The organism is Mobilicoccus massiliensis, from assembly GCF_000826525.2.
Classification (GTDB): domain Bacteria; phylum Actinomycetota; class Actinomycetes; order Actinomycetales; family Dermatophilaceae; genus Mobilicoccus; species Mobilicoccus massiliensis.
In genome coordinates, this window is record NZ_LN651325.1 from 115,343 (window position 1) to 172,415 (window position 57,073).

General features: G+C 70.4%; 53 protein-coding genes, 1 other RNA gene and 1 riboswitch (2 of these 55 cut by a window edge). Of the genes, 34 read left to right on the forward strand and 20 right to left on the reverse strand.

The window, feature by feature from the left end:
• A protein-coding gene (locus tag BN1197_RS02235; protein WP_052465879.1) for a DUF6912 family protein crosses the window boundary here: on the forward strand, nt 1–237 show its 3' portion. The gene continues 141 nt to the left of window position 1, outside the view; 237 of the gene's 378 nt are visible here — the last part of the coding sequence; its start codon lies off the left edge, out of view; its stop codon occupies nt 235–237.
• Here the strand turns inward: BN1197_RS02235 and BN1197_RS02240 are convergent.
• Both BN1197_RS02240 and BN1197_RS02245 read right to left on the reverse strand, forming a co-directional pair.
• Complete coding sequence (locus BN1197_RS02240; protein ID WP_040155811.1) at nt 222–539, reverse strand: hypothetical protein; 318 nt, start codon at nt 537–539, stop codon at nt 222–224. The genes BN1197_RS02235 and BN1197_RS02240 overlap by 16 nt on opposite strands.
• Nucleotides 536–736 (reverse strand): hypothetical protein, encoded by a 201-nt coding sequence (locus tag BN1197_RS02245; protein WP_040155812.1) that lies wholly within the window; start codon nt 734–736, stop codon nt 536–538. Before BN1197_RS02245 ends, BN1197_RS02240 begins: the two co-directional genes overlap by 4 nt.
• A gap of 149 nt (nt 737–885) precedes the next feature.
• Here BN1197_RS02245 and BN1197_RS02250 point away from each other — a divergent pair, with 149 nt between their 5' ends.
• Nucleotides 886–5,787, forward strand: coding sequence for an NAD-glutamate dehydrogenase (locus BN1197_RS02250; RefSeq protein ID WP_040155813.1), 4,902 nt, complete (start codon nt 886–888; stop codon nt 5,785–5,787).
• Nucleotides 5,788–5,857: 70 nt separating this feature from the next.
• Nucleotides 5,858–7,396 (forward strand): sensor histidine kinase, encoded by a 1,539-nt coding sequence (locus BN1197_RS02255; protein ID WP_040155815.1) that lies wholly within the window; start codon nt 5,858–5,860, stop codon nt 7,394–7,396.
• A gap of 165 nt (nt 7,397–7,561) precedes the next feature.
• Here BN1197_RS02255 and BN1197_RS02260 read toward each other — a convergent pair whose 3' ends face one another.
• The gene (locus BN1197_RS02260) at nt 7,562–7,810 is read right to left on the reverse strand and encodes a WhiB family transcriptional regulator (protein ID WP_009482385.1); all 249 of its coding nucleotides are present in this window, start codon (nt 7,808–7,810) and stop codon (nt 7,562–7,564) included.
• Between the two features lie 415 nt (nt 7,811–8,225).
• On the opposite strand from BN1197_RS02260, the gene BN1197_RS02265 reads away from it, so the two are divergent.
• On the forward strand, nt 8,226–9,686 hold the full coding sequence (locus BN1197_RS02265) for a nitronate monooxygenase (protein ID WP_040155949.1): 1,461 nt from the start codon (nt 8,226–8,228) through the stop codon (nt 9,684–9,686).
• On the opposite strand, the gene BN1197_RS17235 is transcribed toward BN1197_RS02265, so the two are convergent.
• Complete coding sequence (locus BN1197_RS17235; protein ID WP_176489694.1) at nt 9,647–9,823, reverse strand: hypothetical protein; 177 nt, start codon at nt 9,821–9,823, stop codon at nt 9,647–9,649. The two genes, BN1197_RS02265 and BN1197_RS17235, sit on opposite strands and share 40 nt — an antisense overlap.
• A gap of 158 nt (nt 9,824–9,981) precedes the next feature.
• Between BN1197_RS17235 and BN1197_RS02275 the strand changes: the two genes are divergently transcribed.
• The 3 genes from BN1197_RS02275 (at nt 9,982) to BN1197_RS02285 (ending at nt 13,257) form a co-directional block, all read left to right on the forward strand.
• Nucleotides 9,982–11,241: a phospholipase D-like domain-containing protein gene (locus BN1197_RS02275; protein WP_040155818.1), complete on the forward strand. Its 1,260-nt coding sequence runs from the start codon at nt 9,982–9,984 to the stop codon at nt 11,239–11,241.
• Between the two features lie 72 nt (nt 11,242–11,313).
• Nucleotides 11,314–12,429, forward strand: coding sequence for a peptide chain release factor 2 (prfB, locus tag BN1197_RS02280; RefSeq protein ID WP_040155819.1), 1,116 nt, complete (start codon nt 11,314–11,316; stop codon nt 12,427–12,429).
• A gap of 21 nt (nt 12,430–12,450) precedes the next feature.
• Complete coding sequence (locus BN1197_RS02285) at nt 12,451–13,257, forward strand: Cof-type HAD-IIB family hydrolase (protein ID WP_040155951.1); 807 nt, start codon at nt 12,451–12,453, stop codon at nt 13,255–13,257.
• 94 nt (nt 13,258–13,351) lie between these two features.
• Here the strand turns inward: BN1197_RS02285 and BN1197_RS02290 are convergent, their stop codons facing one another.
• Genes BN1197_RS02290 through BN1197_RS02305 form a run of 4 tightly spaced genes read right to left on the reverse strand, consistent with a single transcriptional unit; the run spans nt 13,352 to nt 17,195 of the window.
• Complete coding sequence (locus BN1197_RS02290; RefSeq protein WP_040155820.1) at nt 13,352–13,732, reverse strand: biotin/lipoyl-containing protein; 381 nt, start codon at nt 13,730–13,732, stop codon at nt 13,352–13,354.
• Between the two features lie 28 nt (nt 13,733–13,760).
• Nucleotides 13,761–14,081, reverse strand: coding sequence for a hypothetical protein (locus BN1197_RS02295; RefSeq protein WP_052465881.1), 321 nt, complete (start codon nt 14,079–14,081; stop codon nt 13,761–13,763).
• Nucleotides 14,082–14,109: 28 nt separating this feature from the next.
• The gene (locus BN1197_RS02300; protein ID WP_040155821.1) at nt 14,110–15,669 is read right to left on the reverse strand and encodes an acyl-CoA carboxylase subunit beta; all 1,560 of its coding nucleotides are present in this window, start codon (nt 15,667–15,669) and stop codon (nt 14,110–14,112) included.
• Between the two features lie 23 nt (nt 15,670–15,692).
• The gene (locus tag BN1197_RS02305) at nt 15,693–17,195 is read right to left on the reverse strand and encodes a methylmalonyl-CoA carboxytransferase subunit 5S (protein WP_040155822.1); all 1,503 of its coding nucleotides are present in this window, start codon (nt 17,193–17,195) and stop codon (nt 15,693–15,695) included.
• Nucleotides 17,196–17,538: 343 nt separating this feature from the next.
• Here BN1197_RS02305 and ftsE point away from each other — a divergent pair, with 343 nt between their 5' ends.
• From ftsE to ssrA, 5 genes are all read left to right on the forward strand, one after another.
• On the forward strand, nt 17,539–18,450 hold the full coding sequence (gene ftsE / locus BN1197_RS02310) for a cell division ATP-binding protein FtsE (protein ID WP_245851791.1): 912 nt from the start codon (nt 17,539–17,541) through the stop codon (nt 18,448–18,450).
• Nucleotides 18,447–19,355, forward strand: a complete 909-nt coding sequence (ftsX, locus tag BN1197_RS02315) for a permease-like cell division protein FtsX (protein WP_040155823.1) — start codon at nt 18,447–18,449, stop codon at nt 19,353–19,355. Before ftsE ends, ftsX begins: the two co-directional genes overlap by 4 nt.
• Nucleotides 19,356–19,492: 137 nt before the next feature.
• A complete protein-coding gene (gene smpB, locus BN1197_RS02320; RefSeq protein WP_040155825.1) occupies nt 19,493–19,963 on the forward strand; it encodes an SsrA-binding protein SmpB in 471 nt (156 codons plus the stop codon).
• 124 nt (nt 19,964–20,087) lie between these two features.
• Entirely contained in the window at nt 20,088–20,507 is a 420-nt protein-coding gene (locus tag BN1197_RS02325; RefSeq protein WP_040155827.1) for a pyridoxamine 5'-phosphate oxidase family protein, read from the forward strand.
• Between the two features lie 151 nt (nt 20,508–20,658).
• Nucleotides 20,659–21,024: a transfer-messenger RNA gene (gene ssrA / locus BN1197_RS02330) on the forward strand.
• 78 nt (nt 21,025–21,102) lie between these two features.
• On the opposite strand, the gene hutG is transcribed toward ssrA, so the two are convergent.
• The 4 genes from hutG to BN1197_RS02355 form a co-directional block, all read right to left on the reverse strand.
• The gene (gene hutG, locus BN1197_RS02335) at nt 21,103–22,476 is read right to left on the reverse strand and encodes a formimidoylglutamase (protein ID WP_315969798.1); all 1,374 of its coding nucleotides are present in this window, start codon (nt 22,474–22,476) and stop codon (nt 21,103–21,105) included.
• Nucleotides 22,477–23,811: 1,335 nt separating this feature from the next.
• A complete protein-coding gene (locus tag BN1197_RS02345; RefSeq protein ID WP_052465882.1) occupies nt 23,812–25,146 on the reverse strand; it encodes an HNH endonuclease signature motif containing protein in 1,335 nt (444 codons plus the stop codon).
• A 170-nt stretch (nt 25,147–25,316) separates the two neighbouring features.
• Nucleotides 25,317–26,195, reverse strand: a complete 879-nt coding sequence (locus tag BN1197_RS02350; RefSeq protein WP_052465883.1) for a sigma-70 family RNA polymerase sigma factor — start codon at nt 26,193–26,195, stop codon at nt 25,317–25,319.
• On the reverse strand, nt 26,192–26,581 hold the full coding sequence (locus tag BN1197_RS02355; RefSeq protein WP_052465884.1) for a carboxymuconolactone decarboxylase family protein: 390 nt from the start codon (nt 26,579–26,581) through the stop codon (nt 26,192–26,194). The genes BN1197_RS02350 and BN1197_RS02355 overlap by 4 nt, the downstream gene beginning before the upstream one ends.
• A gap of 195 nt (nt 26,582–26,776) precedes the next feature.
• On the opposite strand from BN1197_RS02355, the gene BN1197_RS02360 reads away from it, so the two are divergent.
• The 6 genes from BN1197_RS02360 to hutH all read left to right on the forward strand — a co-directional run bounded on the left by BN1197_RS02360 (nt 26,777) and on the right by hutH (nt 34,543).
• The gene (locus BN1197_RS02360; protein WP_040155832.1) at nt 26,777–27,244 is read left to right on the forward strand and encodes an SRPBCC family protein; all 468 of its coding nucleotides are present in this window, start codon (nt 26,777–26,779) and stop codon (nt 27,242–27,244) included.
• Between the two features lie 266 nt (nt 27,245–27,510).
• The gene (locus BN1197_RS02365) at nt 27,511–28,266 is read left to right on the forward strand and encodes an IclR family transcriptional regulator (RefSeq protein WP_040155834.1); all 756 of its coding nucleotides are present in this window, start codon (nt 27,511–27,513) and stop codon (nt 28,264–28,266) included.
• Nucleotides 28,267–28,475: 209 nt separating this feature from the next.
• Nucleotides 28,476–30,173: a urocanate hydratase gene (gene hutU, locus BN1197_RS02370; protein ID WP_040155836.1), complete on the forward strand. Its 1,698-nt coding sequence runs from the start codon at nt 28,476–28,478 to the stop codon at nt 30,171–30,173.
• A gap of 111 nt (nt 30,174–30,284) precedes the next feature.
• Complete coding sequence (gene hutI / locus BN1197_RS02375) at nt 30,285–31,478, forward strand: imidazolonepropionase (RefSeq protein WP_040155837.1); 1,194 nt, start codon at nt 30,285–30,287, stop codon at nt 31,476–31,478.
• A gap of 67 nt (nt 31,479–31,545) precedes the next feature.
• Nucleotides 31,546–32,895 (forward strand): YjiH family protein, encoded by a 1,350-nt coding sequence (locus BN1197_RS02380; protein ID WP_040155838.1) that lies wholly within the window; start codon nt 31,546–31,548, stop codon nt 32,893–32,895.
• Nucleotides 32,896–32,986: 91 nt separating this feature from the next.
• On the forward strand, nt 32,987–34,543 hold the full coding sequence (hutH, locus tag BN1197_RS02385; protein ID WP_040155839.1) for a histidine ammonia-lyase: 1,557 nt from the start codon (nt 32,987–32,989) through the stop codon (nt 34,541–34,543).
• Between the two features lie 108 nt (nt 34,544–34,651).
• Here the strand turns inward: hutH and trxA are convergent, their stop codons facing one another.
• Nucleotides 34,652–35,149, reverse strand: a complete 498-nt coding sequence (trxA, locus tag BN1197_RS02390) for a thioredoxin (protein WP_082043555.1) — start codon at nt 35,147–35,149, stop codon at nt 34,652–34,654.
• A gap of 316 nt (nt 35,150–35,465) precedes the next feature.
• Nucleotides 35,466–36,392 carry a hypothetical protein gene (locus BN1197_RS17630; protein WP_245851793.1) on the reverse strand — a complete coding sequence of 309 codons (927 nt, stop codon included), beginning with the start codon at nt 36,390–36,392 and terminating at the stop codon, nt 35,466–35,468.
• 198 nt (nt 36,393–36,590) lie between these two features.
• Between BN1197_RS17630 and BN1197_RS17635 the strand changes: the two genes are divergently transcribed.
• From BN1197_RS17635 to BN1197_RS02405, 3 genes are all read left to right on the forward strand, one after another.
• A complete protein-coding gene (locus BN1197_RS17635) occupies nt 36,591–37,937 on the forward strand; it encodes a DEAD/DEAH box helicase (protein ID WP_245851794.1) in 1,347 nt (448 codons plus the stop codon).
• 147 nt (nt 37,938–38,084) lie between these two features.
• Entirely contained in the window at nt 38,085–38,732 is a 648-nt protein-coding gene (locus tag BN1197_RS02400) for a superoxide dismutase family protein (protein WP_040155841.1), read from the forward strand.
• A 17-nt stretch (nt 38,733–38,749) separates the two neighbouring features.
• Nucleotides 38,750–39,316, forward strand: a complete 567-nt coding sequence (locus tag BN1197_RS02405; protein ID WP_040155842.1) for a YqgE/AlgH family protein — start codon at nt 38,750–38,752, stop codon at nt 39,314–39,316.
• Nucleotides 39,317–39,328: 12 nt separating this feature from the next.
• On the opposite strand, the gene BN1197_RS02410 is transcribed toward BN1197_RS02405, so the two are convergent.
• On the reverse strand, nt 39,329–40,096 hold the full coding sequence (locus BN1197_RS02410; RefSeq protein WP_040155843.1) for a polysaccharide deacetylase family protein: 768 nt from the start codon (nt 40,094–40,096) through the stop codon (nt 39,329–39,331).
• Between the two features lie 277 nt (nt 40,097–40,373).
• On the opposite strand from BN1197_RS02410, the gene BN1197_RS02415 reads away from it, so the two are divergent.
• The 4 genes from BN1197_RS02415 (at nt 40,374) to BN1197_RS02430 (ending at nt 45,082) form a co-directional block, all read left to right on the forward strand.
• Nucleotides 40,374–40,673 (forward strand): DUF3039 domain-containing protein, encoded by a 300-nt coding sequence (locus BN1197_RS02415; protein WP_390622697.1) that lies wholly within the window; start codon nt 40,374–40,376, stop codon nt 40,671–40,673.
• Nucleotides 40,674–40,949: 276 nt separating this feature from the next.
• Nucleotides 40,950–42,692: a DEAD/DEAH box helicase gene (locus BN1197_RS02420; RefSeq protein ID WP_040155845.1), complete on the forward strand. Its 1,743-nt coding sequence runs from the start codon at nt 40,950–40,952 to the stop codon at nt 42,690–42,692.
• A gap of 122 nt (nt 42,693–42,814) precedes the next feature.
• Nucleotides 42,815–43,756 carry an RDD family protein gene (locus BN1197_RS02425; protein ID WP_040155846.1) on the forward strand — a complete coding sequence of 314 codons (942 nt, stop codon included), beginning with the start codon at nt 42,815–42,817 and terminating at the stop codon, nt 43,754–43,756.
• A 75-nt stretch (nt 43,757–43,831) separates the two neighbouring features.
• Nucleotides 43,832–45,082, forward strand: coding sequence for an acetyl-CoA hydrolase/transferase family protein (locus BN1197_RS02430; protein WP_082043566.1), 1,251 nt, complete (start codon nt 43,832–43,834; stop codon nt 45,080–45,082).
• A 54-nt stretch (nt 45,083–45,136) separates the two neighbouring features.
• Here BN1197_RS02430 and BN1197_RS02435 read toward each other — a convergent pair whose 3' ends face one another.
• From BN1197_RS02435 to BN1197_RS02455, 5 genes are all read right to left on the reverse strand, one after another.
• Nucleotides 45,137–46,006: an ABC transporter ATP-binding protein gene (locus BN1197_RS02435; protein ID WP_082043556.1), complete on the reverse strand. Its 870-nt coding sequence runs from the start codon at nt 46,004–46,006 to the stop codon at nt 45,137–45,139.
• A complete protein-coding gene (locus BN1197_RS02440; RefSeq protein ID WP_245851795.1) occupies nt 46,003–47,004 on the reverse strand; it encodes a FecCD family ABC transporter permease in 1,002 nt (333 codons plus the stop codon). Before BN1197_RS02440 ends, BN1197_RS02435 begins: the two co-directional genes overlap by 4 nt.
• Before the next feature lie 32 nt (nt 47,005–47,036).
• A complete protein-coding gene (locus BN1197_RS02445; protein WP_040155848.1) occupies nt 47,037–48,047 on the reverse strand; it encodes an ABC transporter substrate-binding protein in 1,011 nt (336 codons plus the stop codon).
• Nucleotides 48,048–48,108: 61 nt separating this feature from the next.
• A riboswitch (cobalamin riboswitch) is annotated at nt 48,109–48,283 on the reverse strand.
• Nucleotides 48,284–48,582: 299 nt separating this feature from the next.
• A complete protein-coding gene (locus BN1197_RS02450) occupies nt 48,583–49,206 on the reverse strand; it encodes an isochorismatase family protein (protein ID WP_040155849.1) in 624 nt (207 codons plus the stop codon).
• A 30-nt stretch (nt 49,207–49,236) separates the two neighbouring features.
• Complete coding sequence (locus tag BN1197_RS02455) at nt 49,237–50,520, reverse strand: nicotinate phosphoribosyltransferase (protein ID WP_245851797.1); 1,284 nt, start codon at nt 50,518–50,520, stop codon at nt 49,237–49,239.
• Nucleotides 50,521–50,581: 61 nt separating this feature from the next.
• On the opposite strand from BN1197_RS02455, the gene clpS reads away from it, so the two are divergent.
• The 9 genes from clpS to rdgB form a co-directional block, all read left to right on the forward strand.
• Complete coding sequence (clpS, locus tag BN1197_RS02460) at nt 50,582–50,887, forward strand: ATP-dependent Clp protease adapter ClpS (protein ID WP_040155973.1); 306 nt, start codon at nt 50,582–50,584, stop codon at nt 50,885–50,887.
• On the forward strand, nt 50,888–51,511 hold the full coding sequence (locus BN1197_RS02465) for a DUF2017 domain-containing protein (protein WP_052465887.1): 624 nt from the start codon (nt 50,888–50,890) through the stop codon (nt 51,509–51,511). It abuts the gene before it with no gap.
• A 223-nt stretch (nt 51,512–51,734) separates the two neighbouring features.
• Entirely contained in the window at nt 51,735–52,586 is an 852-nt protein-coding gene (locus BN1197_RS02470; protein ID WP_245851796.1) for a basic amino acid ABC transporter substrate-binding protein, read from the forward strand.
• Between the two features lie 67 nt (nt 52,587–52,653).
• Nucleotides 52,654–53,505, forward strand: coding sequence for an amino acid ABC transporter permease (locus BN1197_RS02475; protein WP_082043559.1), 852 nt, complete (start codon nt 52,654–52,656; stop codon nt 53,503–53,505).
• Between the two features lies 1 nt (nt 53,506).
• Nucleotides 53,507–54,430 (forward strand): amino acid ABC transporter ATP-binding protein, encoded by a 924-nt coding sequence (locus tag BN1197_RS02480; protein ID WP_052465888.1) that lies wholly within the window; start codon nt 53,507–53,509, stop codon nt 54,428–54,430.
• A 154-nt stretch (nt 54,431–54,584) separates the two neighbouring features.
• Entirely contained in the window at nt 54,585–55,394 is an 810-nt protein-coding gene (gene murI / locus BN1197_RS02485) for a glutamate racemase (protein WP_040155853.1), read from the forward strand.
• Nucleotides 55,391–56,158, forward strand: a complete 768-nt coding sequence (locus BN1197_RS02490; protein WP_040155855.1) for an MBL fold metallo-hydrolase — start codon at nt 55,391–55,393, stop codon at nt 56,156–56,158. The genes murI and BN1197_RS02490 overlap by 4 nt, the downstream gene beginning before the upstream one ends.
• Before the next feature lie 116 nt (nt 56,159–56,274).
• Nucleotides 56,275–57,039 (forward strand): ribonuclease PH, encoded by a 765-nt coding sequence (gene rph, locus BN1197_RS02495; protein ID WP_040155857.1) that lies wholly within the window; start codon nt 56,275–56,277, stop codon nt 57,037–57,039.
• Nucleotides 57,036–57,073, forward strand: the 5' end (the start) of a protein-coding gene (rdgB, locus tag BN1197_RS02500) for an RdgB/HAM1 family non-canonical purine NTP pyrophosphatase (protein WP_040155860.1). Its footprint extends 577 nt past the window's final position; 38 of the gene's 615 nt are visible here — the first part of the coding sequence; its start codon is at nt 57,036–57,038; its stop codon lies off the right edge, out of view. The genes rph and rdgB overlap by 4 nt, the downstream gene beginning before the upstream one ends.

Consider the following 57,073-nt stretch of genomic DNA (forward strand, 5'->3'; position numbering starts at 1 on the left):
TACGAGGCCGCCCTGCTCGCCGAGGGCGACCTGCGTTCTCGCGACGGGGCGGTCGTCGTCGTCGCGGCCGACGTGTCGCGGCTGCCGGCCGAGCACGAGCCCGGCGCGGAGCTCGAGGTGCCGGCGTCGTCGGTGGTCGCCCTCCACGTGGCCGAACACGGCGCGAGCGAGGACGAGGAACTGCTCTGGTACGACGCCACCGAACTGGACGACGTCGCAGCCTACCTCGGGATCTGATCGTTCCCCAGTTCCTCGCACACCCGACGGCAGGCGGCGCGCAGCGCGGTGTGGGGGTGGGGACGGCCCGATCTCGTGGGCCGGGCGTCGCGCAATGCCGCGGCGAACTCGGCGAGCGCGTCACCGAGAACGTCGAGGGCGCGGGCGAGTTCGGCCACGTCCGCGCGCGTGCCGGCGGTGGGCGCCGTCTCGGGCAGCCCCGGCGTGGGGGCGTTCGCCGTGCTCTCGCGCAGCCGGTGGGCGCCCGAACGCAGGTCGGCGGCCAGCACGGCGCACGAGGCCGGGTCGCCCGCGCGGGTCACCGGGCCCCCTCGGACACGTCGCCGGAAGACGCTGCGAGGAGCCGTTCGAGTCGTGCCTCGATGAGGTCGAGCGCGTCGTCCAGGACGAGTTGCGTCCGATCGTCGCCGGTATCGGGGGCGGCGCAGCTCAGGCGGTCGAGCAGACCGGCCGCCACCTCGGGGAGCCCGCTCGTGCTCCCTGCCGTCTCGATGTCCACCCCCTCAGGGTACGGCTGCGCAGGTCGGAGGCGCCTACGACGGCTCCCGCGCAGCTCATCGGTTCCGCGGAACGGCGGGCAGGACCCGTGTGACCCTCCTAGCATCGTCAGAGCAGGGACCAGGTCGTTCGAACGAAGGGGAGAGGGCGATGGCGACATCGTTGGAGGAATCTCGGCAGCAGCTGCTGGACTCGGCCGCGGAGATGGTCGACCGGCAGGAAGGAGAGTCCGCCCGACTGTTGTTGACGCGCTACTACCGGCACATGCTCACCGAGGATCTGCTGGCGCGTCGCCCCGAGGACCTCGTGGGGGCCGCCCTCTCGCAGCGGGCGCTCGCCTACGACCGCCCCGTCGGCGTGCCCAAGGTGCGGGTCTTCACCCCGTCGGTCGAGCAGGAGGGATGGTCGACCGGTAACACCGTCGTCGAGGTCGTCACCGACGACATGCCCTTCCTCGTCGACTCCATCACCGCCGAGCTCGCCCGGCAGGGCCGCGCGCTGCACCTGCTCGTCCACCCGCAGATGGTCGTGCGGCGCGATGCCGCCGGCGTGCTGTCCGAGGTGCTCGACGTCGACGTCGACGAGCCTCACGAGGGATTCGGGGTGGTCACCGAGTCGTGGATGCACCTGCAGATCGCCCGGGAGAGCGACCCCGCCGAACGCGAGCGCCTCGCCGACTCCCTGCTGCGCATCCTCGAGGACGTGCGCGTGTCGGTCGAGGACTGGCCCAAGATGACGGGCAAGGCCGCCGAGGTCGCCGAGCAGCTTCGCGACCACCCGCCGGCCGGCATCGACGCCGCGGACGTCGACCAGGTGCGCGGACTGCTCGACTGGATGGCCGCCGGACAGTTCACGTTCCTCGGCTACCGCCAGTACGAGCTCGTCGAGGAGGGCGGACGCCCCGCGGAGAAGCCCGTGTCGGGCACCGGCCTCGGCCTACTGCGCCACGACGGGCGCAACGAGGCCGTCGACGGCATCGAACGCGTGAGCGTGCTGCCGGCGGGCCCCGTGGCCGAGAAGGCGGGGGAGCGGAGGCTGGAGGTCATCACCAAGGCGAACTCCCGCAGCACCGTGCACCGTTCGGCCTACCTCGACTACGTCGGCGTCAAGACCTTCGACGAGTCCGGGGCCGTCACCGGCGAGCACCGGTTCCTCGGCCTGTTCACGGCGAGCGCCTACACGTGGTCGGTGCGCACCGTGCCCTACCTCGCCGAGAAGGTCGAGACCATCATGGAGCGCAGCGGCTTCTCCCCGGAGTCGCACCTCGGCAAAGACCTGCTCGGCATCCTCGAGACCTACCCCCGCGACGAGCTCTTCCAGGCCGACGTCGAGAGCCTCACCGAGACCGCGGTCGCCGTCGTGCACCTGCGCGAGCAGCGCCGCACGAGGCTGTTCCTGCGCAAGGACGAGTACAACCGCTACATGTCATGCCTGGTGTACATCCCGCGCGACCGCTACACCACCCCGGTGCGCCTGCGCATGGAGTCCCTGCTCAAGGAGGCGTTCAACGGCGCGAACGTCGAGTACACGACCCGCGTGTCGGAGTCGAACCTCGCCCGGCTGCACTTCGTGGTGCGCGTCGAGCCCGGCCAGGAACTGCCCGACGTCGACGTCGAGGAGCTGCAGCGCCGTCTCGTCGACACGACGCGCTCGTGGGACGAGGATCTCGCCGACTCCGCGCGCGCCGAGAACGGCGAGGAGCAGGCCAGCCGCCTGCTGTCGAGGTACGGCCGGGGCTTCCCCGAGGGCTACAAGGCCGACTTCTCCCCGCGCATCGCCGTCGCCGACCTGCGCCATCTCGAGCAGCTCGAGGGGGAGGGCGACTTCCGGCTCAACCTCTACCGGCCTGCCTCGGCCCCTCAGGGCGAGCGGCGCCTCAAGTTGTACCGGCGCGGCAGCCTGACGCTGAGCAACGTGCTGCCGGTCTTCGCCGACATGGGTCTGCAGGTCATCGACGAGCGTCCGTACGAGGTGGTGGACTCCACCGGCACCGTCTTCCACATCTACGACTTCGGCCTGCGGGCGCCCTCGGAGTCCTCCTGGACGCAGGGGCCCGAGGGCGTGCGCGACGCGTTCCAGGACGCGTTCAAGGCGGTGTGGACGGGCCTGGCCGAGAGTGACGGCTTCAACGCGCTCGTCCTCACCGCCGGCCTCACGTGGCGGCAGGTCGTCATCCTGCGCACGATCGTGAAGTACCTGCGGCAGACGGGTACGACGTTCAGCAACCGGTACATCGAGGACACGCTGCGCACCAACTCCCACATCGCGCGGCTCGTCGTGGAGTTGTTCGAGGCCCGCTTCGACCCCGACCACCCCAGCGGCGACGACATGGAGGCCCGCCGGGAGGCACAGCAGGCCGTCGAGGCCGCGATCCTCGAGGCGTTGGAGGACGTGACGAGCCTCGACGAGGACCGCATCGTCCGCTCCTTCCTCGACGTCATCGACGGCACCCTGCGCACGAACTTCTACCAGCGGCGCACCCTCGAGGACGGCACCGAGACCTTCAAGGAGACGGTGTGCCTCAAGCTCGACCCGCGGTCCATCCAGTGGCTGCCCGAGCCCCGGCCGATGTTCGAGGTCTGGTGCTACGGCCCCCGCGTCGAGGGCGTCCACCTGCGCTTCGGCAAGGTCGCCCGCGGCGGCCTGCGCTGGAGCGACCGGCGCGAGGACTTCCGCACCGAGGTCCTCGGCCTCGTCAAGGCGCAGATGGTGAAGAACGCCGTCATCGTGCCCACCGGCAGCAAGGGCGGGTTCGTCGCCAAGCAGCTGCCCGACCCGAGCGATCGTGACGCGTGGATGGCCGAGGGCATCGAGGCGTACAAGCTGTTCATCTCGAGCCTGCTCGACGTCACCGACAACCTCGTCAAGGGCGAGGTCGTCGCGCCCCCGCGCGTCGTGCGGCACGACCCCGACGACACCTACCTCGTCGTCGCCGCCGACAAGGGCACGGCCAAGTTCTCCGACATCGCCAACGGCGTGGCTCAGTCGTACGGGTTCTGGCTGGACGACGCGTTCGCCTCCGGCGGCTCGGCGGGCTACGACCACAAGGGCATGGGCATCACCGCCCGCGGCGCGTGGGAGTCGGTCAAGCGTCACTTCCGCGAGCTCGGCCACGACACCCAGACCGAGGACTTCACCGTCGTCGGCGTCGGTGACATGAGCGGCGACGTGTTCGGCAACGGCATGCTGCTCTCGGAGCACATCCGGCTCGTGTGCGCGTTCGACCACCGGCACGTCTTCGTCGACCCCGACCCCGACGCGGCGAGCACGTACGCCGAGCGCCGGCGGCTGTTCGATCTTCCGCGCTCCTCGTGGGCCGACTTCGACACCTCGCTCATGAGCGAGGGCGGCGGCGTCTTCCCCCGCACGGCCAAGTCGATCGCGATCACCCCGCAGATGCGCGAGGCCCTCGGCCTCGCCGACGACGTCGAGCGGCTCACGCCCAACGAGCTCATCCACGCCGCGCTGCTCGCGCCGGTCGACCTGCTGTGGAACGGCGGCATCGGCACCTACATCAAGGCGTCGGTCGAGAGCAACGCCCAGATCGGCGACCGCGCGAACGACGCCATCCGCGTCGACGGAGAGGAGTTGCGGGCCAAGGTCGTCGGCGAGGGCGGAAACCTCGGCGCGAGTCAGCTCGGTCGCATCGAGGCCGCACTGCACGGGGTGCGGATCAACACCGACGCCATCGACAACTCGGCCGGTGTCGACACCTCCGACCACGAGGTCAACATCAAGATCCTCCTCACCGGCCTCATGCGCGACGACGACCTCACGCTCAAGCAGCGCAACGAGCTGCTCGCGTCGATGACCGACGACGTCGCCACGAAGGTGCTGCGCGACAACTACGAGCAGAACGTGCTGCTCGGCAACGCGCGCAGGCAGGAATACCAGATGGTCGGGGTGCACCAGCGGTTCATGAACTGGCTCTCCGAGCGTGGCGAGCTCGACCGCGAGCTCGAGTTCCTCCCCTCCGACGCCCGCATCGAGCAGCGCGTGGCCGAGGGACGGGGGCTCACCTCGCCGGAGTTCGCGGTGCTCGTGGCCTACTCCAAGCTCGCGCTCAAGGCCGACCTCATGGAGAGCGACCTGCCCGACGAGCCGTGGTTCGAGAGCAGCCTCGCCGAGTACTTCCCGGAGCCGATCCAGCAGCGCTTCGGTGCCAACCTCGCCGAGCACCCGCTGCGGCGCGAGATCATCGTCAACTCGGTGGCCAACTCGATCGTCAACCGTGGCGGCATCACGTTCGTCTACCGCACGATCGAGGAGACGAGCGCGACGACCGACCAGATCGCGCGCGCGTTCGTCATCGCCCGCGAGGTCTTCGGACTCCGTGAGTTCGTGGAGCAGGTCGAGAACCTCGACAACGTCGTCTCCACCGACACACAGACCGCGCTCTACCTCGAGTTCCGGCGGCTCATGGACCGGGCGGTGCGGTGGTTCCTGCAGAGCCGGCCCTCACCACTCGACGTGGGCGCCGAGATCAACCGGTTCCGCGACGCCGTACGCAATCTCGGCCCGCAGATTCCCGAGTTGCTCATCGGTACCGAGGGCGACCGGCTGCGTGCCGAGGCGCAGAAGTACACGGAGCAGGGCGTGCCCGAGGAGCTCGCGGTGCTCGCCGCGTCGCTGCTCGACCGGTTCAGCATCCTCGACATCGTCGAACTCGCCCACGAGCGCGACGACTCGATCGAGAGCGTGGCGGCGCTGTACTTCGCCACGTCCGAGCGGTTCGACGTCGACGTCATGCTCAACCGTGTCGCGCGGCTGCCGCGGGAGGACCGGTGGGACGCCCTCGCTCGGGGTGCCATGCGGGACGACCTGTACGCCGTGCTCGAGGGGCTGACCCGGGTCATCGACGACGCGACCGACAGCTCGGCGCAGCCCTCCGAGCGTCTCGACGAGTGGTGTACGGCCAACGCCACCTCCCTCGAACGGGGGGCCACGGCGCTCGCCGACATCGCCGCGTTGGAGGACCCGGGAGTGGCGCCGCTCTCGGTGGCGCTGCGGACGCTGCGCGGTCTCGTGCGTTCCGGGAGCGCCACCAACTGAGCCGCCGCGCGTGCCTCGCCGGGGCCCCGCCGACCGATCCGGTCGCCGGGGCCCCGGCTACGCTGCGCACATGCCGTCGTTGAGCAGCAGTCTCGAACGCGTGGGGATGGCCCCGGCCGACGCCGAGTGGCTGCACCTGCTCGTGGGGGACTGGCAGATGATCTCCGATCTCTCGTTCGCCGACCTCGTCATGTGGGTGCGCGAGAACCCGTCGACCTGGACGTGCGTCACTCACGTGCGCCCCAACACCGGTCCGCTCGTGTTCTACGACGACATGGTGGGCATGCACGCCGACGACGACCGCCGCGGCCTGCTCGCCAGGTGCCTGAGCGAACAGCGCATCGTCTGCTCCGACCGTCCGGCGTGGCTCGAGGATCAGCCGCTGCGGGAGGAGGCCGTGCCCGTCGTGCGCGAGGGGCGGTGCATCGCGGTGATGACCCGTCATTCCAACTTCGGCGCCATGCGCGCGCCGAGCCGTCTGGAGCTCACCTACCGCTCGACCGCCGACACGCTCGTCGGCATGATCGCCACCGGCGACTTCCCCCAGCCCGGCCTGCCGCCCGGCTACCGCCGCGGAGCCCCCCGGGTCGGCGACGGGGTCATGCGCCTCGACCTCGACGGGGTCGTCACCTACGCCAGCCCCAACGTCATCTCGGCGCTGCACCGGTTCGGCGAGCGCGGCCGGGTCGTCGGTGACTTCCTCAGCCGCATCGTCACCGACTGCGTCGACGACCATTCGGTCGTCGACGAGTCCCTGCCCCTGGTCCTCACCGGCAAGGCGCCGATGCTCAGCGAGGTCGAGGGCGCGGGCACGACCCTCGTCATCCGCTCGATCCCGTTGTCGGACAACGGCACCCGCTTCGGCGCCCTCCTGCTCGTGCGCGACGTGAGCGAGCTGAGGCGGCGGGAACGCGACCTGCTCACCAAGGACGCGACGATCCGCGAGATCCACCACCGGGTCAAGAACAACCTGCAGACCGTGGCCGCCCTGCTGCGCCTCCAAGGGCGCCGGGTCACCGACGACCTCGCCAGGCAGGCGCTCGTGGAGGCCGAGCAGCGCATCGCGACCATCGCGCTCGTGCACGACACGCTGAGCCGCACCATCGACGAGGCTGTCGACTTCGACGAGATCGTCGGCCGGGCCTTCACCTCCATCGTCGAGGTCGCGGCCCAGGGCGGCGGCGTCCGCTGGCAGTTCGAGGGCAGCTTCGGCATGGTCGCGGCCGAGGACGCCAACGCTCTCGCGATGGTCGTCACCGAACTCGTCAACAACGCGGTCGAGCACGGCTTCCCCGCCGGCGGGCCCGCGGCCTCCGGCGAGGCCCCGGGGGGTGCGGCGGGACCCGGCGGGACCGTGCGCCTGCGCGCGACCCGACGCCGGGAGGCCGAGGCGCAGTGGCTCACCGTCGACGTCGAGGACGACGGTGCGGGGCTGCCCGACGGCTTCCGGCCCGGGCGTTCAGGCCTGGGCACTCAGATCGTCAGTGCGCTGGTGCAGGACCTGCGAGGCTCCATCGTGTGGAGCGCCCGCGAGGGCGGAGGCACCCGGGTCCGGTTCGAGGCGCGGCTGCGACCCCTGGGCAGTGGAGACCGGGCCTCGTCGCTGTGAATACCGTCGCTGTGAGTACCAGCGCCAGGAGCAGGTGCATCATGACGAGCGTCGTGTCCACCCGCCCGGACATGCGTGATGACCGGCCCGCGAGGGAACCGGTCATCACGAATGCGGTCGTCGGTGTGACGGTGTGGTCAGATGGGCTGCCCCCGCCCGGGAGGGTCAGCCGGCGCGGCGGGCGCGGGCGTTGCGACGCTTGAGAGCGCGTCGCTCGTCCTCCGAAAGCCCGCCCCAGACGCCGGCGTCCTGCCCCGACTCGAGCGCCCACTTGAGGCACGTGTCCTGCACCTCGCAGCGGCGACAGACGGCCTTGGCCTCTTCGATCTGCATGAGGGCCGGACCGGTGTTGCCGATGGGGAAGAAGAGCTCGGGGTCCTCGTCCAAGCACGCAGCGCGGTTACGCCAGTCCATGCGGAATGCTCCTTGCCTTGCTGGGGCTTCGGCGCTCACCGAAGCGGTGCCCCTCAGGGGTGGGGGCGGGGAATCGTGACACGAAGGCGGGGAGTCGTAGATCGAAAGCGATCGGCCGACCCCCCGTCGGGACACCGGGACCAACGTCCTTTGTCCGGTGTTTGTTCCCTCAAGCGTCACAGAGATCGGGGGGCGGCACAAGGGGAATGGGGAGTTTTGCGCACGACGCGAAAAGTGACCTTCGCCACAACGGTGCACGAGCAGTATAAGACACGTCTCCGACTGCCAGGTGACCACGCCGGTCGCATGGGAAGGCGACCCGTCCGTATCGCGATACGCCGGTCGTGCGGGGGAGGGTGAGCCCCTAGTTTACCTACGTTGTCGTAAGTTACGGTCGCGGAGGTTTGGCGTGGACGTGAACGAAGCACCGCTGGTCATCCAGGGTGGAATGGGCGTCGCCGTGTCGTCCTGGGGCCTCGCGCGCGAGGTCTCGCGCACGGGCAACCTCGGGGTCGTCTCGGGCACCGCCCTCGACGCGGTCCTCGCCCGCGCTCTGCAGGACGGCGACCCCGGTGGTCACCGTCGCCGCGCCCTCGCCCACTTCCCCGATCAGGACATGGTCGGGCGTGCCCTCGAGCGCTACTACCGGCCCGAGGGCCGAGAGGGACGCCCCTACCGCCCGAACCCGACGCTGACGATCACCCCGAGCACCCCTGCGGTCGAACTCAGCGTGCTCGGCAACTTCGTCGAGGTGTGGCTCGCCAAGGAGGGGCACGACGGCCCGATCGGCATCAACTTCCTCGAGAAGATCCAGATGGGCACACCCACGGCGGTCCTCGGCGCGATGATCGCCGGGGTCGATCACGTGCTCATGGGCGCGGGCATCCCGCGCGAGATCCCCCGGCTGCTGCGCGACTTCGAGGCCGGCCGGCCGGGCGGGGTGACGATCGACGTCGTCGGCGCGACCCGGCGACACGTGAGCACCGTCGACCCGGTCGCGGTCATGGGGGCCCACCTGCCGCGTCTGCGGCGACCGCAGTTCTACGCGATCGTCTCGCTGCACTCCCTGGCCACCTACCTCTACCGGGATCCGGAGATCCGCCCCGACGGGTTCGTCGTCGAGGGGCCGCCCGCCGGTGGCCACTCGGCCCCGCCCCGGGGACGGATGACCCTCGACGAGCGCGGTGAGCCCGTCTACGGCGCCCGAGACGAGGCCGATCTGGGCGCCATCGCCAAGATCGGACTGCCGTTCTGGCTCGCCGGTGCGCACGGCACCCCCGAGGGTGTGGCCGCGGCGCTGGAGGCCGGGGCCGCGGGCATCCAGGCGGGAACGATCTTCGCGCTGTCGGAGGATTCCGGGCTGGACCCGGGCATCCGCCGCGGGATGCTCGAGGCGCTCGCGCGCGACGAGTTGGTCGTCCGCAACGACCCGCGCGCCTCGCCGACCGGATTCCCGTTCAAGATCGCGAACGTGCCGGACACGATGTCGGAGGAGGAGACCTACGAGGCGCGTCCTCGCCTCTGCGACCTGTCCTACCTGCGCAGCCCCTACGAGCGGCCCGACGGCAGCGTCGGATACCGCTGCGCCTCCGAGCCGGTGGACGCCTACCTCAAGAAGGGCGGCGCGATCGAGGACACCGTGGGGCGCATGTGCCTGTGCAACGGCCTCATGGCGAACATCGGCATCGGGCAGGAACGCAAGGACGGCTACGCGGAGCAGCCGGCCGTCACCCTGGGCCAGGATCTGGGCGGGGCCGCGCGGCTGCTGGCCGCCCACCCGCAGGGATGGACCGCGGCCGAGGCCGTCGACTGGCTGTGCAGCGGAGTGGACCCCGCTCAGCGAATCTCGACCCGCGACCACTCCTCGGTGCGGTAGAAGCGCCGCACCTCCTCCCAGCGGTGCGCACGAAGGTAGGAGACCTTGAGCGTGCCGCTGTAGGGGTCTCGCTCGGCCGTCCAGAAGCCGTCCCCGTCCACCCCGTAGCTGTCGACGGTGCCGTCCCGGCGGGTCACCCGCACTCCCACACCGATCTCCTCTCCCCGGTCTCAGCCCTGCGCCCGCGTACCCACGCGTGCCCACGCGCATGGCCTGACACTGCGGCCACCTGCAGACATCGTCGCGTATCGGCGTCCGGCGCGTCGGGTTACGTTGGTTCCATGAGGATCACGTCATGAGCCTGCTGAGCCGCGGCCTGCGGGTGCGCACCCTGGCCCGGGCGGCGGGATGGTACGTGGCGGCCACGACGGCCGCGCAGGTCGCCGCCGTCGTGGGCGTGGTGACGGTCGACGAGATCCGCAAGCGGCGCAACCCTCCTCCCGGGGGCTTTCCCTCGTGTCCGCCGGCGACCGTCGACGTCGCGGAATCGGCGGTGACGACGTACACGCTGGGGGAGGACCTCTACGCCGACATGCTCGAGGCCATTCGAGGCGCCGAGCACACGATCTACTTCGAGACCTACATCTGGAAGGCCGACGAGGTCGGCCAGGAGTTCAAGGACGCCCTCATCGCCGCGGCCGAGCGCGGCGTCGACGTCTACGTCGTCTACGACGCGTTCGCCAACCTCGTCGTTCCGCCGTCGTTCTTCCACATGCCCGAGGCCGTCCACGTCCTGCGCTTCCCCGTGTTCCGGCTGTCGATGATCACGCGACCCGGGCTGCGTAGCTTCGGCCGTGACCACCGCAAGATCCTCGTGGTCGACTCCCAGGTGGGCTTCGTCGGCGGCTACAACGTCGGCAGCCTCTACGCGGACCAGTGGCGCGACACCCACATGCGCATCGTGGGTCCGTCGGTGTGGGAGCTCGACAACGCGTTCGTCGACTTCTGGAACCACTACCGCGGCCGGCATCTGCCGGCGCTGCCCGACCGCGGTGCCGCGTCGTGGGACGCCTCCACCGAGGCCGCGCGCAACGCGCCGAGTCGCCTGCTGTTCCCGGTGCGCGGGCTCTACCTCAAGGCCTTCGACCGGGCCTCCCGGCGCATCTACATCACGCAGGCCTACTTCATCCCCGACGAGGAGATCCTCGACGGCCTGTTGGCGGCCGCACGGCGGGGCGTCGACGTGCGGGTGATCATCCCCGAGTACAGCAACCACGTCGTCGCCGACTGGGTCGCGCGGTCGTACTACACCCGCCTCCTCGAGGGCGGGGTCACGCTCTGGCTCTACCGGGACGCGATGGTGCACGCCAAGACCGCGACGGTCGACGGGCGCTGGAGCACGATCGGCACGGCCAACATCGACCGCCTCTCGCTCACCGGCAACTACGAGGTCAACCTCGAGATGTACAGCGACGACCAGGCCGCCGAGATGGAGCGGATCTTCTCGATGGACCTCGGCAACTGCCGCCAGCTCACCCTCGAGGAGTGGTCGGGCCGAAGCCGCCTGAGCCGGGTCGTCGAGTGGGTGCTGCGCGACCTGCAGCCCCTGCTCTGAGCCGGCCGGCGACCCCGGAGCGGGCTCGGCGGCGCGCGGGGCGTCGATGCGCGGAGGGTAGGATTTCACCTCGTGGCTACCGACTTCGCTCAAGAACTCAAGGACCTGCGGACGACCATGGCGTCGGTGCGCGAGGTGAGCGACCTCGACGCCCTGCGCGCCCAGATCGCCGACCTCGAGCAGCAGTCGGTGGCCCCCGACCTGTGGGACGACCAGGAGAACGCCCAACGGGTCACGAGCAACCTCTCGCGCGCCAACTCCGAGCTCGAGCGCATCGAGGGCATGGACGCGCGCATCGAGGACCTCGAGGCCCTCGTGGAGATGGCGACCGAGGACGGCGGCGACGCCGACACCCTCGCCGAGGCCGAGGCCGAGCTCGTCGCGGTGAGAAAGGCCGTGGGCGAGCTCGAGGTGCGCACGCTGCTGTCGGGGGAGTACGACCAGCGCGAGGCGGTCGTCACCATCCGCGCCGGGGCCGGGGGCGTCGACGCGGCCGACTTCGCCGAGATGCTCCTGCGCATGTACCTGCGCTGGGCCGAGCGCCACGAGTACCCCACGAAGGTCATGGACACCTCCTACGCCGAGGAGGCCGGCATCAAGTCGGCGACGTTCGAGATCAACGTGCCGTACGCCTACGGCAACCTCTCGGTCGAGGCGGGCACGCACCGACTCGTGCGCATCAGCCCGTTCGACAACCAGGGACGCCGTCAGACCTCGTTCGCGGCGGTCGAGGTCGTGCCGCTCATCGAGCAGACCGACCACATCGACATCCCCGAGAACGACCTCAAGATCGACGTCTTCCGCTCCTCCGGCCCCGGTGGTCAGAGCGTCAACACGACCGACTCGGCCGTGCGCATGACGCACATCCCCACCGGCACTGTGGTCTCGATGCAGAACGAGAAGAGCCAGATCCAGAACCGGGCGGCCGCGCTGCGGGTCATGCAGTCCCGGCTTCTGCTGCTCAAGCAGGCCGAGGAGGCCGCGGCCAAGAAGGAGCTCGCGGGCGACGTCAAGGCGAGCTGGGGCGACCAGATGCGCTCGTACGTGCTGCACCCGTACCAGATGGTCAAGGACCTGCGCACCGAGCACGAGGTCGGCAACACGAACGCGGTGTTCGACGGCGACATCGACGGGTTCATGGAGGCCGGCATCCGCTGGAAGATCGCCCAGCAGCGCGGCGAGGACTGACCTGTGTCGCCCGCCCCGACGATGCCCGACCACCCTGTCGACGTGCGGCTCGTCGCCGTCGACATGGACGGCACGCTCATCGGTCCCGACGGCCGTGTGCCGGAGGGGTTCTGGCCGCTGCTCGAGGCGATGACGAAGCGGGGGATCGTCGTCGTCCCGGCGAGCGGACGCCAGTACGCGACCCTGCGCGCGCTCTTCGGCGAGGCGGCCTCGCAGATGGGGTTCATCGCCGAGAACGGCACCCTCGTCGCCTACCGCGACGAGGTGCTCGCCACCGACACGCTCGCGCCCGAGGCCGCCACCGACCTCATCGGCGCCGCCCGCGCCGCGGCGCGAGAACGCGACCTGGGGGCCGTGTTGTGCGGGGTGCGGTCGGCGTGGATCGAACGCACCGACGCCCGGTTCCACGACGAGGTCGCGATCTACTACCGGCGGCTCGAGACGGTCGACGACCTGCTCGCGGTCGACGACGAGGCGCTGAAGATCTCGGTGTACGACGTCGACTCCTCGGCGCAGGCGGAGCCCTTCTTCGCCCCGTTCCGCGAGACCCACCAGGTCGCGGTCTCCGGACCGCACTGGATCGACGTGATGAACTCGGGCGTCCACAAGGGGGCCGGGCTCGAGCGCCTGCGCACCCGGCTCGGCCTCGAGCGCGAGCAGTGCGTCGCGTTCGGCGACTACCACAACGACCTGCAGCTTCTCGACGCGGCCGGGTACTCGTTCGCGATGGCCGACGGGCACCCCGACGTCCTCGCGCGGGCGCGCTACATCGCCCCGCCGAGTGCCGAGGCAGGCGTGGTCACCGTGCTGGAACAGCTCCTGGCCTGACCCCCTCGGGGGCAAGGAAGGAGGGCGCCCACGCGGCGAGCGTGGACGCCCTCTTCGTCGTCCTCCGGGACGAACGAGTCGTTCCCGGCGGCTGCTACTCCTTCTCGTCCTCCTCGGCCCACTCGACGAGCACCTGGCCGCCCTGGACCGCGTCGCCGACCTCGACCTCGACGGACGCGATGGTGCCGTCCTTGGGTGCGGTGACCTCGGTCTCCATCTTCATGGCCTCGAGCACCAGCAGCGTGTCGCCCGAGGCGACCTTCTGGCCGGCCTCGACGAGGACCTTGACGACGGTGCCCGCGAGGTTGGCGGTGAGGGCGTTCGACGAGCTCGCCGGCGCCTTCGCCGTCGTGGGTGCCACGCCGTGGGCGCTCATGCTGCCCACGAGGACGGCTCCGAGCGTCTGGGCCTTCTCCTCTTCGACTTCCACGTCGACGTCGTAGACCGTTCCGTCGACCGTGACCTTCAGCTTCATGTCATTCCTTCTGGTCAGTGAGGCTGCGTCACCGCGAACCGAACGCGGCGTGTGAGCGGTGGATGTCGGACCGCGCCTGCGCGGCCCACGTGCTGCTGCGGCGGACCTGGACCCGCTTGACCTTCGCGCGTTTGCCCAGGTAGGCCGCGACGGCCGCCGAGATGGCGAGTGCGACGCTCTCGGGCAGCTCGTCGGCGGGGTGATGCCTGCGCAGCTCCGACTGCAGTGACGCGACCTGATCGGACAGGTCGGACACCTGCGCCGACAGCTGGGCGATCAGCGCCGTGAGCTGCTCGGACTGCCCGGTCTGATCGGTCGATGCCGGGGAGCCCGGTGTCTGCTCGCTCATGCGTCCCTCCTTCTCTTCGATCGGTCGATCACAGCGGGATGAGGCCGTGCTTCTTGGCGGGGCGCAGTTCGCGCTTGCCGGCGAGCTGTTCGAGGGCGCGGGCGATGTAGCGCCGCGTCTCGGCCGGCTCGATGATGGCGTCGACCTGGCCGCGGGCGGCGGCGACATAGGGCGTCGAGAACGCGTCGCGGTAGAGCTGCACGAGCTCCGCACGCTTGGCGGCTGGGTCGTCGGCGGCCGCGATCTCCTTGCGGAACACGACTCCGGCGGCACCCTCGGCGCCCATGACGGCGATCTCGGCGGTCGGCCACGCGAACACGCGGTCGGCGCCCAGGTCCTTGTTGCACATGGCGAGGTAGGAGCCGCCGTACGCCTTGCGCAGGACCACCGTGATCTTCGGGACCGTCGCCGCGCTGTAGGCGAACAGCATCTTCGCGCCGTGGCGGATGATGCCGTCGTACTCCTGGGCGGTGCCCGGCAGGAAGCCGGGAACGTCGACGAGGTTGACGACCGGGATGTTGAACGCGTTGCAGAACCGGATGAACCGCGCGCCCTTGTCGGAGGCGTTGATGTCGAGCACGCCCGACAGGTGGTTGCTCTGGTTGGCGATGAAGCCGACGGTGTGACCCGTGATGCGGCCGAAACCGACGACGAGGTTCATCGCGTACCCGGCCTGGACCTCGAGGAAGTCGGAGGAGTCGACGATGCGGGCGATGACGTCGCGGACGTCGTAGCCCTTCTTGGGGTCGTCGGGGATGACCTCGTTGAGCGCCTCGTCGTTCTCGACGTCGTACTCGCCCTCGATGAGCGGCGGCTCCTCGGTGTTGTTGCTCGGCAGGAAGCTGAGGAGCTTCTTGGCGATGAGGAGGGCCTGCTCGTCGTCCTCGGCCACGAAGTGCGTGACGCCCGAGCGGCCCATGTGGGTCGCCGGCCCGCCGAGCTCCTCGGCCGTCACCTGCTCGCCGGTCACCTGCTTGATGACGTCGGGGCCGGTGATGAACATGCGCGACTTGTCGGTCTGGATGATGAAGTCGGTGAGGGCGGGGGAGTAGACCGCGCCACCGGCGCACGGGCCGGCGATGATCGAGATCTGCGGCACGACGCCCGACAGGTTGACGTTCTGGTAGAACACCTTGCCGTAGCCGGAGAGGCTGTCGATGCCCTCCTGGACGCGGGCGCCGCCGGAGTCGTTGATGAACACGAACGGCGTGCCGGCCTGCAGGGCCGAGTGCAGCGCGTTCGCGACCTTGGTCGAGTGCATCTCGCCCGCCGAGCCGCCCGCGACGCTGAAGTCCTGGCTCGCCAGGTGCACGGGACGACCGAAGACGGTGCCGGTGCCGGTGACGACGCCGTCGGCCGGCATGACGGCCTTGTCCATGCCGAACAGCGTGGTGCGGTGCTGGGCGAAGAGCCCGATCTCCTCGAAGCTGCCCTCGTCGACGAGCGAGTCCACCCGCTCGCGGGCGGTGAGCTTGCCCTGCTCGTGCTGCTTGGCGTGGCGTGCCTCGCCTCCGCCGGCCTCGACCTCGGCGCGCTTCTCACGAAGCTCGGCGATGCGGTCCTTCATGGTCTTCTGCTTGCCAGTCATGGAAGGTGGTCCTCTTCTCCGGCTCAGGCGGGCTTGACCGCGACCGAGTGCGAGCGGCCGTTGACGGTGACGTTGTACGTGATCGGCGTGCGGACGGGGCCGGTACCGGTGTCGCCGGCCTTGGCCGCCTTCTCCGCCTCGATCTCGGCGGGGTCCTGGCCGACGTTCTTCGGTCCCTCGGGGCGGGTCTTGAAGAACCCGGGCGCCACCTTGGGGAACATCGAGTAGGTGAGGACGTCCTCGTCGGAGCCGTTGAAGCCCTCGATGCCCTCGGCCTCCTTGCGCAGCTCGTCCCACTCGTCCGGGATGTGGTTGGCCGGACGGTCGGTGATCGGCTCCTTGCCCGTTTGGGCCTTGGCCTGCTCCACGACCTCGGGGTTGAACTCGCCGAGGGTGGCGCCGTAGTAGCCGAGCATGAGGTCGGCGAACTCGGCGGTGAGCACCTTGTAACGGCCCATCATCACGTTGAACACGGCCTGCGTGCCCACGATCTGGCTGGAGGGCGTGACCAGCGGCGGGTACCCGGCGTCCTTGCGCACGCGGGGGACCTCCTCGAGGACCTCCTGCAGCTTGTCGCCCGCGCCCTGCTGGGTGAGCTGGGACTCCATGTTCGAGATCATGCCGCCGGGGATCTGGCTGTCGAAGATGTCGGTCTCGACGTTGAACGACGACATGAACTTGCTGTAGCGGGGGCGGACCTCGGCGAAGTGGCGCTTGATGCTGCGCAGCAGCTCCTTGTCGAGGTCGGCGACGTAGCCGGTGCCCTCGAGCATCTCCTGCAGCGACTCGGTGGGGTTGTGGCCCGGACCGAGCGACATCGAGCTGATCGCGGTATCGACCACGTCGGCGCCGCCCTCGATGGCCTTCATGAGCGAGACGAGCGTGACACCCGTGGTCGCGTGGCAGTGCACGTTGACCTGCATGTCGGGCATCTCGCTCTTGATCGCCTTGACGATGTCGTAGGCGGGCTGCGGCTTGAGCAGGGCCGCCATGTCCTTGAGCGCGATGGAGTCGGCGCCCATGTCGCGCAGCTGCTTGGCGAGCTCGACGTAGCCGTCGACCGTGTGCAGCGGCGAGGTCGTGTAGCAGACGGTGCCCTGGGCGTGCTTGCCCGTCTTCTTGACCGCGGCCATGGCCCGCTCGAGGTTACGGGGGTCGTTCAGCGCGTCGAAGACGCGGAAGACGTCCATGCCGTTCTCGGCGGCCTTCTCGCAGAACCGGTCGACCACGTCGTCGCCGTAGTGGCGGTAGCCGAGGAGGTTCTGGCCGCGCAGCAGCATCTGCAGGCGACTGTTCGGCATGAGCTTGCGGAAGGTGCGCAATCTCTCCCAGGGATCCTCGTTGAGGAACCGGATGCAGGCGTCGAAGGTGGCACCTCCCCAGCACTCGACGCTCCAGAAGCCTGCCTTGTCGATGTCCTCGCAGGCGTCAACCATGTCCTCCATGGCCATTCGGGTGGCCATGAGGCTCTGGTGCGCGTCGCGAAGGGCGAGTTCTGTGACACCAATCTCACGCTCTGAGGTCATGGCCTCAATGCTGACAGAGGCGGGGCGCCCGGCACAGGCCCTTGGACAACTGGGGGACCTTGGTCACGGGGCGATCCGGCGGTCCCGGCACCTCGCCGCGCGAGTCATGAATCGGTCATGAATCCGTCACGTCCGTTGCCGTGAACGGTGCGGGATCGGGCAAGGACGGCGCTGGGGCCGGCCGGGCCCGGTCTGTGTCCGGCCGGCCGTCGTAGGCTGGTTGCTGCGCCGACGACAACGCCTGGGGGACACCGCGAAAGGGGCCGCCACGGCGACGCCGCCCCTGTCCACCACGCGCCCGCCCTCAGCCGGCCGTCCGCCCTTCGCGAGGAAACACCTGCCGATGATCCGTTTCGATCATGTCGTCAAGACCTACCCGCGCACGTCGCGGCCCGCTCTGGACGACATCGACCTGTCCGTCGAGGCCGGGGAGTTCGTGTTCCTCGTCGGCCCCTCGGGCTCGGGCAAGTCGACGATCGTGCGCCTCATGGTGCGGGAGGAGAAGGTGAGCTCCGGCCGCCTGGAGGTGGCCGGCCACGATCTCACGACGATCCCGCGGCGGCGGATCCCCGGGCTGCGCCGGCAGGTGGGAACGGTGTTCCAGGACTTCCGTCTGCTGCCCGACAAGACCGTGCACCAGAACGTCGCCTACGTGCTGCACGTCCTGGGCCGGCCCGCCTCGGCGATCGCCACGGCCGTGCCCGAGGCGCTGGAGACCGTCGGCCTCGCCGACCTCGGACGTCGGCTGCCGCACGAGCTCTCCGGTGGTGAGCAGCAGCGCGTCGCGATCGCGCGGGCCCTCGTGCGCAACCCTCCGCTGCTGCTCGCCGACGAGCCCACCGGCAACCTCGACCCCGCCACCAGCCTCGAGATCGTGCGCCTGCTCGAACGCATCAACGCCGGCGGCACGACGGTCGTCATGGCCACCCACGACGACCGCATCGTCGATGCGCTGCGTCGGCGGGTCGTGCAACTCGAGGCCGGCCGCATCGTGCGCGACGAGGTCGCCGGACTCTACATGCGCGCCCCCGAAATGGATCCCGAGAAGACCTCCGGGCCGCCCGTGGCGGCCTCCGAGCCCCCTCGTGACGAGACGGCCCGCGTGGCCGACCTGCCGGGTGACTCCGCCGAGCCGCCGGCGAAGGAGGCCGTGAACACGACCATGGAGACGACGGATGTCGGGGACGCCACGGCCGGCGACACCGAGACTCCCGGGCGCGACACGCACGGGACGACGAATGGGGCGCGGCGATGATCCGGCCCGGGTTCCTGCTCGGTGAGGTGTGGACGGGGCTACGGCGTAGCGTCTCGATGGCGGTCGCCGTGGTCATCGTCACGACGACGTCTCTGTTCTTCCTCGGCACGGGGCTGCTGGCGGATCGGCAGGTCGAGGCCGCCAAGGGGTTCTGGTACGACAAGGTCGAGGTCTCGATCTTCCTCTGCCCCGCCCGCTCGAACGAGTCGGCGTGTGCGAAGGGGTCGGTGACCAAGGCGCAACGGGATGCGATCGAGCTCATGCTCGACTCGATGAGGCCGACGGTCGCGTCGGTCTACTACGAGTCGCAGGACGAGGCCTACGCCCGGTTCCAGGAGCAGTTCCGGCACAACCCGACGTTCGCGGACACACCCAAGGAGGCCATCCCGGCGGCGTTCCGCGTCAAGCTGTCCGACCCCGCTCAGTACCCGATCATCGAGAAGACGATCTCGCCGATGCCAGGCGTCGCCACGGTGAACGACATCCGCGAGGTGGTCGACCCGCTGATCCGGGTGCTGTCGGTCCTGCGAGCGGTCGCGCTCGGCATCGCGGCGGTGATGCTGGTCGCCTCGGTCCTTCTCACGTCGACGACAATCCGTCAGATCGCGTGGTCGCGGCGCCGCGAGGTGGCGATCAAGCGGATGGTCGGGGCCTCCAAGGCGTCGATCCGGCTGCCGTTCGTCATCGAGATCCTGCTCGCCGCACTCGTCGGTGCGGGTCTGGCCGTGCTCGCGCTGTGGGCCGTCGTCCACTTCGGGGTGGCCTCGTTCGCGGCCCGCTTCGCCGACTTCGCGTGGGTCGGCGACGGCGACGTGTGGGCGATCTCGGGTTGGCTCGTGCTCGTCGCCGCGGTCGTCTCGATCGTCGTGTCGTGGCTCTCGCTGTCGCGTCAGGTGCGGGTCTGATCCCAGGCGGGCCGACAGGCCGGGCCCACCTCGCCCGATACGCGCTGGCGACGTGCGCGGCAGGTCACCTATCCTGGGACATCGCCCCGCAGGCGGGGCGTCGACATCCGACCGAGGCACCGAGGAGGTGAGGGCGCATGGCCAAGGAGAAGGGCACGAACGTCGTCGCGCGCAACCGCAAGGCGCGTCACGACTACCACATCGAGGACACCTACGAGGCCGGTCTCGTCCTCACCGGCACCGAGGTCAAGTCGCTGCGGCAGGGTCGCGCGAGCCTCGTCGACGGCTGGGCCTCCATCGACGGCGGCGAGGCCTGGCTCGAGGGCGTCCACATCCCCGAGTACCACCAGGGCACCTGGACCAATCACGCCGCGCGTCGCAAGCGCAAGCTGCTGTTGCACCGCACCGAGATCGATCGGCTCGCGATCAAGAGCCGGGAGGCCGGTCACACCCTCGTCCCCCTGCAGCTCTACTTCAAGGACGGGCGCGCCAAGGTCGAGATCGCTCTCGCCAAGGGCAAGAAGGAGTACGACAAGCGCCACGCCCTGCGCGAGCGGCAGGACCGCCGTGAGGCCGAGCGCGCGATGTCGCTGCGCACCCACCGCTGATCGGTTTCTCCTCTCGTGATCGGCCGGCCGGGGCCGGGACCACGGTCCCGCCCAACGCTCGACGCCCGGGACTAGGGTTGAGGGCAGCCGGCCGCGCGCCGCGGCCCATCGGAGAGGAGCAGCGATGGAGAACACGACCGATCCGGCCCGCGTCCTGAGCGACGAGGAGAGCTGGTCGCTTCTCGAGGCCCGGTCCTTCGGCCGGCTCGCCTACGCCATCGGCAGCCACCCCGAGATCGTCCCCATCAACTACTGCGCGAACGACCGCAAGATCTACTTCCGCACCGCGGGCGGCGACAAGCTGTTCGGGGTGACCCTCAACCACAACGTCGCCTTCGAGATCGACGACATCCGCGGCGACCGGGCCAAGAGCGTCATCGTCTCGGGCACGGCCCGCCGGCTCGAGACCTCCGCGGAGATCGAGAAGGCCGAAGAGCTGCCTCTGCGGCCCTGGGTGCCGTCGGCCAAGTTCAACTACGTCGAGATCGAGGTCGACGAGATCAGTGGACGCGAGTTCCACCTCGGTCCGGAGTCCTGCGACTGACGCCGCCGGATGCTCGCGCGTGAGGGGGTCGGGAATGAGTTCGACGCCCGGCCTGTTGTCCTCATAGACTGACTCTCCGCCCGCTCGGGCGGAGTCGCGCCGCATCGCGGCCATGACAAGTGCACAGGGTGACATGCCCTCCGCATCTCGCGGGGGTGATCGGTTTCGACGTCGATCGTGCGATCAGGGGAAGCGGGCCGAGGATGCTGAGTCATCTCGTCAACGCCCTCAGCAAACCAATAGGTGCCGATTCCAAGCGCACCGACTTCGCCCTCGCCGCCTGAGCGAGCCCGAAGTCTGTCAGCCTAGGTGTGATCTCGGCCTAGTGTCTGGCATCAGCTAGAGATCTTGCTGCGTAGTGGTGTCGGGACGCTACGTGGGACTCTTTCTCGACTGGGCCTGTCAGGGAACGTGTGCGCGCGAGCCCTGGGGCCGAGAAAAGCCATAGCGCACTGCGCCCGGAGAAGCCCTGGTTCTGCGTCGGCGGACGCGGGTTCGATTCCCGCCACCTCCACTCCCGGCGGAGGCATGTCACCTCGTGCAACCGGCGACGGCCCCGGCACTCCCTTGCGGAGCGCCGGGGCCGTCGCCGTGTTCAGCGCGCGTGGACGCAGGTGGTGACGAGCCGGGCGGCCGTCTTCGCGGTACGACCGTCGACGTCGAGGCGCGGGCAGAGTTCGACGATGTCGAGCACGGCGAGCTTGCCGCTGGCCGCGATGCGGCGGCACACCGCCTCGAGCACCTCGACGGGAACGCCGTAGCCAGCGGGGGCGCTGACGCCGGGGGCGACGGCGGCGGGCATCACGTCGAGGTCGATGGAGAGATGGATGGCGTCGACGCGGGCGAGCACACCGTCGACCACGGCGAGCACGTCGTCGAGGTGGGAGGGCTGGGCGTCGACGTCGAGCACGTACTTCGCGCCGAGGGAGTCGGCGGTGTCGAAGAGGACGCGGGTGTTCGACGGCTCGGCGATGCCGATGACCGTGTAGTCGAACGAGCGGCCCGCCTTCTCGTCGGCGTGGGCCATCTGCAGGAACGGCGTTCCGGAGGTGGGGTGGTCGGCCTGACGCAGGTCGAAGTGCGCGTCGAGGTTGACGACACCGACGCGCCGGCCCGCGAGGCGCTGGGAACGGGTGCGGCCGAGGTAGCTGCCCCAGGCGGTCTCGTGACCACCGCCGAGCACGACGACGAACGACGTGCCCTCGGTGTCGAGGGCGTCGGCGATCCGGGTGCCGAGGGCGTCGTGGCCGGCCTCGAGGTCCTCGCCCTCGACCACGACGGTGCCCGTGTCGGTCAGGGCGACGTCGGTGTGCATCGCCAGGGGAGCGAGCGCCTTTCGGAGGGCGTCGGGGCCCTCGGCGGCACCGAGGCGGCCGCCGTTGCGACGTACACCCTCCTCGCTGGAGAAGCCGACGAGCGCCACCCGGTCGCCGCCGGACGCCGTTCGTCCCGCCATCGTCTGCTTCACCTGCTGATGCCAGCGGCGGTACTCGACGCCCTCGCCGTCGTCGCGTCCCTGCCAGGCCGATGCGTCGTACTCCACGATGCTCATGGGCCCGACTCTAGGGTCGCGACGAGGTGCGGTCGATCGGGGGCGCAACGACGCGATCCAGTCCTCGCCGACCCCGGCCCACCAGGCCGCGTCGTCACGGGCCGCCTGCACGTAGCCGCGGTCGACGAGTGCGGCGAACGCGGGATCGGTGCGCGCGAGGTCGTCGATGTCGTCGGCATGGCTCGTCATCTGGGCACCGATCGCGGCGGCCAGGCGCACACGCTGATCCGAGGTCGGGGTGTATCCCTCGACGAGAGCCGCGAGGTTCGTGCGCTGCCGCTTCTCGATATCGTCCCCCTCCTCGATGCCGTACTCCGCGTGCCACCACGTCCCGGCCATCAGTGGCGCCCAGCGCCAGGCCGCCCATGCCAGGTCCTCGATGGGGTCACCGGGGCGCGCGAAGTCCCAATCGAGCACGACGACACGCCCGTCCGGCCGCTGGACCGATCTACTTGAGCGAACGATTGACGGGGGCCCACATCACAGAAGCCATGGGCGGCAGGGCTGCGGCAGGCTGGGGTGGAAGCGGAACATGGCCGCGGAGCGACTGCGGGTGTGCGTACGGCTCGTGGAGGCGTTGAGGCTGGCGAGGGGGAGTCGCGTGAGGCGAATCTGGGCGCTGAAGATGGATCGGACGCGGCCGTGGGCGATGCCAGCTGCGGCGCCGTCCAGGTGAGGGACGACGCCGCAGGGTGGGTCAAATGTTGACAGCCTGTTTGATGGTCCAGACGATCAACTCAGCGGCGGCGCGGAATACCACCGACGCCGCAAGGGCGGGGAGCTGTCGCTTGATACTGCGCTTCTGGCAGGGGCACGGCTGAAAACGGTGAGCTGGCACTGGATCACCCCCTCTCCTATCAACGACCGACGCGAGGCACCACCCGTGGAGCGCCAAGCAACACGAGGTGATGTTGTGCGGGTCGAGCTGACAGAGAGAAGCGGATGCCGGGTCGGCGACGGCCCTCACGGCCGCAGTGCGCTTCAAGCATGAGAATAGCCGGGCCGGCGGTGGACGGTGTAATCAGACACGCCCTGCACGACGCGAACAGCCCCCCCGCGGTCCTCGGGCCGAGGCGACTGGCGGGTGAGCGGACCAACGTAGGAGACTGAGGAACGGACACAGATGGGGCGTGCCAGTCCGCCGCCGTCTTCGTGCCCGATGATGACGGGTGCTGGTCGCCAGGTCCTACATGAGTGTCTGCCCCTTGTCATTTGCATGATCCGGGGGAGATTGTCACCGGCTTGGGGCCGGCTCGAGGGTGCGCGTCCGGCCGCACGGCGATGCTGTTGGCCGGATAGAGGCCGAGTGCTGTGTCGCAGGAGATTCCGAGATCCACCGGCCGACGGCCCGGCAAGCATCGGGGCCGCGGAACCACGGTGACAGAGGTCGATCTGGGGTGAGGGTGCCGACCTCGCCGTCGACGTAGGCGAGGATCTCGCGGTCGAGATCATCGATGCCGAGAACACGCGGCGCCCCGTCGAAGCCGACGGCGTGTAGATGCTCGAGCAGGGCGTGGACGGCAGGTGTCCACGGGCCGACGGGCCGGCGGACGGTGTCGGCGACCCGCACCACCGTGGTGGTGTTGCCGCCCTCTAGGCGCTCCTCGGCGTGGGCCTCAGGTGCCGTCGGTGGTTCGGACGAGGGTGGTTCGGCTGGCCGGGGTGTCGTGGGCACCACGGCACCGTAGGCCGTATCCGGTGCGTCGGTCACCCGATTTCGACCAGGGCAGGACTCGGGCAGGGGTCCGCACCTCATGCGACGGCAGGCGTGCGCGGCGTGATGCCGATGGGGGTGCCGTCGCGACGGGTCCATCGAACTCCATCGACAGGATCGACGGTGGCGGTGTGGTCGTGGCGGTGGACGACGGTGTGGTGGTGTCGACACAGCAGGGCGAGGTTGGGTGGATGGGTGAGCCCGCCTGCTGCCCAGTGGATGATGTGGTGGCCGTCGCACCAGGCGGGCGGCATCGAGCACCCGGGGTAGGTGCAGCCCTTGTCTCTGAGGTGAAGCGCCATCCGCTGGCCAGGGGTGACGGTGCGAGAGGTGCGGCCGAGTTCGAGGACCTCGCCGCGGGTTCCGAGGACGGCCGGGACGATCTCGGCGTCACACGCCAGGATGCGCGCCTCCGTCGGGGAGAGGACCTGAGAGAACCCGGTCGTCGCGTAGCCCCGCTCGGTTGCGTCGAGCCGGCCCCGCTCGTTCAGCCCCGAGAGCAGGTCGGACAGCTTCATCGTCACCACGACTCGGGCCTTGGCTCCGGTGCCCGACACCTTCTCGTCGGGGTCGCACGCCACGCCCGCGAGCGTGAGCAGAGCGTCTGCTCGGCGCTGCCCGGACGTACGGGGGTCGGGGAGCCCGTCATCGTCGAGACGCGGGGCGGACAGCGCGTGGATCGCGGCGGTGAAGACCGCTTCGGAGGCCTCGTCCAGTCGCAGCGTCGCGCACAGCATGCCGGCCCTGTCGCGGGTGAACGCGGTCAGCTCGCGCTTGCGGTGATCGCGGTCGTGCTCGGCGTCGAGTTCGGTGGCGCGCCCGTACTGGCCGATCATCACGTCTTCCAGCCGCTCGAGCTCGGCACGTGACGCGCCGGAGGCGGCCCAGTCGATGAGGATCTCCATGAGGTCGTCCCAGTGCGGGTACTCGATCGTGACCCGCAGGCGGCGGTACACCTTGGCGACGAGCGCGGCCGTCTCCATGGGCAGGCGCCCCGCGACGACGGCCTCGCGCAGGCAGTGCACGTCGACGCCCGCGCAGGTGCGGGTGATCTCGTCCAGTTGCCGGGCCCGGCCCTTGGCGACGGGCACGCCGGCGTCCCGACAGGACTGCTCCACCCACCGATGCGTGCGTGGATGGTCGGACGCGGCGATCACCCCACGCGACGACGCCTCGAGGACGACTGCAGCCCGCGCCGCCTCCGCCGCTGCGACGACGGCGGTCGCTGCGGCGGCCAACCCCGCGAGTTCGTGGGCGGGCACCGAGACCAGCCCCTCTGCGACCCGCTCGAGCACCTCACGCACCGCCGCGAGCTGCGCGGCGGCGTCCTCACCCGATGTGCTCGGGGAGGGAAGGAATGGTGTCGAGGTCATGCCCCATTCTATCGAACGCATGACCGATAGAATGGATTATCCACAGGTGAAAGGCCCTGCCGCGCAGTGGGATTCGCGCGGGCGGTCGACGGCGTCGCCGACTCTCGAGTTCGCTTGTCTCGCAACTCGTTTCGACGATCGTCGTCGACAGTCACGCCACGTGATGTGTGTCACTTTCTGGACTGATGCTCAAGCCCACGCTCGTGCACGAACGTCAGCTTGGCCGGGTTGCCGTGGATCTGGATCGCGGTGATGCGACGCCCGTCGTGTTCGAGAGCCACGAGGCGATCTCCCACCCCGGAGCGGAACCACAACGCCGGCCGGCCGTTGACGTCGAGCACGCGCGGCCCTTCGACAGCCGCACGGGCGGTGATGGCGAGCAGGAACCGGAGGATCTTGTCCGGGCCGTGGATCGGACGCAGCGCCGCCTTGGTCGCGCCGCCACCATCGGTCCAGAGCACGCAGTCGTCGGACACGAGTCGTGTCGCCTCGGCGACGTCTCCCGACACGACCGCCGCGGTCAGGGCGGTGAGCAGGCGCAGGTCGAACTGTGGATCGTCTGCACGCCGGTCGGGGGAGTGGCCGGCAAGGCGTGCGCGCGTCCGGGCGACCACCTGCCGACACGCGGCGGGGGAGCGCCCGACGCAGTCGGCGATCTGCGCGTACGGCACGTCGAACGCCTCGCGCAGCACGAAGATCGCGCGGTCCTCCGGCTCGAGGGCCTCCATGAGCCGCAGCATCGCGAGCCCGAGGAGTGCTCGTGTCTCCACCACCTCCTCGGGCAGCCGCGCCGTGGCGACGGGCTCAGGCAACCACGGGCCGACGTAGGTCTCGCGGCGTCGTCGCTCCCTGCGCGCCTCGTCGATGGCCAGGCGGGTGACCACGGTCGTCAGCCACGCCGCCGGATGATCGAGATCGTTCTGGCCCGCGAGTCTCGTCCAGGCCTGTGACACGACGTCCTCGGCGTCCTGCCAACTGCCGAGAATCCGGTATGCGAGCCCGATGAGCCGCGGCCGTTCTCGCGTCCAGACCTGAGCGTGAAGGGTCATGCGTCGAGTCTCGTCGCGATGGCCAGCCGGTTCCACACGTTGATCGTGGCGATGGAGAGCACGAGATCGCCGAGTTCGCTGTCGGTGAAGTGGGCGGCAGCACCGTTCCACACCTCGTCGTCGACCCCCTCCGGGCCCAGACGGGTCACCGAGTCGGTGAGGGCCAGAGCCGCTCGTTCCCGAGCATCGAAGAGGTCGCCGGGCACCTCGTCGGCGAGGGCGGCGATGCGTGCCTCGCTCTCACCGGCCTTGCGCAACGCCTTCGTGTGCAGGGCGATGCAGTGGTCACACCGGTTGAGCTGCGAGGCGCGCAACTCGATGAGTTCGTGCAGCCGCCGGGGGACGCGTGCGCGGCAGTAGCCCTCGAGGCCGAGCACGGCGGCCATCCCGAGTCGATGCGTGAGGCGAAGTCGGATGCGAGGCACGTGGGATCTCCCGTCGTCGAATGGTCGTGGCATGAGATGAGACGGATCGACGGGGATGGATGTGACAGACCTGCCCGATCGTCGAGGAAACCGGGGGGTCGGGATGGGGGAAGACCCTGATGTCGCCCCGGCGCGGGGTTGCCTAGTCTCCAACCCATGGAGACCGACACCGTTCAGACCATCGATCGCGGCCCGCATCGGGTCGCCCGACAGGCGCGTGTGGAGGCGCCGGCCGACGAGCTCTTCGCGCTCCTCGCCAACCCCCACCGTCATCACGAGGCCGACGGCAGCGGCACGGTGAGGCCGGAGGTCATCGGGCCGCGTGAACTCCTGCTCGGTGATCGGTTCACCGTGTCGATGAAGCTCGGGCCGGTTCCGTACCGCATCACGAGCGCCGTCACCGCCCTCGAGCCCGGCCGGGTCGTCGAATGGCAGCACCCCGGCGGGCACCGCTGGCGGTGGGAGTTCGAGCCGCAGCCGGACGGTTCGACCCTCGTCACCGAGGTCTTCGACTATTCGGCGGCACGCTTGCCCGCATTCATCGAGCGCATCAAGGCTCCGGAGCGCAATGCCCGCAACATGGCGGCCTCGCTGCGCAGGCTTCAGGAGCACGCCGACCGCTGAGGTAAAGGCTCCCAGCCTCGCGCCGCGACCGATATCCCCCGGCCCAGAACTCCGCTGTCGGTGCTCGGGGCACTCGGGTCCCAGTCGAGGGGGAAGAGTGATCCGCCCCGGAATACGCATGCCGAGAAATCCTCGGCCCCTGATATGTATCCGGGCCCGTGTCTTGAGTCTTCCGATTCCGCGCCGCATCCGACGGACTGGCCGGTGGATGGCAGCGACGATGCCCGGGCCTTACCCTCGACGGCAGACGACGAGAGAGGTGAGCCGTGTCCCGCGTCCCCGCCGCCACGAACACGCTGAGGATCCTGCGTCATCTCGCGAGCCGGAGAGGCCCGATCTCGGCCATGTCGATCGCGACCGCCCTCGAACTCCCGCGCTCCAGCGTCTACCACCTGCTGTCGGCGATGTCGGAGGCCGGGTTCGTCGTGCACCTGGAGGAGGAGCGGCTGTACGGCATCGGTCCGGCCGCCTCTGAGCTCTCGACCGCATACCTGCGGCAGGCGCCGCTGGCGCGGATCGCGAACACGGCCCTCGCGGCCCTCGTCGACCGGCTGGGGGAGACGGCGCACCTCTCGGTGCTGCTCGGCCGTGACGTCGTCTATGTGCTCGAGATGCGGGCCTCGGGTCGCCCCGTTCTCGTCACCGACGTGGGAGTCCGGCTGCCCGCCCACCTCACGGCGAGTGGCCGTGCGATCCTCGCCGGGCTCTCGGCCGTGCAGATCCGCGCGCTCTACCCCGACAAGACGGCGTTCGCCGACCCCCCTGGGGAGTCGTGGTCCCCGATCCGCCTGCGCAGCGAACTGCAGAACGTGCGCCGGCGCGGGTGGGCCGTGGAATCCGGGGACGTCACCGAGGGACTCTCCTCGGTCGCGGTCGCCGTGCACGATCACCTCGGGTGGCCGACGGCCGCGATCGCCCTGACGTTCGAGGACAACCGCGTCGGGCCGGATGAGCACGGCCGTCTGGCGGGGGAGTTGCAGGCCGTCGCCGACCGGCTCGCGGCCAAGCTGCGCACGGGCTGAGGGCTGCATCGACGCAGGTCAGCCCGCCTGTGATCCTCGACGGGCGGGGTGCGGGAGTGGACGCGGCACCGTGGTCACGCCGGCCGCCCCCGACGTCATGACGGTGACTCATTCGTCTCGTATGCCAGACATGAAGTCGAGGTCGCGTGGTGACAAGGGTCGTCGGCGGCAGGTGTCATGGTGGGCACCATCCCGACGAAGGAGTCCACATGGCATTGCCCGGAGCCCGTGAGGTCCGCGCGCCGCGCGGCACCGACATCTCTGCGAAGAGCTGGCAGACAGAGGCGCCGCTGCGCATGCTCTGCAACAACCTCGACCCCGAGGTGGCGGAGCGACCCGACGATCTGGTCGTGTACGGCGGCACGGGGCGGGCGGCGCGCTCGTGGGAGGCCTTCGACGCGATCATCGCGACGCTGAAGACCCTGGAACCCGACGAGACGCTGCTCGTTCAGTCGGGCAAGCCCGTCGGCGTCTTCCGCACCAACGAGTGGGCACCACGGGTGCTCATCGCCAACTCCAACCTCGTGGGCGACTGGGCCACGTGGCCGGAGTTCCGCAGGCTCGAGGCCGAGGGCCTCATGATGTACGGCCAGATGACCGCGGGGTCGTGGATCTACATCGCCACCCAGGGCATCCTCCAGGGAACGTTCGAGACCTTCGCCGCGGTGGCCAAGAAGCTGCACGGGGAGGGTCGTCTCGAGCAGCCCACGCTGGCCGGCACGTTCACGCTCACCGGCGGCTGCGGTGGCATGGGCGGGGCGCAGCCGCTCGCGGTCACCCTCAACGACGGCGCGTGCCTCGTCGTCGACGTCGACCGCTCGCGCCTGGAGCGCCGGGTGGCCAAGCGCTACCTCGACGAGGTCGTCGACGACATCGACGAGGCCATCGAGAAGGTGCAGCGGGCCAAGGCCGAGAAGCGCGGCTGGTCGGTGGGCCTCGTGGGCAACGCCGCCGAGGTCTTCCCCGAGCTGCTGCGTCGTCACCGGGCCGGTGAGATCCATGTCGACGTCGTCACCGACCAGACCAGTGCACACGACCCGCTCTCCTACCTGCCCGTCGAGATCTCCGTCGAGCAGTGGCCGGCCGAGGCCGCGTCCGACGCCGAGGGCTTCACCAAGAAGGCCCGCGAGTCCATGGCGGCCCAGGTGCAGGCCATGGTCGAGTTCCAGGACGAAGGCGCCGAGGTGTTCGACTACGGCAACTCCATTCGCGACGAGGCCCGTCTCGCCGGCTACACGCGTGCCTTCGAGTTCCCGGGCTTCGTGCCCGCCTACATCCGTCCGCTGTTCTGTGAGGGGCTCGGCCCGTTCCGCTGGGTGGCGCTCTCGGGCGACCCCGAGGACATCCGCGTCACCGACGAGGCCATCAAGGAGCTCTTCCCCGACAACGAGCACCTGCACCGGTGGATCGACGCCGCGCAGGAGCGCGTGGAGTTCGAAGGGCTGCCCGCCCGCATCTGCTGGCTGGGCTACGGCGAGCGCCACAAGGCCGGGATCCTCTTCAACCAGCTCGTGCGCGACGGCAAGGTCAAGGCTCCCATCGTCATCGGCCGCGACCACCTCGACTCCGGCTCGGTCGCCTCGCCGTACCGCGAGACCGAGTCGATGAAGGACGGCTCCGACGCCATCGCCGACTGGCCGCTGCTCAACGCGCTGACCGCCACGAGCTCGGGCGCGACGTGGGTGTCGATCCACCATGGCGGTGGGGTCGGCATCGGCCGTTCGATCCACGCCGGCCAGGTCGGCGTCGCCGACGGCACCGACCTCGCAGAGGAGAAGCTCACGCGCCTGCTCACCAACGACCCCGGTATGGGCGTCATCCGGCACGCCGACGCGGGCTACGAGCGCGCGATCGAGGTCGCCGAGGAGCGCGGAGTCCGCATCCCCATGCGCGAATCCAGCCAGTGACACGCTGAAGCACCGTCGGGCGTCGCCGAGCATCGACGACGCCCGACCTCGACCGATCCCACTTCGTCCGCCCCCCGCCCCGACATCCCTCCAATACCCGAGGAGACGCACGTGAGCGAGCTCATCACCGGCATCGGTGAACTGCTGACCAACGACCCCGACAGGCCCCGTATCGACGACGCGGCCCTCGTCGTCGACGGCGAGACGATCGCGTGGGTCGGTGAGGCGGCGCAGGCGCCGGCCGCCGACCGGCGCACGTTCCTGCAGGGCCGGGCCGTGCTGCCGGGGTGGGTCGACTCCCACAGCCATCTCGTCTTCGCGGGCGACCGTTCGGCGGAGTTCGAGGCCCGCATGGCCGGGGAGTCCTACGCCGCCGGCGGTATCGGCGTCACCACCACCGCCACCCGGCAGGCGAGCGACGACACGCTCGGAGCGCTCGTCGCCGACCGGGTGCGCGAGGCCGTCGCGGGCGGCACCACCTACCTCGAGACCAAGACCGGCTACGGGCTCGATGTCGAGCAGGAGTTGCGAGCCGCGCGCATCGCCGCCGACGCGGTCGACGAGGTGACCTTCCTCGGAGCGCACCTCGTGCCCCGCGGCGAGGACGGCGAGCCCGTCGACGCCGACGCCTACGTCGATCTCGTCTGCGGGCCCATGCTCGAGGCCGTGCGCCCCTACGTGCAGTGGGGCGACGTCTTCTGCGAGGAGGGCGCGTTCGACGTCGAGCAGTCGCGTCGCGTCCTGGAGGCGTGCCGTGCGGCGGGCCTCGGTCTTCGGGTGCACGGCAACCAGCTCGGCGAGTCCGGTGGTGTCGCGCTCGCCGTCGAGATGGGAGCCGCGAGCGTCGATCACGTCAACTTCCTCTCACCCGAGGACATCGAGGCGCTCGCGGGCTCCGACGTCGTCGCGACCGTGCTGCCCGCCTGCGACCTGTCGACGCGGGCGCCGCTGGCACCCGCACGCGAGCTGCTCGACGCCGGTGCCACGGTCGCCATCGCGAGCAACTGCAACCCGGGCACGAGTTACACCAGTTCGATGAACTTCTGCGTCGGCACCGCGGTGCTGCAGCAGCGGCTCACGATCATCGAGGCGGTGCGTGCGGCCACCTGGGGCGGGGCGCGCGCCCTGCGCCGGGAGGTCGCCACCGATGACCGCCCGGCGATCGGATCCATCGCGGTGGGGGCCCGTGCCGACCTGCACGTGCTCGACGCTCCCGCCGCGATCCATCTCGCCTACCGTCCCGGCATGCCCCTCACCTGGGGTGTCTGGCGCGCCGGCCGGCAGGTCGTCGCCCCCGTCCTCTGAATCCGGGCACCGTCGCCCACCCTTCCTCCGGCCGACGACGACGTCGGCCTTCACCTTTGGAGTTTCGATGAGTTCCACCGCCCCTCCGCCGCAGCATGCGGCGCGCCCGGATGGGACGCCCGCGACGACCGGGTCCGACCTGGCCCGCTTCGTCGTGTACAGCGCGATCGGCATCTTCATGTTCTTCGTGCCGATCACGATCGCGGGCAAGAGCACGATCCCCCTCGACCACATCGTCACGTGGCTGCGTGACGTCGCTCGGCCCGCGATGCCGTGGTACGCCCTGCTCGTCGTGCTCGTCGGCACCGTGATGCCGTTCGTCACCGGTCGCTGGCGCACCAGCCCCGTCCGCACCGCCTTCGCGTTCCTCAACATCCTCGGCCTCGTCGTCGGAGTCCTGCTCGTGCTCCACAAGGGTCCGGCGTGGCTGCTCGAGAAGGACATGGGGCCGTTCCTCTTCAACTCCCTCGTCATCCCCGTCGGCCTCATCGTGCCCATCGGCGCGATCTTCCTCGCCCTGCTGGTGGGCTACGGCCTCATGGAGTTCATCGGCGTCTTCATGCAGCCGGTCATGCGGCCGTTGTGGCGCACCCCGGGCCGCTCCGCCATCGACGCCGTCGCCTCGTTCGTCGGCAGCTACTCGCTGGCGCTGCTCATCACCAACCGCGTCTACCGTGACGGCCGGTACACCGCCCGGGAGGCGGCGATCATCGCGACGGGCTTCTCGACGGTGTCGGCGAGCTTCATGGTCATCGTCGCCAAGGCGCTCGACATCATGGACCACTGGCTCTTCTACTTCTGGGTGTCGTTGGTCGTCACGTTCATCGTCTCGGCGATCACGACCCGCATCCCGCCGTTGTCCCGCGTCCCCGACGAGTACTACCCCGGCTCCACGCCCCAGCCGGAGGAGAGGGTCACGGGGTCACGCTTCCGCCGCGCCTGGGACGAGGCGAGGGAGGCGCTGCACGCGGCACCGAGCCTGGGTCGCAACATCTACGACAACCTGGTCGACGGGTTCCGCATGGCGATGGCCATCCTGCCGTCGATTCTCTCGATCGGCCTCATCGGTCTCGCGCTGGCGCGGTTCACGCCGGTCTTCGAGTGGATCGGCTGGATCTTCCGCCCGTTCATGATGCTCGTGCGACTGCCCGAGCCGGCACTCGCGAGCACCGCCGCGGCCACCGGCATCGCCGAGATGTTCCTGCCCGCCACGATCGTCGCAGGTCAGACCGACCTCGTTCTGCGCATGGTGACGGCGATCATCTGCGTCTCGGCGATCATCTTCTTCTCCGCGATGGTGCCGACCATTCTCGCCACCGACATCCCCGTGTCGATCTGGCAACTCGTCGTCATCTGGTTCGAGCGCGTCGTGCTGACGATCCTCATCGCCACGCCCATCTGTCACCTGCTGCTCTGACCCGCGCCGGCGCCGTCCTCCCATCGGACGGCGCCGGCGATCGCCCCCGACCCCCACCTCGACCACCGCCATCTTCAGGAGCCGCTTTCCGATGAACACCACCGCTCGCACCGTCACCCTCGGCACCAGCGGTCTCACCGTGGACGACGTCATCGCCGTCGCCCGGCGCGGCGCGCGGGTCGAGCTGGCCCCCGAGGCGCTCGAGAAGGTCACGCGAGTGCGTGCCCACGTCGACGACCTCGCCCGTTCCGACACTCCCGTCTACGGCATCTCGACCGGCTTCGGCGCCCTCGCCACCGTGCACATTCCGGTCGAGAAGCGCACCGAGTTGCAGCGATCGCTCATTCGTTCGCACGCCGCCGGCATGGGCCCTCTCGTCGAGCCGGAGGTCGTCCGCGCCCTGATGCTGTTACGCGCGAAGACCCTGGCGTCGGGGCACACGGGCATCCGCCCCGAGACCCTGCAGACGATGCTCGCCGTGCTCAACGCGGGCATCACGCCCGTCGTCCACGAGTTCGGCTCACTCGGGTGCTCCGGCGACCTCGCGCCGCTGTCGCACTGTGCGCTCGTGCTCATGGGGGAGGGGCGCGCGTTCGGCCCCGACGGCGTCGAACGGCCCGTGCCCGAGCTGCTCGCCGAGGCCGGCATCGAGCCGGTCGTCCTCGCCGAGAAGGAGGGCCTGGCCCTCATCAACGGCACCGACGGCATGCTCGGCATGCTCATCCTCGCCCTGGCCGATCTGCGCGAGCTCGCCGACGTCGCCGACGTCACCGGAGCCATGTCGGTGGAGGGCCTGCTCGGTACCGACCAGGTGTTCCGTCCCGAACTCCACCTGCCGCTGCGCCCGCATCCGGGCCAAGGGATCTCGGCCGCGCGGATGCTTGCGACCCTCGCCGACTCGGCGATCGTCGCCTCGCACAAGCAGGGCGACACCCGGGTGCAGGACGCGTACTCGCTGCGGTGTTCACCGCAGGTCACCGGCTCGCTGCGCGACACGATCGACTACGCGACCACCGTGGCCACCCGAGAGCTCGCCGCGGCGATCGACAACCCCGTCGTCCTCGACGACGGTCGCATCTCCAGCAACGGCAACTTCCACGGCGCGCCCGTGGCCCACGTGCTCGACTTCGTCGCCATCCCGGTCGCCGACGTGGCCTCGCTGGCGGAGCGTCGCACCGACCGCATGCTCGACACCGCGCGCAACCACGGCCTGCCGCCGTTCCTCGCCGGCGACCCCGGCACCGACTCGGGCCTGATGATCGCGCAGTACACCCAAGCGGGCATCGTCTCCGACCTCAAGCGGCTCGCGGTTCCGGCGTCGGTCGACTCGATCCCGAGCTCGGCGATGCAGGAGGACCACGTCTCGATGGGATGGCACGCCGCGCGCAAGCTGCGCAAGGCCGTCGAGGGGCTGCGCCGGGTCCTCGCGATCGAGCTCGTCGCCGCCGCCCGCGCGATCCGACTGCGTGAACCGCTCCAGCCGAGCCCGGTGACGGGGGCCGTGGTCGCGGCCCTGCCCGAGCAGATCGCCGCTCCCGGGCCCGACGAGTTCATGGCACCTCAGCTCGCGGCGGCCGAGGAGTTCATCGCAGACGGCACGATGCTGAGCGTCGTCGACGAGGCCTTCGCCGCACGGCCCGAGCTGTGACGTCGTAAAGAGGCCGCCCCGAAGTATCTCTGCCGGAGACGATTCGGCCCCCGTCGCGCTGTCGCGCGGCGGGGGCCGAATCGTTCGTCGGTGGGGTTGCCGGACGGGTCAGACAATGGCGCCGTTGTCGTCGGGACGGTCGACGCCCCGAGCCGAGTCGGCCCGGGCGCGATCGTCGGCCGGGTTCGTGGCAGGCATGGCCGTGGGGTCCTGCTGCCCGGCGGGCTGCTCCGCCCCGGCCTGCTGGGCGACTGCGGCCTCGTACTGGGCGCGCACCTCACCCATGTCGAGCGCGCGCACCTGGGCGATGACGTCCTCGAGCGCCTCGGCGGGCAGCGCTCCGGGCTGCGCGAACACCGGGATGCCCTGACGGATCGCCATCACCGTCGGGATCGAGGTGATGTTGGCCGCGGCGGCGAGCTCCTGCTCGGCGTCGGTGTCGACCTTGGCGTACGTGATGTCGGGGTTCTTCTCGGAGGACGCCTCGAAGATCGGCGCGAAGTTGCGGCACGGGCCGCACCACGACGCCCAGAAGTCGATGAGGACGATCTCGGCGGAGGCCATGGTCTCGTCGAAGTTACGGCCGGTCAGAGCGATGGTCGTCATGACCCGTTCAACGAGCGGACGACGAGAGGCATTCCCGGATGCTCGGTTAGTCTGACGGGGTGCCCCTGCGGCGGAGGTCGTAGGGACACCGCCACCGCTTTCGCCGCCGGAGACGCCACGAGGAGGAGGGGCCCCGTGGGCCGCCGGCGGCGCGGGCGGTGACGCGGATGCTGTTAGACTTGTGCCCACGGTCGATCTTGAGCATGGCCGTCGCCACGCACGATCACCATCCATCTCGCCGCTGGGCCTCCGAGGCCGTTTCGCGAGGCAACCGACCAGACCAGGGACGACGTCCGTCCCGCCCGCGGGAGACCGATCATCGGTCGCCCCCGCCCCGGACCCGATTCCGGGCACACATCAGCGCCCTCACGCGGCGCGCGAGGCTCGTTCGATCTCCGCAGTACGTCGGAACCAGGAGCGTGCCTTCGAACCGACACGAAGAGAGAACGACATGAGCCCGAAGAACTCCGGCGCGCCCAAGAAGCCGCGCTGGTCCGCAGCCAAGAAGGCCGCCAAGCGTCGAGTCGGCCCTGCGCCACGATCCGATCGCCGCTCGGCCCGCCGTGATGAGGCGAGGGGTTACGAGCCTCGTGACGACGCCCGCTACGAGGGCCGTCACAGCGCCGGCCGTGGTTTCGCTCGTCGCGACGACGACCGGGGCCGAGGAGGCCGAGACGGTGACCGGTCCTACCGGCGCAACGACGACGAGCGCGGTGGTGGTCGCACGGAGTACCGCAGCTATGACCGCCGCGACGATCGAGGCTACGACCGTCGCGACGATCGAGGCTACGGCCGCCGCGACGGTCGCGGTGACGACCGGAGCTACGACCGTCGTGAGGCCCGGGGCCGCTACGACCGGCGTGACGACCGCGAGGCCGGCACCCGCGAGTTTCAGAACCGCGGCGCCCGCCGCGACGACGCCCGCGGGTACCGCAACGACGGGCGGAACGACCGGCGCGACGAGCGACGTGACGACCGACGTGACGACCGGCGGGACGACCGACGGCGTGACGAGCGCGCCGACGGTGCTCGCCGGCCGTGGGGCGCGCACGGCGATCGTGAGCGATACGGCCGCGATGAGCGGAACCGGCGCGACGACCGCTACGCCCGCGACGATCGGCGCGAGGACCGCTACCCCCGTCGTGACGAGCGTGACGACCGCTATCCCCGTCGTGACCAGCGCGACCAGCGTGACGACCGCTACCCCCGTCGTGACCAGCGCGACCAGCGCGACGAGCGTCACCCCCGCCGCGACCTGCGGGATGACCGCCCGCGTGGCCGCCACTGGGAGGACCGTCGCCCGCGCTTCGATCGTTCCGAGTACGCCGACCGGCCCGAGCAGGGCCCGCGTTCGGAGGCGCCACGCCACCCGCAGCCCGCGGATGCACCGGCGGCGCAGGCCGAGCGGCTGCGTCGCAAGGAGGCGCCCATCGTCGAGCCCGTGACCGAGCCGATCGATCCGAGCACCAACGGGTTCGCCGCACTCGGCCTGCCGGAGGCGATCGCCGCCCGGCTCGCGCGGGACGGCATCACGACGCCGTTCCCCATCCAGGAGGCGACGATCCCCGACGCCCTGGCGGGCCGGGACGTGCTCGGCCGTGGCCGCACCGGCTCGGGCAAGACCTACGCCTTCGGGTTGCCGCTGCTCGCGCGACTCGCCCAGGGTGAGCGGGCGACGCCCAACCGGCCCCGTGCGCTCGTGTTGTCACCGACCCGTGAGCTCGCGATGCAGATCAGCGACGCCCTGCAGCCCCTGGTGCACGTGCTGGGCCTGCGGCACAAGCTCGTCGCGGGTGGCATGCCCTACCCGCCGCAGTTCGACGCGCTCGAACGGGGTGTGGACGTGCTCATCGCGACCCCCGGTCGCCTCAACGACCTCATCGAGCGCGGTGCGTGCACCCTCGACGCGGTCGAGATCGTCGTTCTCGACGAGGCCGACCACATGGCCGACATGGGGTTCCTTCCCGAGGTCACCGAGATCATGGACAAGGTGCCGGCCGGTGGTCAGCGCCTGCTGTTCTCGGCGACGCTCGACAAGGGCATCGACACCCTCGTCGAGTCCTACCTCGACGACCCGGTGACCCACTCCACGGACGAGGCCCAGGCCAGCGTCACGACGATGGACCACCACGTCCTGCTCGTGGAGCCGGCACACAAGAAGGTCGTCACGGCCCAGGTCGCCAACCGCGGCGGGCACACGATCGTCTTCTGTCGGACCAAGCTCGGTGCCGACCGCATCGCCATGCAGTTGCGTGAGCAGGGCGTGTTCGCGGCGGCGCTGCACGGCGGCCTCTCCCAGGCGGCCCGCAACCGTGTGCTCGGTGCGTTCCGCGACGGCGAGCTGCCGGTGCTGGTGGCCACCGACGTCGCCGCGCGCGGCATCCACGTCGACGACGTGGGTGTCGTCATGCAGGTCGACCCGCCCGCCGATCACAAGGACTACCTGCACCGTGCCGGGCGGACGGCCCGCGCGGGTGAGAAGGGCACGGTGGTGACGCTCGCGCTGCCGCACCAGAAGAGGCTCATGGAGCGCATCGCCGAGCAGGCCGGTGTCGACGTCACGCCGGAGAAGGTGACTCCCGCCGGCGATCGTCTGCACGAGCTCACCGGCGCCGAGCGGCCGACCGGGGACCCGATCCCCGAGGAGCGCCTGCGCCGTCTGCTCGAGCCCCCGCCGCGTCCGCGTCGTGGCGGCTACCGCTCGGGCGGTCCCCGGGAGGGCGGCCGCGGTGGACGCGGCGGCTACGGCGGTGGCCGTGGCGATTCCGGTGGCCGTCGCCGCTACTGAGCGGCGGTCGCTCCGACCGGCCCGCCCCGGTCTCTCGACGACCTCGCGCGCCCTCTCCTCTTCGGAGGAGGGGGCGCGCTGTCCGAATTGCGGTGGTGCACAGAATCGCCCAGGCTGGATGGACGATCCGCCGCCCGAGGAGACACCATGCGTCGTACCGTCACCGCCGTTCTCGCCCTCTCGACCGCGCTCGCCCTGGGGGCGTGCGGGGCAGATTCCGACGACCGTTCGGTATCGCCACGTCCTGGCCAGGCCGACACCGAAGACCTCACCGCCGGTCCGAGCGGGGCGGCCGACGAAGGCATCCAGGTGACGACCGCGACACTCAAGGACGCGTCGGGCGCCGACAAGGGCACCGTCGAGGTCAACGATCTCGACGGGAAGACCGAGTTCGTCTTCGAGGTCACCGGTCTGCCGGCGGGCTTCCACGGCCTGCACCTGCACAAGATCGGCAAATGCGAGCCGAACTCCGCCGACCCCACGGACGCGGCGAAGAAGGGCGATTTCCTCTCCTCCGGCGGTCACCTCGGTGAAGGTGATCACCCGGAACACAGCGGCGACCTGCCGCCGCTGCTCGTGCAGAAGGACGGCAGCGCCACGATGCGGGTGACCACCGATCGCGTGAACCCCGACGAGATCCTCGACCAGGACGGCACGGCGATCGTCGTCCACGGTGAGCCGGACAACTTCGCGAACATCCCGAAGCGGTACTCGAGCAGCGGCCCCGATGCCGAGACCAAGAAGGCCGGGGACGCCGGGCCGCGGGTGGCTTGCGGGGCCTTCACGCCGCAGTGAACGGGCGCGGCGGCACAATGGGGGACGTGACGTATCTGGCCGGACGCCTGCTCGTGGCCACCCCTGGCACCGGTGGCGACATCTTCCACCGCAGTGTCGTGCTGCTGCTCCACCATGACGACGACGGCGCGCACGGGCTCGTGCTCAACAAGCCGATCGAGGCCGATGTAGAGGCTGTCCTGCCCACGTGGCAGGAGCACGTCGTGGCGCCCGGGCACCTGTTCCAGGGCGGGCCGGTGGGACTCGACACGGCGCTCGGGCTCGTCCGGCTCGGCCATGGCGGCGCGGAGGACGACCTCGGCATCAAACGCCTCTTCGGCGAGATCGGGGTGGTCGACCTCGACGCCCCTCCCGAGATCGTCATGCCGCACGTGAGTTCGGTGCGGGTGTTCGCCGGGTACTCCGGCTGGGGCGCCGGGCAGCTCGAGGGCGAACTCGAGGCCGGTGCGTGGTACGTCGTCGACGCCCGTCCCGGCGACCCGTTCATGCCCGTGCCCGAGATCCTGTGGCGGCTCGTGTTGCGCCGGTCGGGCGGCAAGATCGCCTGGCTCGCGAACTACCCCGAGGACCCGCAGATGAACTAGGCCCGGCCCGCCTCAGCGTCGGAGGGCGCCGGGGAGGTGCCGGGGATGCAGGTTGAAGTGGGGCCGGGTGACCGGGGCTCCGTGTTCGAGGGCACGGCCCAGGCTCACCGCGCGCAGGCCGCGGGCCTCGGCGACGCGCAGCACCCGATCGAGCAGCTCGTAGCGGTCGAGGACGGGCTCGGGCACCTCGTCGCCGAGGTCGGCAGGGCCGGCGTGACCGTCGTGGAACAGCAGGATCGTGCCGCGAGCGAGGTTGGCGGTCGCCTTCTCGACCCGCGCGTCCTGGGTGGTGTCGGGGTTCCAGTCGTGGCTCGTGCCACTCCAGATGACCGATTCCATGCCGGCCTCGCGGATGAGTCTCCACGTCTCGATCGACTGGTCGCCGTGCGGCGGCCGGAACCACCTCACCGTCGTGCCGAGGATGTCCTCGAGCTCGGCCTTGCCTCGGGCGAGGACGTCGCGCGCTTCGGCCCGGGAGAGGGTGGGGAGGTGGCGGTGGTCCATGCCGTGCAGGCCGATCTCGTGCCCGGCCGCGACGACCTGCTCCAGCAGTCCGGGGTTGGCCCGCACGCTCGTCATGAGCACGAAGAACGTCGCGCTCGCGTCGTGATCGGCGAGGGCGCGAAGGACCGCATCGGTGCGCCCGGGCGTCGGTCCGTCGTCGAACGTCGGGACGATCACGGGCTCACCGGTGCGCACCGAGCTGATCGAGCCGATCGCGTCGGGGGCCTTCTCGAGCACGCGCATCGCGGCGAGCTTGAGGTCGTGGACGAGCGACATCGGGCCCTTCTTCCTGATCGGGGTGGGCGTGACCTGCGGTTCCCCGCGCGATCCAGTGTCCTACGCCTACTGCTTCGCGGCCAACCCGGGCGGATACCGGCGCGCAGTCGCTCGGCCGTGCCCCGTCGCACCCGCCGCCGTCTCACCCGCCGCCGCCTCCGCCGAGATGGCAGATGGGAAGGTGGCGATGCGGGGGTGATCACCCCACCGAAGCTTCCATCCCATCTGCCACGACGGGTGGCGACGGGTGGGCGCGACGGATGGGGAGCTGGGCATAATGACCGGCATGACGTCGACGCCCGATCTCGAGCCCCTGTCAAGTCCCGGCACGAGCACGTCGGTGCTCGAACGCACGGAGCCGGAGACCGACTATCGCACCGACTCCGGCGATCACGAACGCTTCGCGCACTACGTGCGCAAGGAGAAGATCGTCGAGTCGGCCGTCACGGGCGAGCCGGTCACGGCGCTGTGCGGCAAGATCTGGGTGCCCGGCCGCGACCCCAACCGGTTCCCCGTCTGCCCGATGTGCAAGGAGATCTACGAGGGTCTGCGCGCCCCGCAGGACGGCGGGGAGTAACCGCCGCCCGCCTTCAGGGAGAACCCGGAGGACCCCACCGCCGTGGCCAGCTGCGCTCGGCGCGTGGGGTCCTTTCGTGCGCGCGCTGTGTGGCCGGGTGTCCACGACGGCGTCCGCAGCGACCCCTGGCGGCGCCCACCACGAGCTCCACCCCGACCTCCACCACGACCTCCGATGGCCTTCGGCGCGACCGCGAACCGACGGCGCGCCCGGCGACCAGGTAGACCCCCGGCGTTCACGGGGTTGTCGGAGCGAGCCGTTACAGTCGTCCCCGCCATGAGTACTTCTGCCGCCTCGCACCTGTCGCCCGCCTTTCCCGAACGCGCTGCCTGGGGCACGGCCGGCAAGCTGCGTGCCTGGCAGGCGGAGGCGCTGACGAAGTATCTGCAGACCGATCCGCGCGACTTCCTCGCGGTCGCCACGCCGGGCGCAGGCAAGACGACGTTCGCGTTGCGCGTGGCCGCCGAGCTGCTTCAGCGACGCGTCGTCGACAAGATCACGGTCGTCGCGCCCACCGAGCACCTCAAGACCCAGTGGGCCGACGCGGCGGGTCGCGTGGGCATCCGCCTCGACCCGCGGTTCGTCAACAGCGTCGGCGGGCACAGCCGCGACTACGACGGGGTCGCGCTCACGTACGCGGGGGTGGCCAGCAAGCCGCTGCTGCACCGGGCGCGCACCGAGAACCACCGCACCCTCGTCATCCTCGACGAGATCCACCACGGCGGCGACAACCGCTCGTGGGGAGATGCGCTGCGGGAGGCGTTCGCTCCGGCCACGCGGCGACTCTCGCTCACCGGAACACCGTTCCGCTCCGACACCAACCCCATCCCGTTCGTCACCTACGTGGCCGACGACTCCGGCATCCGCCGTTCGGCGAGCGACTACACGTACGGGTACGGCGAGGCTCTCGCCGACGGGGTGGTCCGGCCGGTGCTGTTCATGGCGTACGGAGGCGGCATGCGGTGGCGCACCCGGGCCGGCGACGAGCTCGAGGCGCGGCTGGGCCAGCCTCTGACCAAGGACATGATCAACCAGGCCTGGCGCACCGCCCTCGACCCCAAGGGTCAGTGGATCGGCTCGGTGCTCGTGGCCGCCGACAAGCGCCTGACGGAGGTACGGCGTCACGTCGAGGACGCGGGCGGGCTCGTCATCGCGTCCAACCAGGCGCAGGCCCGCGCCTACGCGCGGATCCTGCACGAGGTCTCGGGTGAGAAGCCGACCGTCGTGCTCTCCGACGACTCGGGCGCCAGCGCGCGCATCGAGGAGTACGCCGCCGGCACGAGCCGGTGGATGGTCGCAGTGCGCATGGTCTCCGAGGGCGTCGACGTCCCTCGCCTGGCGGTGGGTGTCTACGCCACCAACACCGCCACCCCGCTGTTCTTCGCCCAGGCCGTCGGGCGTTTCGTGCGCGCCCGGCGCCGCGGCGAGACCGCCTCGGTGTTCGTCCCGAGCGTCCCGACCCTCCTCGACCACGCGGCCCGGCTGGAGGACGAACGCGACCACGCGCTCGACCGCCCGAAGTCGGCGCAGGATCCGGACTGGATCGAGGAGCAGTCGCTACTGGAGGAGACCAACCGCGAGGAGAAGGCGAGCGACACCCTCGACCAGCTCTCGTTCGAGGCCCTGGAATCCGACGCCGAGTTCGACCACGTCCTCTTCGATGCCGAACAGTTCGGCCTCGGCACGGTGCCCGGCTCGCCCGAGGAGGAGGAGTACCTCGGGCTGCCGGGGTTGCTCGAGCCCGATCAGGTGGCCCACCTGTTGCGTTCCCGGCAGCCCCAGGGCCGGCCGGTAGCCGAGGAGGCGCCGCAGCCCTCCGCGCACCGGGCGCTCGCGGCCACCCGCAAGGAGCTCAACTCGCTCGTCGGGGCCTACGCCCGCAAGACCGGCGCCCCGCACGCCGTCGTCCACGCCGACCTGCGGCGCACCTGCGGAGGTCCGGCCCTCGACACCGCGACCCACGAACAGGTCACCGCCCGCATCGAGACCATCCGCCGCTGGTTCGTGGGCCGTCGCTGACGGTCGTCTCCCGGCCTCTCCGTCCTCGCCGTTTCGCTGACTCACCGTCGTCCCGTCTCGCCGTCTCGGAGCCGGCACGACCGTGTCACCTGCGGTCGAAGCCGTCTGGAACACTGGCAGGCATGGAAGAGCGCCCCTCCGGCTGGTACGACGATCCCGACGAGCTGAGCCGCCTGCGGTACTGGGACGGCCGGTCGTGGACCGAGCGCACCCACCCGAAGGCGCCGATGCCCGCGCCCCAGGAGCCCCGGCCGCCCGTGACGCGGCTGCGGCCCACGCGGAGCAAGGGAGAGCACGGCGAGGGCGACTCACGCGACGGTGTACGTGACGATGCACGGGAGTCGCGCGACACCCGGGCCGGCCGTCCGGCCGGCGCGGCGGCATCCGAGCAGGCTCGTCGTCCCCTCGGGGCCGACGACAGCCCGCGCCCCTGGTCGCGTGGAACGTCGACCGCCGGCCGTCGAGCCGGGCGCGATCGTCCTCGTCACGGATCCGAGCCGCTGCGCGGTGGCCGCTCCGGCGATCCGCAGGACGGGGAGGCCGCCCCCGCCGGTTACTGGCATCGGGCGGCGGCCTACCTGCTCGACCTGCTCATCGTCGGAGTCGTGTTCCTGGTCTTCATGGTCGTCACCCTGCCCCTCCTCGGCGAGGTGTCGACGATGCAGCAGGCGTGGGGCCAGAGTGTGCTGCGCGCCTACCAGGCCGGCCAACCGATGCCCGACGTGCCGCCCGCTGTCCTCGCCGTGGGCTCGATCATGCTGCTCATCCACGCGGGCATGCTCGTGGTCTACGACACGGTGCTGCTGCGTCGCTTCGGGGCGACCGTCGGATGTCTGGCGCTCGGCATCCGCGTGCACGACTCGGCGAACGGCGGCCTCGCCTCGGGCGGACGGCTGGTGTGGCGCTCGCTGCTCAAGTACGCGGGATTCGTCCTCGGTGCCCGGCCCGAGACGGCGATCATCGGCTACGCGTTCTGGGTCGTGGACTTCGTCTGGCCGCTCTCCAACCCGCGGCGCCTCGCCCTGCACGACCGGTGGAGCGGCACCCGGGTCGTTCGCGCCTGAAACAGGCGTCACCACCACGAACCGAACCGTGCGAAACACGGCGTGTCGCGGGCCCGAATCGGTCACAGTGTCCACGTGACGACGAACAGCAACGACGCTCTTCCCGCCGTCCTGCGCCGCGCACTCGAGGCGACGGACGAACCGCGTGTGGTCATCTCGGGCAACCATGCGATCCCCTGGACGGGGCTGACCACGGTGGACCAGACGTTCGAGACCTACCGCCTGCATTGTCTCAACGCGCCCAAGGGCATCCCGGATCGCGAGGGGGTGACCTACGAGAGCGCGTTCGTGGGGGCGGGCATGCGCCGCCACCCGCGTCTGAAGTACTTCCCGACCCGACTCTCGCAGGTGCCGGTGCTCTTCAAACGGCACCTCGTGCCCGACGTCGTGCTGTTGCACACCTCGATGCCGGTCGACGGCAAGGTGTCGCTCGGCTGCGAGGTCAACGTGCTCCCGGCGGCCATCGAGGCGTGCCGCAAGCGCGGCGGCATCATCGTCGCCCAGATGAACGCGAAGATGCCCTACACGTACGGCGACGGGGAGTACGACCTCGACCTGCTCGACGGGTACATCGAGGTCGACGAGGACATCGCCGGCCACGCGTCGGCGGCGCCGTTCGACCAGGCGCGGGCCGACAGCGCGGCCACCATCGGCCGGCTCGTGGGGGAGCGGGTCCACGACGGGATGACGTTGCAGCTCGGCATCGGCGAGATTCCGGACGCCACGCTGCGTGAGGTGCTCGACAAGCGCAACCTCGGGGTGTGGAGCGAGATGGTCTCCGACGGCATCCTCGCCCTCACCGATGCGGGCGCTCTCGACCCCGACCGCATCATCACGTGCTCCTTCATGTTCGGCCGCCCCGAGCTGTTCGAGTGGGCCGACCGCAACGAACAGTTGCGCGTGCTGCGCACCGAGACGGTCAACGCCGTCGCCAACATCAGCAGGAACGCGGGCATGACGAGCATCAACACCGCCCTGCAGGTCGACCTGTTCGATCAGGCGAACGCCTCGCGCATCAACGCGCGCATCCACTCGGGTTTCGGTGGCCAGACCGACTTCACGGTCGGTGCGATCCACGCACCCGGCGGCCAGGCGATCATGGCGTTGCGCTCGTGGCACCCCAAGGCCGACGTCTCGACCATCGTGCCGCTGCTCGACGAGCCGGTCACGAGCTTCCAACACTCCTGCGTCGTCACCGAGAACGGCGTCGCCGAGCTCATGGGTCAGGACGACGACTCCCAGGCCGCCAACCTCATCGAGAAGGCCGCGCACCCCTCGGTGCGCGAGGAGTTGTGGGAGGAGGCCCACCACCTGGGCCTCGCCTGAGGCTTGGGCCTCGATACGTCGGTTGGATCGGGAAGCCGTGCCAGGGAGCGCTCCTCACGGCGAAGCGGGCGGGTCGCGGTGGAGGCGCGCACGAGGCGTAGGCTCGGCGACGTGATCGGCGTCGGCGTGTCTCGCGGTCACGAGGGGTACGCGGTCACGATCGCCGCCGACGAGACCCGTCCAGCTCACCCGGAGACGATCGTCGGCCGTGACGCGGGCCCGCACCCCGAACACCTGCGCGACGAGGTCGGGAGTGAGGACCTCCGCCGTCGGCCCCTGACCCGCGACGCGCCCGTCGTGCATGACGATGATCCGGTCGCAGAACGCGGCGGCGAGGTCGAGGTCGTGCAGCACCGCCACCGTCGTGAGGCGGAGTCCGGCGACCGTGCGCAGGAGGGCGATCTGGTGCCGTAGATCGAGGTGGTTCGTCGGCTCATCGAGCAGTAGGAATCGAGGCTCCTGGGCAAGGGCTCGTGCCAGTTGCGTGCGCTGGCGTTCACCACCGGAGAGCGTGGGCCAGCGACGGTCGGCCAACGAGCCCACCTCGGTGATGGCCATAGCCCGGTCGACCCGGTCGGATCCACGGTCGCGACGGCCGGGCCAATGCCCGGCATGGGGAATCCGGCCGAGCTCGACCACGTGCCGCACACTGACGTCGAGGCCGGTCTCGGGGTGCTGTTCGAGGAGCGCGCACCGCCGGGCGCGTTCGCGCGCCGAAAGCGTGGCCAGGTCGACACCGTCGTACGTCACGACCCCGTCACTCGGTCGACGAAGGCCGGCGAGCAGGTGTAACAGGGTGGTCTTGCCCGACCCGTTCGGGCCGACGACCGCCGTCATCGTGCGGGGTTCGACGTCGAGGTCGACGCCGCTGACGATGTCGATGCCGTCGACAGACCAGCGCAGGCTCCGCGCGCCGACCCTCATGATCGCCGAGCCTGACGCCGCAGCAGCGCGACGAGCACCGGCGCCCCGATCGCCGCGGTGATCACGCCGACGGGGATCTCCTGACCGGGAGCGACGGACCTCGCCGCGGTGTCCGACCACAGCAGCAGCACCGCGCCCGCGAGTCCCGAGACCGGCAGGAGCATGAGGTGCCCGGGGCCGGTGATGAGACGGACGATATGGGGCACGGTGAGGCCGACGAACCCGATCGGCCCGACGACCGAGACGGTGACCGCGGTGGCGAGGGCGCACCCCACGAGGAGCCCCCACCTTGCCCGTCCGACTCGCACCCCCAGGGAGCGGGCCGAGGTCTCTCCGAACGTGAACGCGTCCAGGGTGCGCACCGCCGAGACCAGGGCCACGAACGTGACCACCGCCAATGAACACACGAGCCACGCCCCGCTCGCGCGCACTCCGGCGAAGGAGCCCAATGTCCAGGTCATGACCTCACGGGCACCACTCAGACCGCCGAAGACCATGACGACGAACGAGGTGAACGCCCCGGCGAGCTGGCCGACGGCCACACCGGCAAGGATCGTGCGGGTCGGCGGTAGAGCCCCCGATCGTCCCGTCGCGAGTGCGAGGACGAGGGCGAGCGCGGCGAGGCCACCGACGAAGGCGCTGAGGGCTACGCCGAGCGGTCCGGAGGCGAGCGACCATCCGAGCACGATCGCGGTGACGGCGCCGACGGCGGCACCGCTGGAGATGCCGAGCAGGTACGGGTCGGCGAGATCGTTGCCGGTCAGTGCTTGGAGTACGCAACCACATTGGGCGAGGAGAGCGCCGACGGCCGCCGCGGTGAGTACGCGCGGCAACCGCAGCTCCCAGACGATCCGATCGGCGAGGACGGAGACGTGCTCGCCGTCTGCGAGCCACATCCGGCGCGCCATGACCCCGACGACTTCGGTGGCTGGGACTGCCACCGACCCGACGCCGAGGACGATGACGACACTCACCGCGAGCAGGAGCAGCAACGTCACGCCCAGCAGCGGAGCCGCGTGCGTCCGCCCTTTCACGAGGCCGGCAGCGCAGCGATCTGCCGGCCCACGGACTCCGCGCCGTCCACGAGCCTCACTCCTGGGGTCGACTCGCTGAAGGGGACGACGACGAACCGCTCGTTCTTCACCGCGTCCAGCTTGCTCAGTGTGGGATCGGAGGCGAGGTATTTCTTCTTCTTGTCGGCGCTGTCCCAGCTCGCGTCGGCGAGCACGATGACGTCGGGGTTCGCCGCGACGACCTTCTCCCACGAGCCGTCGGACCATCCGCCGTCGAGACCCACGAAGACGTTGGTGCCGCCGACGGCGTCGATGATGAGCTGCGGGCCGCCGCCCCCGGCACCGACCAACGGCGTCCTGTCACCGGAGTCGTACCAGAGGATCGTCATGCCCTTGCCCGCGCCGGCCGCCTTGACGTCGGCGACCTGCTGTTTCTGCGTGTCGACGAGCTTCTTCGCGTTGTCCGGCACGTCGAAGATCGTCGCGATCTCGGTGATCTCCTTCCAGCCGTTCTCGAACGTCGCCTCGGCGGGCTTTGTGCCCTTGGCGCATCCGAACGGGCTGACGTAACTGCCGATGCCCTCCTGCCCCAGCTCGGCACGCGTGCCGACCGCCTTGTCGGTGAAGGCGCTCGCAAAGGCGGCGTAGGCGAAGTCGGGTCCCGCTGCGAGGAACTGCTCCTTGCTCGGGTACTCCTTGGCGAGGACCGTGACCGAGTCGTAGGCGTTCTCGTACTCGGCCGGCACCGCGTCGTCGAGGTAGGCCGTGCCGACCATTCGGTCGGCGAGGCCGAGCGCGAGCGCGGTCTCGGTCGCGGCCTGGTTGAGGGTGACGAGCTTCTCGGGCGGCTGCGCGACGGTGACCTGCTCACCGCAGTTCGTCATCGTGACGGGCGTCGCCGACCCGGCGGACGACGGAGCGGCGGGCCCCTGCCCCCCGGTCGGCGCGCCGGCGCATCCTGCGAGAAGAGCAGCGACGGCGGGGGCGATGGCGATGGTGAGACGACGCGGTGAAACGGCGGAGCGCATGGCAGTCCTTCGGCGATCGGCGGGCCTGGAACGCGAGGTCCGTACGTCGATCCGCGCCGCGGGTCGCGGGCGATCACCAGCAGGTCTTCGGACTCGGGATCATCCGGTGCGGGGCGCCTTCCCGGATCGCTCCAGTGGCCTCGTGCCCCGCCCGTCTCCCTCACCGCTGCGCGTCAGTTCCGGCCTCACACCGGATTCCCTGGCCCCTCGGGGCGACTGGCACGCACACCGTAGCAGCCGGGGTGATCGTGACGAGGAGAGATGCCTGGCGATCGATGCATGGGTTGGGTACACGATGCACGTCGTGGGAGGCGTGCCTCTTGGACGTAAGGCGTGCACGGATGACGGGAGGGGTGCGCGGAGGCCCGAACGCCTGCACGGACGATCCTGGGCGTGCATCCGGTACGCGCGGCGTGCACGGAGGGGGTTCGGCGATCGGTGTACGGGTTGGGTACACGAGGCACGTCGTCGGAGGCGTGTCTCGTGGGCGTAAGACGTGCACGGATGACGGGAGGGGTGCACCGAGGCCCGGCTGTCAGGCCGTGCGCGGAGTGCCCTGGAGTTCGACGCCCTCGGCGCGCAGGGTGGCCAGCGCGCGGGTGGTCGTGTCCTCGGCGACGCCGGCGGTGAGATCGAGCAGCACGCGGGCGGCGAATCCCTGCTGTGCCGCGTCGAGGGCGGTGGCCCGCACGCAGTGGTCGGTGGCGATGCCGACGACGTCGACCTCGGTGACGTCCGACTCCCGCAGCCAGTCGCCGAGCAGCACACCGCCGCTCGCACCAGCGTCGCCCGAGTCGTCGTCCTCGCTCGTCGTGCCCTCGAACCCGCTGTAGGCCGCGGAGTACTGGCCCTTGCGGAACACGGCGTCGACGGAGGTCAGCTCAGGAGCGACATCGGGATGGAAGTCCGCACCCGGGGTGCCGACGCGGCAGTGCGGCGGCCAGGAGTCGACGAAGTCGGGGTTCTCGGAGAAGTGAGCGCCGGGATCGATGTGCCAGTCGGCGGTGGCGACGACCGCTGCGTAGTCGTTCCGGTGCTCCCGCAGGTATCGGGCGACGTCGGCGGCGACGGCCTTGCCGCCGGCCACGCCGAGGGATCCGCCCTCGCAGAAGTCGTTCTGGATGTCGACGACGATCAGGGCTCGGGTGTCGGTGCTCATCGGGTTCTCCTCACGTCGCGTCGGGGAGCCTCAGCGCGTGCCGCCGAGGGCGAGAGTGGGGTCGGGATGCTCGTCGACGAATACCGTCGGGATGACGGGTTCGCCCTTGGAGAGGCGGTGGGACTTGCCCGGCAGCTGCGCGAGGCGCTCACGGTGCCGGTCACGGGCAGCGTCGACGGGCTCGGCGCCGACGATCTCGCCGTCGCGCACGAGCGGCACGAGGAGATCGAGATCGCCTGGGCCGCCGGGGATCTCGCCGATGCCGACGAGCTCTGCGCGGGCGACGCCCTTCTCGTCCAGCCTGCGGCGGGCGTGCTTGCGGCCGCCGATCGAGGTCTTGTCCTTGCTCGCCTTGGCCACGCTGATGAGCTCGCCCGAGTCGTCGGCGCGGGCGACGAGCTTGTAGACGAGCCCCGCGGTGGGAGCCCCGGATCCGGTGACCAGCGAGGTGCCCACGCCGTACGCGTCGACGGGTGCGGCGGCGAGAGCGGCGATCGCGTACTCGTCGAGGTCGGAGGTGACGACGATGCGGGTGGAGGTCGCGCCGAGCGAGTCGAGCTGCGCCCGCACCTCGTGGGCCTGGGCGACGAGGTCACCGGAGTCGAGTCGCACGGCTCCGAGACCCTTGCCGGCGAGGCGCACGGCGCTCTGGACCGCCTCGGCGACGTCGTAGGTGTCGACGAGCAACGTGGTGCTCTTGCCGAGGCTCTCGATCTGGGCGGTGAAGGCGGCCTCCTCGCTGTCGTGCAGCAGCGTGAAGGAATGGGCGCTCGTGCCCGCCGAGGGGATGCCGTAGCGGCGGCCGGCCTCGAGGTTGCTCGTCGTGTCGAACCCGGCGATGTACGCCGCGCGGGCCGAGGCCACCGCGGCCCATTCGTGAGTGCGGCGCGAGCCCATCTCGATGCACGGGCGACCGCCGGCGGCCAGGGTCATCCGCGACGCCGCGCCGGCGACGGCGCAGTCGTGGTTGTAGATCGACAGGGCGATCGTCTCGAGGATCACGGCCTCGACGAAGGTGCCCTCGACGATGAGCAGGGGAGAGCCGGGAAAGAAGACGTCGCCCTCGGCGTAACCCCAGATCGAGCCCGAGAAGCGGTAGTCGCGCAGGTAGTCCAGCGTCGCGTCGTCGACGATGCGCTGCTCGGCGAGGTGGTCGATCTCGGCCGGGCCGAACCTGAAGTCGGCGAGCGCGTCGAGGAACCGGCCCGTGCCGGCGACCACGCCGTAGCGCCGCCCCTCGGGCAGGCGTCGTCCGAAGAGCTCGAAGACGCTCCGTCGCGAGGCCGTGCCCGCGTGCAGCGCGGCCTGGGCCATCGTGAGCTCGTAGTGATCGGTCAGCAGCGCGGTACTCACCCGTGCAGCATATGGTGAAGGGGTGTCGATCAGCCCTGCGGAGCCGGACGTCCATGAGGACGTGCGCTTCGACGAGCTCACCGCAGGCCTCACCGACCCGGGCTGGATCACCCTCGTCTGGAACGACCCGGTCAACCTCATGTCGTACGTCACGTACGTCTTCCAGAGCTACTTCGGGTACTCCCGCGAGAAGGCCGAGCTGCTCATGCTCGACGTCCACCACAAGGGGCGGGCGGTCGTCGCTCACGGCCCGCGGGAGCAGATGGAACGCCATGTCGCGGCCCTGCACGAGTACGGGCTGTGGGCCACCTTCCAGAAGGACGAGTGAGTGACGCACGGATTCCGCCGCACCCGCCGCGGCATCGCCGCCGACCTCGCCGAGCCCGAACGCGAGATCCTGCTCGCCCTGGTGCGGCAGACCGCCGACCTGTTGGAGGAGCAGGTCGGCGGGCCGGCGGCTCCTGAAGAGGGGGACGACGACTCGTTCGAGGCCCTCATGCGGCGCGCGGGCTTCGCGGACGACGGGCCGCGGCCGGCGACCGACGACAGCGCATCCGACCGCACCTCGCCCACCGACCCGGCGGTGCGTCGACTCCTGCCGGATGCCCACCATGACGACGCCGAACTGTCGGCCGAGTTCCGGCGCCTCACCGGCGACGTCGTGCGTGACCGCAAGCTCGGCCACCTGAGGCGGGCGGCCCGGATCCTCGCCGACGCCGACGACGGCCGGCTGCGTCTCACGCAGCAAGAGGCCACCAGCCTGCTCATCTCGATGACCGACGTGCGCCTCGTGTTGGCACAGCGTCTGGACCTCGTCGACGACGAGGCCGCCGAGTCCCTGTCGGAGCGGGTCGAACAGATGGATCCCGACGATCCACGGTTCCCGCTCGCCCTCGGGTACGAGTTCCTCACGTGGCTGCAGGAGACCCTGGCGCTCGCGCTCACGCCCTGACATGGCGCACCCGTTCGCGCTGAGCAGCGGGGGCCCGGTGTCCGTGCCGTTCGGCGCGCAGAATGTGCCGTTGCCCGATCCGTGATCCCGCGGGTGCTGTGTGCTGCGCCACGTCGGTGTGATGGTTGGCTCCTCAACCGCCGCCGCGACGATGCGGGCGGCGCCTTCGACAGGAGATCCGATCGTGCCTGGTTCCCCCTTTTCTCCCCGTCGTCTCGCCGCGGTGGCCGCCGCGTCCGTGCTCGTGCTCGCCGGCTGCGGCAGCGGCTCGGGCAACGGGCAGGCCCAGCCCGGCGCCTCCGGCACGAGCGACGGCGGCTACCAGCTGGTGCAGCCCGGCAAGCTCATGGTCTGCACCCACCTGGCGTACAAGCCGTTCCAGTTCCCCGACTCCTCGGGCAAGGTCGTCGGCTTCGACGTGGACATGATCGACCTGGTCGCCAAGGACCTGGGGGTGACCCAGGAGATCGTCGACGTGCCCTTCGACCAGATCTGGTCGGGTGCGGCGCTGCAGGCCGGCAAGTGTGACCTCGGTGCGGCGGGCATGACGATCACCCCCGAGCGCGCCAACACGGTGCTCTTCTCCGACCCGTACTTCGACGCCGAGCAGGCCCTGCTCACCAAGCAGGGGTCGGGAATCACCAACCTCGCCCAGATGAAGGGCAAGAAGCTCGGCGTGCAGACCGACACGACGGGCCAGAAGTACGCCGACGAGAACGCGAGCGCCAACGGCTACCAGGTCGTTGTGTTCGACGACCTGCCCACGAGCGTCAACGCGGTGAAGTCGGGCAACGTCGACGCCGCGATCAACGACAACGGCGTGCTCTACGACTTCGCCAAGGACAACACCGACACCCAGGTCGTCACGGAGTTCCACACCGGCGAGCAGTACGGCATCGCCGCGCGCAAGGACCAGCCGAGCGGGCAGAAGCTCATCGAGGAGGTCAACCGGGTGCTGGAGCAGTCCAAGACCGACGGGAAGTACAAGGAGATCTACAAGAAGTGGTTCGGTACCGAGCCGCAGGTCGACGGTGACGAAGGCGCCGCCACCGGCGCGCCCACCACGAACGGCTGACCGCCCGAGCCCGCCGACGCGGCGCCGCCGGACCGGCGGCGCCGCGTCCTGATCGTCAGGAGTGCCGTTGTCCTCCACCACCACCGACCCGGCGGCCACACCCGCGCCGCGCACGGGTCGTCGCAAGCGAACCGGATCGCCGCGCAAACGCGCCCAGCGGATCAGGCTCGTGCAGTACGCCGTCCTCGCGGTCGTCGTCGCCATCGCCGTCGCGGTCGCGGACTGGCCGCAGATCGGCAAGGTCTTCTTCCGGCCCGATCTCATCGGGCTCACCCTCGAGCAGGGGCTGCTGCGAGCCTTCGGCAACACGCTCGCGTACTCCGCGGGCGCGTTCGTGTTCGGTCTCGTGCTGGGCACGATCCTCGCGCTCATGCGCCTCTCGCAGGTCGCGCCGTACCGGATGCTCGCCTCGATCTACATCGAGTTCTTCCGCGGCGTGCCGGCGCTCATCGTCTTCCTCGCGTTCGGCATGCTGCCGTTGGCGTTCCCCGGCCTGCAGATCCCGTTCGGCACGTACGGCACGGTGTGGAGCGCCCTCGGGCTCGTCAGCGCGGCCTACATGGCCGAGACGATCCGCGCCGGCATCCAGGCCGTGCCCAAGGGGCAGGTCGAGGCGGCGCGGTCGCTCGGGATGTCGTCCGGTCAGGCGCTGCGGCGCATCGTACTGCCGCAGGCGTTCCGCATCATCCTGCCGCCGCTGACCAACGAGTTCATCCTCGTGACCAAGGACAGCTCGCTCGTGTACGTCATCGGGCTCTCGCGCGGCGCCTACGAGCTGACGAAGTACGGCAAGGACCTCTCCAACGCCAACGCCAACCTCACGCCGCTCGTGCTCGCCGGCTTCACCTACCTGCTCATCACCCTGCCCCTCGCCTACGCCGTGCGCCGGCTCGAGGCCAAGAACGCGAGAGGACGCTGACATGTCGACCTCGGCATCGGCTGCCACGGCGCAGCCCGCCCGTTCCGACGACGCGGTGGTCGTCGTCTCCGACCTGCACAAGTCCTTCGGCGATGTCGAGGTGCTCAAGGGCATCGACCTGTCGATCCGCCGCGGTGAGGTGGTCTGCGTCATCGGGCCCTCGGGGTCGGGCAAGTCGACGTTGCTGCGCTGCGTCAACCTCCTCGAACAGCCGACGAAGGGGAGCATCCACGTCGACGGCGAGGACATCACCGATCCGGACTGCGACATCGACGACGTGCGCAGCCGCCTGGGCATGGTGTTCCAGCAGTTCAACCTGTTTCCGCACCTCACCGCGCTCGGCAACTGCATGCTCGCCCAGACCCAGGTGCTCGGCCGTTCCCGCCGCGAGGCCCGTGAGACGGCGCAACGCAACCTCGACCGCGTCGGGCTGGGGGAGCGCGGCGACGCCCACCCGGCGCAGCTCTCCGGTGGCCAGCAGCAGCGCGTCGCCATCGCGCGGGCGCTGTCGATGGATCCCGAGCTCATGCTCTTCGACGAGCCCACGTCGGCACTGGACCCCGAGCTCGTCGGCGACGTGCTCTCGGTCATGCGGCTGCTCGCCAAGGAGGGCATGACGATGATGGTCGTCACCCACGAGATGGCGTTCGCACGCGATGTCGCCGACCGGGTGATCTTCATGGACGGCGGGGTCATCGTCGAGGAGGGCGACCCGCACCAGGTCATCGGCAACCCCCGCGAGGACCGTACGCGCACCTTCCTCCAACGCGTCCTCGACCCGACGCACGTCGACCCGGGATCGGTCGACGCGCACTACGCCGAGCTGCACCGCACCAACCCCGCCGGCATCGCGCCCGCCGAGTTGGGCGCCCCGCAGCGAGGTGACGTGGGGGGCCCGGCGTCACCGGGCCCCGACGTGCGGTAGCCACGGCGTCGTGGCATGACGGGTCGGGTCCACTCGCGCGAGCGGGCCGGACCCGTACCCGCCCGTGTCTGTTCACGTGGCGCCCAGCGGTGTTGACGCACGTCACGTCACGAGCGTGGGGTCGATCGTCAGGCTCAGCCCCTATCCTGCTCGGGTGCAGCAGGACGCGCCGATCGGCATCTTCGACTCCGGGTACGGGGGCCTCACGGTGGCGCGCGCCGTGTTGGATCAGCTTCCGGACGAGCCCGTCGCCTACCTCGGCGACACCGCCCGCGCGCCCTACGGCCCGCGGCCGATAGCCGAGACCCGCCGCTTCGCTCTGGAGTGCCTCGACTCGCTCGTCGAGTCCGGCGTCAAGGCGCTGGTCATCGCGTGCAACACCGCGAGCGCGGCGATGCTGCACGACGCCCGCGAACGGTACGACGTGCCGGTCATCGAGGTCATCCGCCCCGCGGTGCGCCGGGCGGCGGCCGCGACGCGCGACAACGTCGTCGGGGTCATCTCCACCGAGGGCACCCACCGCAGCCGTGCGTACGTCGACGCGTTCGCGGCGGCACCTCAGATCCAGGTCGTCTCCCAGCCGTGTCCGCGGTTCGTGGAGTTCGTCGAGGCCGGGATCACCGGCGGTGACGAGCTGCTCGCCGTGGCCCACGGCTACCTCGAGCCGGTGGCCGCTGCCGGGGTCGACACGCTCATCCTCGGCTGCACGCACTATCCGCTGCTCACCGGTGTCATCAGCTACGTCATGGGCGATCTCGTCACGCTGGTGTCCTCCGCCGAGGAGACGGCCAAGGACGTCTACCGGGTGCTCGCCGACGCGGACGCCTTGCGCCCCCAGGGGTCGCCGCCGCCGGTGCACCACTTCCACACGACCGGTGACCCGGCCGAGTTCGCCCGCCTCGCAAGGCGGTTTCTCGGCCCCGAGATCGGTCACCTCAACCTCGCGCAGGGAGGGCTCTCATGAGGTTCACGGTGATCGGCTGCTCGGGTTCGATGCCCGGCCCCGCCTCTCCGGCGTCGTGCTATCTCGTGCAGGCCGAACACGAGGGCCGCACGTGGAGCATCGCGCTCGATCTCGGCAACGGATCGACCGGCCCGATGCGCTCCTTCCTCGACCCGATCGACCTCGACGCGGTCGTGCTCAGCCATTTGCACCCCGACCACTGCCTCGACGTGTGCAGCCTGTACGTCGCGATCAACTACACCCCGGGACGGTCGAGGGAGAGCCGGATGCCGGTGTACGCGCCGCCCGGTGCGCACGAACGCCTGGGCCGGGCGTACGGGGTCGAGCAGCCCGAGAACCTCGACGGTCGCTACGAGTTCGTCGACCTCGTGGCGCGCCGGCCGTTCACGGTGGGGCCGTTCACGATCACTCCCGTGCCCGTCTTCCACCCCGTCGAGGCGTACGGGCTGCGTGTCGAGGCCGATGGCGCCGTGCTCGCGTACACGGGCGACACCGACATCTGCCCCGAGCTCTCCGAACTGTGCGCAGATGCGGACCTCGTCCTCGCCGACTGCGCCTACGTCGACGGTCGTGACGACAGTGAGGGTGTGCACATGAGCGGTTCGAAATGCGCCCGCGCCGCCCTCGACGCCGGGGGAGTGAAACGCCTCATGCTCACCCACATCCCCGCGTGGAACGATCCCGAGGTGTGCCGCGCCCAGGCGGCCGCGATCTGGCCCGGTGACGTCGAGATCGCCCGCCCCCTCGCGACCTACGACCTCTGATCGCGCCGAGGCAGCCGCGGATTCCGCCCCTCGTGCTCGAACGGGGGGTCTCGGGGCGAACGAGCGGAATCCCCGGCTGTCTCGGCGTGCTTGAGCCCCACCCGTAGGCTGGCGCCATGAGCACCGACGCGACTCCCGCGCGCCACGACGGCCGCCTGCCCGGCCAACTGCGCGACATCCGCATCACCCGCAACTGGCTCGACCACGCGGAGGGGAGCGTGCTCGTCGAGTTCGGACGCACCCGCGTGTTGTGCGCGGCGTCGTTCACGCCGGGGGTGCCGCGCTGGCGCAAGGGCAGCGGGTTGGGTTGGGTCACGGCGGAGTACGCGATGCTGCCGCGCTCGACGAACACCCGCAGCGACCGGGAGTCGGTCAAGGGCCGCATCGGCGGACGCACGCACGAGATCTCGCGCCTCGTCGGGCGCAGCCTGCGTGCGGTCGTCGATCTCGCCGCCCTCGGCGAGAACACGATCGTCCTCGACTGCGACGTGCTCCAAGCCGATGGCGGCACGCGAACCGCGGCCATCACCGGTGCGTACGTCGCGCTCGCCGACGCGGTTACGACGGGCAAGGCGATGGGGGCGATCTCGCGTTCCGCGACACCGCTGACCGGCTCGGTCGCCGCCGTGAGCGTCGGCATCGTCGGAGGCGAGCCGGTGTGCGATCTCGACTACGTCGAGGACGTCGACGCCGGCACCGACATGAACGTCGTCATGACCGGTGACGGTCGCTTCGTCGAAGTGCAGGGCACCGCCGAGGGCGAGCCGTTCGACCGGGAGCTGCTCGGGCGCCTGCTCGATCTCGCGACCGACGGATGCGCCGAGCTCACGCGTCTGCAGGCCGATGCCCTGGCCGGGCAGGCACGGGAGCGTCTGGCATGAGCGACCGCCGGATCGTCCTCGCCACCCGCAATCC

Coding starts and splice junctions, on each gene's coding strand:
- smpB (WP_040155825.1), top strand. CDS start 19,493: ATGGCCAAGGAGAAGGGCACGAACGTCGTCGCGCGCAACCGCAAGGCG.
- BN1197_RS02345 (WP_052465882.1), bottom strand. CDS start 25,146: ATGACCTCGACACCATTCCTTCCCTCCCCGAGCACATCGGGTGAGGAC.
- BN1197_RS02405 (WP_040155842.1), top strand. CDS start 38,750: ATGGGGGACGTGACGTATCTGGCCGGACGCCTGCTCGTGGCCACCCCT.
- BN1197_RS02255 (WP_040155815.1), top strand. CDS start 5,858: ATGCCGTCGTTGAGCAGCAGTCTCGAACGCGTGGGGATGGCCCCGGCC.
- BN1197_RS02360 (WP_040155832.1), top strand. CDS start 26,777: ATGGAGACCGACACCGTTCAGACCATCGATCGCGGCCCGCATCGGGTC.
- BN1197_RS02435 (WP_082043556.1), bottom strand. CDS start 46,006: ATGAGGGTCGGCGCGCGGAGCCTGCGCTGGTCTGTCGACGGCATCGAC.
- BN1197_RS02275 (WP_040155818.1), top strand. CDS start 9,982: ATGAGCCTGCTGAGCCGCGGCCTGCGGGTGCGCACCCTGGCCCGGGCG.
- trxA (WP_082043555.1), bottom strand. CDS start 35,149: ATGACGACCATCGCTCTGACCGGCCGTAACTTCGACGAGACCATGGCC.
- BN1197_RS02305 (WP_040155822.1), bottom strand. CDS start 17,195: ATGACCTCAGAGCGTGAGATTGGTGTCACAGAACTCGCCCTTCGCGAC.
- BN1197_RS02450 (WP_040155849.1), bottom strand. CDS start 49,206: ATGAGCACCGACACCCGAGCCCTGATCGTCGTCGACATCCAGAACGAC.
- BN1197_RS02480 (WP_052465888.1), top strand. CDS start 53,507: ATGTCGACCTCGGCATCGGCTGCCACGGCGCAGCCCGCCCGTTCCGAC.
- BN1197_RS02445 (WP_040155848.1), bottom strand. CDS start 48,047: ATGCGCTCCGCCGTTTCACCGCGTCGTCTCACCATCGCCATCGCCCCC.
- BN1197_RS02295 (WP_052465881.1), bottom strand. CDS start 14,081: ATGAGCGAGCAGACACCGGGCTCCCCGGCATCGACCGATCAGACCGGG.
- BN1197_RS02490 (WP_040155855.1), top strand. CDS start 55,391: ATGAGGTTCACGGTGATCGGCTGCTCGGGTTCGATGCCCGGCCCCGCC.
- BN1197_RS02290 (WP_040155820.1), bottom strand. CDS start 13,732: ATGAAGCTGAAGGTCACGGTCGACGGAACGGTCTACGACGTCGACGTG.
- BN1197_RS02285 (WP_040155951.1), top strand. CDS start 12,451: ATGCCCGACCACCCTGTCGACGTGCGGCTCGTCGCCGTCGACATGGAC.
- BN1197_RS02260 (WP_009482385.1), bottom strand. CDS start 7,810: ATGGACTGGCGTAACCGCGCTGCGTGCTTGGACGAGGACCCCGAGCTC.
- ftsX (WP_040155823.1), top strand. CDS start 18,447: ATGATCCGGCCCGGGTTCCTGCTCGGTGAGGTGTGGACGGGGCTACGG.
- BN1197_RS02250 (WP_040155813.1), top strand. CDS start 886: ATGGCGACATCGTTGGAGGAATCTCGGCAGCAGCTGCTGGACTCGGCC.
- BN1197_RS02420 (WP_040155845.1), top strand. CDS start 40,950: ATGAGTACTTCTGCCGCCTCGCACCTGTCGCCCGCCTTTCCCGAACGC.
- hutH (WP_040155839.1), top strand. CDS start 32,987: ATGAACACCACCGCTCGCACCGTCACCCTCGGCACCAGCGGTCTCACC.
- BN1197_RS02325 (WP_040155827.1), top strand. CDS start 20,088: ATGGAGAACACGACCGATCCGGCCCGCGTCCTGAGCGACGAGGAGAGC.
- BN1197_RS02410 (WP_040155843.1), bottom strand. CDS start 40,096: ATGTCGCTCGTCCACGACCTCAAGCTCGCCGCGATGCGCGTGCTCGAG.
- BN1197_RS02300 (WP_040155821.1), bottom strand. CDS start 15,669: ATGACTGGCAAGCAGAAGACCATGAAGGACCGCATCGCCGAGCTTCGT.
- BN1197_RS02350 (WP_052465883.1), bottom strand. CDS start 26,195: ATGACCCTTCACGCTCAGGTCTGGACGCGAGAACGGCCGCGGCTCATC.
- BN1197_RS02355 (WP_052465884.1), bottom strand. CDS start 26,581: ATGGCCGCCGTGCTCGGCCTCGAGGGCTACTGCCGCGCACGCGTCCCC.
- BN1197_RS02380 (WP_040155838.1), top strand. CDS start 31,546: ATGAGTTCCACCGCCCCTCCGCCGCAGCATGCGGCGCGCCCGGATGGG.
- BN1197_RS02400 (WP_040155841.1), top strand. CDS start 38,085: ATGCGTCGTACCGTCACCGCCGTTCTCGCCCTCTCGACCGCGCTCGCC.
- ftsE (WP_245851791.1), top strand. CDS start 17,539: ATGATCCGTTTCGATCATGTCGTCAAGACCTACCCGCGCACGTCGCGG.
- BN1197_RS02455 (WP_245851797.1), bottom strand. CDS start 50,520: ATGGCCCAGGCCGCGCTGCACGCGGGCACGGCCTCGCGACGGAGCGTC.
- rph (WP_040155857.1), top strand. CDS start 56,275: ATGAGCACCGACGCGACTCCCGCGCGCCACGACGGCCGCCTGCCCGGC.
- BN1197_RS02415 (WP_390622697.1), top strand. CDS start 40,374: ATGACCGGCATGACGTCGACGCCCGATCTCGAGCCCCTGTCAAGTCCC.
- BN1197_RS02425 (WP_040155846.1), top strand. CDS start 42,815: ATGGAAGAGCGCCCCTCCGGCTGGTACGACGATCCCGACGAGCTGAGC.
- hutU (WP_040155836.1), top strand. CDS start 28,476: ATGGCATTGCCCGGAGCCCGTGAGGTCCGCGCGCCGCGCGGCACCGAC.